This is a genomic window from Janthinobacterium sp. BHSEK, from assembly GCF_056174685.1.
Window position 1 is genome coordinate 1 of sequence record NZ_JBWBYV010000052.1, and the last position, 55,763, is coordinate 55,763.

The 55,763-nt window shown below is 63.7% G+C and carries 54 protein-coding genes (1 of these 54 running past the window's edge); 22 read left to right on the plus strand and 32 right to left on the minus strand.

The features are described 5' to 3' along the window. A partial coding sequence (locus tag AC0V2Y_RS18390) for a type IV pilus assembly protein FimV (protein WP_475418355.1) occupies window positions 1-538 on the minus strand: 538 nt, incomplete at its 3' end. Between the two features lie 172 nt (window positions 539-710). Between AC0V2Y_RS18390 and fumC the strand changes: the two genes are divergently transcribed. From fumC to AC0V2Y_RS18405, 3 genes are all read left to right on the plus strand, one after another. Beyond that, window positions 711-2,105 (plus strand): class II fumarate hydratase, encoded by a 1,395-nt coding sequence (gene fumC, locus AC0V2Y_RS18395; protein WP_475414329.1) that lies wholly within the window; start codon window positions 711-713, stop codon window positions 2,103-2,105. A 96-nt stretch (window positions 2,106-2,201) separates the two neighbouring features. Further along, window positions 2,202-2,423 carry an RNA-binding S4 domain-containing protein gene (locus tag AC0V2Y_RS18400; protein ID WP_034781865.1) on the plus strand — a complete coding sequence of 74 codons (222 nt, stop codon included), beginning with the start codon at window positions 2,202-2,204 and terminating at the stop codon, window positions 2,421-2,423. 125 nt (window positions 2,424-2,548) lie between these two features. After that, complete coding sequence (locus tag AC0V2Y_RS18405) at window positions 2,549-2,833, plus strand: hypothetical protein (protein ID WP_326459592.1); 285 nt, start codon at window positions 2,549-2,551, stop codon at window positions 2,831-2,833. 4 nt (window positions 2,834-2,837) lie between these two features. Here the strand turns inward: AC0V2Y_RS18405 and bufB are convergent, their stop codons facing one another. The 8 genes from bufB to AC0V2Y_RS18445 all read right to left on the minus strand — a co-directional run bounded on the left by bufB (window position 2,838) and on the right by AC0V2Y_RS18445 (window position 10,404). Further along, window positions 2,838-4,460 carry an MNIO family bufferin maturase gene (gene bufB / locus AC0V2Y_RS18410; RefSeq protein WP_475414328.1) on the minus strand — a complete coding sequence of 541 codons (1,623 nt, stop codon included), beginning with the start codon at window positions 4,458-4,460 and terminating at the stop codon, window positions 2,838-2,840. Between the two features lie 17 nt (window positions 4,461-4,477). Continuing rightward, the gene (locus AC0V2Y_RS18415) at window positions 4,478-4,780 is read right to left on the minus strand and encodes a BufA1 family periplasmic bufferin-type metallophore (RefSeq protein WP_475414327.1); all 303 of its coding nucleotides are present in this window, start codon (window positions 4,778-4,780) and stop codon (window positions 4,478-4,480) included. A 233-nt stretch (window positions 4,781-5,013) separates the two neighbouring features. After that, entirely contained in the window at window positions 5,014-5,214 is a 201-nt protein-coding gene (locus AC0V2Y_RS18420; protein WP_034781856.1) for a YjfB family protein, read from the minus strand. A gap of 57 nt (window positions 5,215-5,271) precedes the next feature. After that, the gene (mobB, locus tag AC0V2Y_RS18425) at window positions 5,272-5,808 is read right to left on the minus strand and encodes a molybdopterin-guanine dinucleotide biosynthesis protein B (RefSeq protein ID WP_475414326.1); all 537 of its coding nucleotides are present in this window, start codon (window positions 5,806-5,808) and stop codon (window positions 5,272-5,274) included. A gap of 82 nt (window positions 5,809-5,890) precedes the next feature. Further along, window positions 5,891-7,366 (minus strand): alkaline phosphatase family protein, encoded by a 1,476-nt coding sequence (locus tag AC0V2Y_RS18430; RefSeq protein WP_475414325.1) that lies wholly within the window; start codon window positions 7,364-7,366, stop codon window positions 5,891-5,893. A gap of 100 nt (window positions 7,367-7,466) precedes the next feature. Further along, window positions 7,467-8,186 carry a general secretion pathway protein GspB gene (locus AC0V2Y_RS18435; RefSeq protein WP_475414324.1) on the minus strand — a complete coding sequence of 240 codons (720 nt, stop codon included), beginning with the start codon at window positions 8,184-8,186 and terminating at the stop codon, window positions 7,467-7,469. A 1-nt stretch (window position 8,187) separates the two neighbouring features. Beyond that, window positions 8,188-9,828, minus strand: coding sequence for an ExeA family protein (locus AC0V2Y_RS18440; protein ID WP_475414323.1), 1,641 nt, complete (start codon window positions 9,826-9,828; stop codon window positions 8,188-8,190). A gap of 51 nt (window positions 9,829-9,879) precedes the next feature. After that, window positions 9,880-10,404, minus strand: coding sequence for a hypothetical protein (locus AC0V2Y_RS18445; protein WP_475414322.1), 525 nt, complete (start codon window positions 10,402-10,404; stop codon window positions 9,880-9,882). Between the two features lie 413 nt (window positions 10,405-10,817). On the opposite strand from AC0V2Y_RS18445, the gene AC0V2Y_RS18450 reads away from it, so the two are divergent. Then, window positions 10,818-11,096, plus strand: coding sequence for a hypothetical protein (locus AC0V2Y_RS18450; RefSeq protein WP_475414321.1), 279 nt, complete (start codon window positions 10,818-10,820; stop codon window positions 11,094-11,096). A gap of 51 nt (window positions 11,097-11,147) precedes the next feature. Here AC0V2Y_RS18450 and AC0V2Y_RS18455 read toward each other — a convergent pair whose 3' ends face one another. After that, window positions 11,148-11,435, minus strand: coding sequence for a hypothetical protein (locus AC0V2Y_RS18455; protein ID WP_034759823.1), 288 nt, complete (start codon window positions 11,433-11,435; stop codon window positions 11,148-11,150). A gap of 347 nt (window positions 11,436-11,782) precedes the next feature. Here AC0V2Y_RS18455 and AC0V2Y_RS18460 point away from each other — a divergent pair, with 347 nt between their 5' ends. The 11 genes from AC0V2Y_RS18460 (at window position 11,783) to AC0V2Y_RS18510 (ending at window position 23,876) form a co-directional block, all read left to right on the plus strand. Further along, on the plus strand, window positions 11,783-12,655 hold the full coding sequence (locus tag AC0V2Y_RS18460) for a glucosamine kinase nucleotide-binding domain-containing protein (RefSeq protein ID WP_475414320.1): 873 nt from the start codon (window positions 11,783-11,785) through the stop codon (window positions 12,653-12,655). Window positions 12,656-12,657: 2 nt separating this feature from the next. Continuing rightward, window positions 12,658-13,392, plus strand: a complete 735-nt coding sequence (locus tag AC0V2Y_RS18465) for a GntR family transcriptional regulator (protein ID WP_099410621.1) — start codon at window positions 12,658-12,660, stop codon at window positions 13,390-13,392. Next, on the plus strand, window positions 13,389-14,501 hold the full coding sequence (nagA, locus tag AC0V2Y_RS18470; protein WP_326459602.1) for an N-acetylglucosamine-6-phosphate deacetylase: 1,113 nt from the start codon (window positions 13,389-13,391) through the stop codon (window positions 14,499-14,501). Before AC0V2Y_RS18465 ends, nagA begins: the two co-directional genes overlap by 4 nt. Further along, window positions 14,491-15,504: an SIS domain-containing protein gene (locus AC0V2Y_RS18475; RefSeq protein ID WP_152285307.1), complete on the plus strand. Its 1,014-nt coding sequence runs from the start codon at window positions 14,491-14,493 to the stop codon at window positions 15,502-15,504. The genes nagA and AC0V2Y_RS18475 overlap by 11 nt, the downstream gene beginning before the upstream one ends. 130 nt (window positions 15,505-15,634) lie before the next feature. Beyond that, window positions 15,635-16,894: an ABC transporter substrate-binding protein gene (locus AC0V2Y_RS18480; RefSeq protein WP_475414319.1), complete on the plus strand. Its 1,260-nt coding sequence runs from the start codon at window positions 15,635-15,637 to the stop codon at window positions 16,892-16,894. A 7-nt stretch (window positions 16,895-16,901) separates the two neighbouring features. Beyond that, the gene (locus AC0V2Y_RS18485) at window positions 16,902-17,771 is read left to right on the plus strand and encodes a carbohydrate ABC transporter permease (RefSeq protein WP_475414318.1); all 870 of its coding nucleotides are present in this window, start codon (window positions 16,902-16,904) and stop codon (window positions 17,769-17,771) included. A 13-nt stretch (window positions 17,772-17,784) separates the two neighbouring features. Continuing rightward, window positions 17,785-18,621 (plus strand): carbohydrate ABC transporter permease, encoded by an 837-nt coding sequence (locus AC0V2Y_RS18490; RefSeq protein WP_475414317.1) that lies wholly within the window; start codon window positions 17,785-17,787, stop codon window positions 18,619-18,621. A 26-nt stretch (window positions 18,622-18,647) separates the two neighbouring features. Beyond that, on the plus strand, window positions 18,648-19,970 hold the full coding sequence (locus AC0V2Y_RS18495; RefSeq protein ID WP_475414316.1) for an MFS transporter: 1,323 nt from the start codon (window positions 18,648-18,650) through the stop codon (window positions 19,968-19,970). A 14-nt stretch (window positions 19,971-19,984) separates the two neighbouring features. Continuing rightward, window positions 19,985-21,130, plus strand: coding sequence for an ABC transporter ATP-binding protein (locus tag AC0V2Y_RS18500; RefSeq protein ID WP_475414315.1), 1,146 nt, complete (start codon window positions 19,985-19,987; stop codon window positions 21,128-21,130). A gap of 158 nt (window positions 21,131-21,288) precedes the next feature. Beyond that, window positions 21,289-22,593, plus strand: coding sequence for a tetratricopeptide repeat protein (locus tag AC0V2Y_RS18505; protein ID WP_475414314.1), 1,305 nt, complete (start codon window positions 21,289-21,291; stop codon window positions 22,591-22,593). Between the two features lie 80 nt (window positions 22,594-22,673). Then, window positions 22,674-23,876 (plus strand): DUF5009 domain-containing protein, encoded by a 1,203-nt coding sequence (locus AC0V2Y_RS18510; protein ID WP_475414313.1) that lies wholly within the window; start codon window positions 22,674-22,676, stop codon window positions 23,874-23,876. Between the two features lie 2 nt (window positions 23,877-23,878). Here the strand turns inward: AC0V2Y_RS18510 and AC0V2Y_RS18515 are convergent, their stop codons facing one another. From AC0V2Y_RS18515 to AC0V2Y_RS18525, 3 genes are all read right to left on the minus strand, one after another. Beyond that, window positions 23,879-25,000 (minus strand): acyltransferase family protein, encoded by a 1,122-nt coding sequence (locus tag AC0V2Y_RS18515; RefSeq protein ID WP_475414312.1) that lies wholly within the window; start codon window positions 24,998-25,000, stop codon window positions 23,879-23,881. A gap of 61 nt (window positions 25,001-25,061) precedes the next feature. Then, the gene (locus AC0V2Y_RS18520) at window positions 25,062-27,761 is read right to left on the minus strand and encodes a TonB-dependent receptor (protein ID WP_475414311.1); all 2,700 of its coding nucleotides are present in this window, start codon (window positions 27,759-27,761) and stop codon (window positions 25,062-25,064) included. Window positions 27,762-27,937: 176 nt separating this feature from the next. Continuing rightward, window positions 27,938-30,622, minus strand: a complete 2,685-nt coding sequence (locus tag AC0V2Y_RS18525) for a TonB-dependent receptor (RefSeq protein WP_475414310.1) — start codon at window positions 30,620-30,622, stop codon at window positions 27,938-27,940. A gap of 388 nt (window positions 30,623-31,010) precedes the next feature. On the opposite strand from AC0V2Y_RS18525, the gene AC0V2Y_RS18530 reads away from it, so the two are divergent. Next, window positions 31,011-31,751: a GntR family transcriptional regulator gene (locus tag AC0V2Y_RS18530; RefSeq protein ID WP_034759852.1), complete on the plus strand. Its 741-nt coding sequence runs from the start codon at window positions 31,011-31,013 to the stop codon at window positions 31,749-31,751. A 193-nt stretch (window positions 31,752-31,944) separates the two neighbouring features. Here AC0V2Y_RS18530 and AC0V2Y_RS18535 read toward each other — a convergent pair whose 3' ends face one another. The 10 genes from AC0V2Y_RS18535 to rpsP form a co-directional block, all read right to left on the minus strand. After that, window positions 31,945-33,396: a nitrilase-related carbon-nitrogen hydrolase gene (locus tag AC0V2Y_RS18535; protein WP_475414309.1), complete on the minus strand. Its 1,452-nt coding sequence runs from the start codon at window positions 33,394-33,396 to the stop codon at window positions 31,945-31,947. 2 nt (window positions 33,397-33,398) lie between these two features. Next, entirely contained in the window at window positions 33,399-34,217 is an 819-nt protein-coding gene (locus AC0V2Y_RS18540) for a GyrI-like domain-containing protein (RefSeq protein WP_475414308.1), read from the minus strand. A gap of 88 nt (window positions 34,218-34,305) precedes the next feature. After that, on the minus strand, window positions 34,306-34,755 hold the full coding sequence (locus AC0V2Y_RS18545; RefSeq protein WP_070221849.1) for a CBS domain-containing protein: 450 nt from the start codon (window positions 34,753-34,755) through the stop codon (window positions 34,306-34,308). A gap of 81 nt (window positions 34,756-34,836) precedes the next feature. After that, the gene (locus tag AC0V2Y_RS18550; protein WP_475414307.1) at window positions 34,837-35,166 is read right to left on the minus strand and encodes a DUF3579 domain-containing protein; all 330 of its coding nucleotides are present in this window, start codon (window positions 35,164-35,166) and stop codon (window positions 34,837-34,839) included. 224 nt (window positions 35,167-35,390) lie between these two features. Next, window positions 35,391-36,350 carry a CobD/CbiB family protein gene (locus AC0V2Y_RS18555; protein ID WP_475414306.1) on the minus strand — a complete coding sequence of 320 codons (960 nt, stop codon included), beginning with the start codon at window positions 36,348-36,350 and terminating at the stop codon, window positions 35,391-35,393. Between the two features lie 97 nt (window positions 36,351-36,447). Beyond that, complete coding sequence (locus tag AC0V2Y_RS18560; RefSeq protein ID WP_099410619.1) at window positions 36,448-37,107, minus strand: CoA pyrophosphatase; 660 nt, start codon at window positions 37,105-37,107, stop codon at window positions 36,448-36,450. Window positions 37,108-37,187: 80 nt separating this feature from the next. Then, complete coding sequence (rplS, locus tag AC0V2Y_RS18565; RefSeq protein WP_035825414.1) at window positions 37,188-37,571, minus strand: 50S ribosomal protein L19; 384 nt, start codon at window positions 37,569-37,571, stop codon at window positions 37,188-37,190. A 134-nt stretch (window positions 37,572-37,705) separates the two neighbouring features. Beyond that, on the minus strand, window positions 37,706-38,452 hold the full coding sequence (gene trmD, locus AC0V2Y_RS18570) for a tRNA (guanosine(37)-N1)-methyltransferase TrmD (protein ID WP_326459618.1): 747 nt from the start codon (window positions 38,450-38,452) through the stop codon (window positions 37,706-37,708). 50 nt (window positions 38,453-38,502) lie between these two features. Beyond that, on the minus strand, window positions 38,503-39,060 hold the full coding sequence (gene rimM, locus AC0V2Y_RS18575) for a ribosome maturation factor RimM (RefSeq protein ID WP_475414305.1): 558 nt from the start codon (window positions 39,058-39,060) through the stop codon (window positions 38,503-38,505). Window positions 39,061-39,073: 13 nt separating this feature from the next. Continuing rightward, window positions 39,074-39,325, minus strand: a complete 252-nt coding sequence (rpsP, locus tag AC0V2Y_RS18580; RefSeq protein ID WP_076567307.1) for a 30S ribosomal protein S16 — start codon at window positions 39,323-39,325, stop codon at window positions 39,074-39,076. Between the two features lie 277 nt (window positions 39,326-39,602). On the opposite strand from rpsP, the gene AC0V2Y_RS18585 reads away from it, so the two are divergent. Further along, the gene (locus AC0V2Y_RS18585) at window positions 39,603-40,037 is read left to right on the plus strand and encodes an NINE protein (protein WP_475414304.1); all 435 of its coding nucleotides are present in this window, start codon (window positions 39,603-39,605) and stop codon (window positions 40,035-40,037) included. 136 nt (window positions 40,038-40,173) lie between these two features. Further along, complete coding sequence (locus AC0V2Y_RS18590; protein ID WP_070221856.1) at window positions 40,174-40,800, plus strand: glycine zipper 2TM domain-containing protein; 627 nt, start codon at window positions 40,174-40,176, stop codon at window positions 40,798-40,800. 135 nt (window positions 40,801-40,935) lie between these two features. Here the strand turns inward: AC0V2Y_RS18590 and AC0V2Y_RS18595 are convergent, their stop codons facing one another. The 6 genes from AC0V2Y_RS18595 to AC0V2Y_RS18620 all read right to left on the minus strand — a co-directional run bounded on the left by AC0V2Y_RS18595 (window position 40,936) and on the right by AC0V2Y_RS18620 (window position 48,454). Next, window positions 40,936-42,726, minus strand: a complete 1,791-nt coding sequence (locus AC0V2Y_RS18595; protein WP_475414303.1) for an acyl-CoA dehydrogenase — start codon at window positions 42,724-42,726, stop codon at window positions 40,936-40,938. A gap of 93 nt (window positions 42,727-42,819) precedes the next feature. Next, a complete protein-coding gene (locus AC0V2Y_RS18600) occupies window positions 42,820-43,752 on the minus strand; it encodes an electron transfer flavoprotein subunit alpha/FixB family protein (protein WP_034781780.1) in 933 nt (310 codons plus the stop codon). A 42-nt stretch (window positions 43,753-43,794) separates the two neighbouring features. Beyond that, window positions 43,795-44,544 carry an electron transfer flavoprotein subunit beta/FixA family protein gene (locus AC0V2Y_RS18605; RefSeq protein WP_475414302.1) on the minus strand — a complete coding sequence of 250 codons (750 nt, stop codon included), beginning with the start codon at window positions 44,542-44,544 and terminating at the stop codon, window positions 43,795-43,797. A 256-nt stretch (window positions 44,545-44,800) separates the two neighbouring features. After that, window positions 44,801-45,028: a sulfurtransferase TusA family protein gene (locus AC0V2Y_RS18610; RefSeq protein ID WP_010395510.1), complete on the minus strand. Its 228-nt coding sequence runs from the start codon at window positions 45,026-45,028 to the stop codon at window positions 44,801-44,803. Window positions 45,029-45,265: 237 nt separating this feature from the next. After that, window positions 45,266-47,878, minus strand: coding sequence for an alanine--tRNA ligase (alaS, locus tag AC0V2Y_RS18615; protein ID WP_475414301.1), 2,613 nt, complete (start codon window positions 47,876-47,878; stop codon window positions 45,266-45,268). A gap of 120 nt (window positions 47,879-47,998) precedes the next feature. Continuing rightward, complete coding sequence (locus AC0V2Y_RS18620) at window positions 47,999-48,454, minus strand: Fur family transcriptional regulator (protein ID WP_475414300.1); 456 nt, start codon at window positions 48,452-48,454, stop codon at window positions 47,999-48,001. A 157-nt stretch (window positions 48,455-48,611) separates the two neighbouring features. Here AC0V2Y_RS18620 and AC0V2Y_RS18625 point away from each other — a divergent pair, with 157 nt between their 5' ends. Further along, window positions 48,612-50,681: a TonB-dependent receptor domain-containing protein gene (locus AC0V2Y_RS18625; protein WP_475414299.1), complete on the plus strand. Its 2,070-nt coding sequence runs from the start codon at window positions 48,612-48,614 to the stop codon at window positions 50,679-50,681. A 123-nt stretch (window positions 50,682-50,804) separates the two neighbouring features. Here the strand turns inward: AC0V2Y_RS18625 and ugpQ are convergent, their stop codons facing one another. Next, on the minus strand, window positions 50,805-51,548 hold the full coding sequence (gene ugpQ / locus AC0V2Y_RS18630; protein ID WP_475414298.1) for a glycerophosphodiester phosphodiesterase: 744 nt from the start codon (window positions 51,546-51,548) through the stop codon (window positions 50,805-50,807). 198 nt (window positions 51,549-51,746) lie between these two features. On the opposite strand from ugpQ, the gene AC0V2Y_RS18635 reads away from it, so the two are divergent. Together AC0V2Y_RS18635 and AC0V2Y_RS18640 are read left to right on the plus strand one after the other, a co-directional pair. Continuing rightward, a complete protein-coding gene (locus AC0V2Y_RS18635; RefSeq protein WP_475414297.1) occupies window positions 51,747-52,850 on the plus strand; it encodes a sensor histidine kinase in 1,104 nt (367 codons plus the stop codon). Then, on the plus strand, window positions 52,847-53,689 hold the full coding sequence (locus tag AC0V2Y_RS18640) for a LytR/AlgR family response regulator transcription factor (protein WP_475414296.1): 843 nt from the start codon (window positions 52,847-52,849) through the stop codon (window positions 53,687-53,689). The genes AC0V2Y_RS18635 and AC0V2Y_RS18640 overlap by 4 nt, the downstream gene beginning before the upstream one ends. A 19-nt stretch (window positions 53,690-53,708) precedes the next feature. Here AC0V2Y_RS18640 and AC0V2Y_RS18645 read toward each other — a convergent pair whose 3' ends face one another. Then, on the minus strand, window positions 53,709-54,035 hold the full coding sequence (locus tag AC0V2Y_RS18645; RefSeq protein ID WP_426072629.1) for a hypothetical protein: 327 nt from the start codon (window positions 54,033-54,035) through the stop codon (window positions 53,709-53,711). A 173-nt stretch (window positions 54,036-54,208) separates the two neighbouring features. Between AC0V2Y_RS18645 and AC0V2Y_RS18650 the strand changes: the two genes are divergently transcribed. Continuing rightward, window positions 54,209-54,847, plus strand: a complete 639-nt coding sequence (locus AC0V2Y_RS18650; RefSeq protein WP_475414295.1) for a hypothetical protein — start codon at window positions 54,209-54,211, stop codon at window positions 54,845-54,847. A gap of 6 nt (window positions 54,848-54,853) precedes the next feature. Here AC0V2Y_RS18650 and AC0V2Y_RS18655 read toward each other — a convergent pair. Beyond that, the coding region annotated (locus tag AC0V2Y_RS18655; protein WP_475418356.1) for an MFS transporter crosses the window boundary (this coding region is incomplete at its 5' end): on the minus strand, window positions 54,854-55,763 show 910 of its 1,110 nt. 200 nt of the annotated region lie beyond the right edge of the window.

Here is a 55,763-nt window from a genome sequence, read left to right on the forward strand (position 1 = left end):
GCGCGCGGGCCGCCAGCGCGGCGGCGTCGGGCGCCAGCATGCCAGGCACGGCGCGCGGCAACGGCGCAGGCGCGAGCACAGGCGCGGGCACCGGAATAGCTGACCTGGCTGGCGCACTGACGGGCACGGCGGCGGGCGGCGCCGGCGTCAGCCACAAGGTGCCCAGGCGCACGATGGCGCCATTGCCATTGCCCAGCAATAAATACAGGTGCACATGGCCCGCCTGGATCGCTTGCCGCGTGGCCACGCGCACATAGTGGCGTCCACCGCGCTCAAACGGGCTGATCGTCAAGGTTTGCAGCGCCGGGTCCATGCCGATGCCGCCGCCCCGGTACACATCGGGCGAGGCGAGGCGCACGGCCACGCCGTTGGCCTCATCGGGCGCCAGGGTCGTCAGCTCGATTTCGGCCAGCAGAGGCTGGCCCACGTGCGACTGCACCGCCAGCTCGCCCAGTTCGGCCGCCATAACGGGCGGCAAGGCCAGGCTGGCGGCGGCGCACGCGATCAGGGACCAACGGGGAAGGATGCTGCTCTGCATGAACTGATCGCTTTGATAACAGGATAAATAATGGGGACTCGCCTGTCTTTAACGGCAGGAAATCGCAAAAATATAGATGGGTCAGGGCAAAAATGATGCAATACAGCATCATCCTGTGTCTTTTTGACGTCTGGAGTACACTCGATCCACCTCCATCGATGAAAGGGATGCCATGAGTAGCAGAATCGAACGCGACAGTTTTGGCCCGATCGACGTACCCGCCGACCGGCTGTGGGGAGCGCAAACGCAGCGCTCGCTCGAGCACTTCCATATCTCCACGGAAAAGATGCCGCCCGAACTGATCGCCGCCCTGGCCACCGTCAAGCGCGCGGCCGCCCACGTCAACCTGGATCTGGGCTTGCTGGACGGCAAGAAAGCCGTCGCCATCACGCAGGCGGCCGATGAAGTACTGGCCGGCAAGCATGACGCGGAATTCCCGCTGGCCGTCTGGCAGACGGGCTCGGGCACGCAAAGCAATATGAACATGAATGAAGTGCTGGCCAACCGCGGTTCCGAGCTGATCGGCGGCTTGCGGGGCGCCGGGCGCCTGCTGCACCCGAACGACGACGTCAACCTGGGCCAGTCCTCGAACGACATCTTTCCCACCGCCATCCACGTGGCGGCGGCGCTGGCCGTCGCCAACACGGTCTTGCCGCCGCTGCGCCAGCTGCGCGCCACCCTGGATGCGAAAGCCACGGAATTTGCCGACATCGTCAAGATCGGCCGCACCCATTTGCAGGACGCGACGCCGCTGACCCTGGGCCAGGAATTTTCCGGCTACGTGGCGCAGCTGGACTTCGCCGAACACATCATCACCGCCTCGTTGCCGCCGCTGCTGCAGCTGGCCGCCGGCGGCACGGCTGTCGGCACGGGCTTGAATGCCCACGTGGAATTTGCCGGCCGCATTGCGGCGGAACTGGCGCGCCTGACGGGCCAGCCATTCGAAACGGCCAGCAACAAGTTTGCCGCCCTGGCCGCCCACGATGCCTTGGTGGCCGCCCATGGCGCCTTGAAAACCCTGGCCACGGCCCTGATGAAAATCGCCAACGACGTGCGCTGGATGGCGTCCGGCCCCCGTTCCGGCCTCGGCGAAATCACCATCCCCGAAAACGAGCCGGGCAGCTCCATCATGCCGGGCAAGGTCAATCCCACCCAGTGCGAAGCGCTGACCATGCTGTGCTGCCAGGTGTTCGGCAACGACGTGGCCATCACGGTAGGCGGCGCCTCGGGCAATTTCGAGCTGAACGTCTTCAAGCCCTTGATTGCACACAACTTCCTGCAAAGCGCGCGCCTGCTCGGCGACGGCATGCGCAGCTTCGATGAGCATTGCGCGCACGGCATCGCGCCGAACCGTGGTCGCATCGCCGAACTGATGGAACGCTCCTTGATGCTGGTCACGGCGCTGGCGCCGCACATCGGCTACGACAAGGCGGCGCAAATCGCCAAGCAAGCCCAGCACGAAGGCACGACCCTGAAGCAAGCGGCGCTGGCCCTGGGCTTTGTGACGGAAGAGCAATTCAGTGCATGGATCGTTCCCCTGGAGATGACGCAGCCCAACAAAAGTTAAGGCTCAGCCTGCATTCCCCCTCGCTTCATGTAAACTATGACCTTAGTTGACACCGTCATTCAGTGTTGAAAACACATCGTTGCAATAAGGGATACAATGCAAAAAGTAAGCTTTGATTTAACATCCGAGTTCGTCGAGCTGAACCAGCTGCTGAAGCTGGTCGGCTTATGCGACAGCGGTGGCGCAGGCAAGGTCATGGTCGATAGCGGCGTGGTGAAGGTCGATGGCAAGAAGGAATTGCGCAAGACCGCCAAGATCCGCGCCGGCCAGGTCGTCAGCGTGGGCGATATCCGTATCACGGTCGTCGGCCCCGCTTGATGCCGGCATGGGGCGCGAAAGCAGCCCCATGCGTCCAGCCAGCATGCCTGCCAGCCCGGCTGCCTGGATCAAGCTGCAACACGTCGTTATTGTCAGATAAATATCGATTGCAGAAGGGAAGCGCCATGGACCATCCCGAACAAGGTACGCGCAGCCAGGAACGCCTGATCGGCGACTTGCGCCAGGTAATAGAAAACGCGGAAGAATTACTGCGTAACACAGACAAATACACCAGCAGCCTGTACCAGAGCGCGCGCGCCAGGCTGCAGCTGGCCCTCGTCGCGGCCACGGCCGAACTGGCCCGCTTTGAAGAGGAGCAAGTCACGCGCATGATGGACGCCACGCTGGCCGCGAACGCGCTGTACCGCGATCAGACGGGCGAAGCGCGCGTGCTGCGCGCCTTCGAATAAATAATTACGCCGCCAACACCGCATGCGCCAGCCACTGGCGCAAGTGCGCGGCCAGGTCGAATGCCGGGTCCAGCTCGAACGCCGCATCGAGCGCGGCGCCGAACGTGCGGCCCTGCCGCAAGGCCAGCAAGGCCGCATGCGCGGCCGCATCCAGCACCAGCACCTGCGCTTTCCAGCGCGGCCGGCACACCAGCGCGTAACTAGCCGTCTGCATATCCTGCGGAAATACCCCCTGCCCTTCACCCTCTTGATGCGCCTGCCACAGGGCCGCCGCTTGCCAGTTCGATGCCAGCAAGGCACAAGCGGGATGCAAGGTGAAACACCGCGTTTCCAGTTGATCGGCATGCAAGGCGGCCAGCGCCTCGGGCGCCAGTGCCTGCGCATCGGCCGCGTAATGGGCCAGGTGCAAGGCCCATTCCAGGCGCGCCACATCGGGCAAATAGGGCAATTCGCCGGCTGGCGGGAACTTGGCGAGAAAATCGGCGAAACGGGCGCCAAACTGGTTCAAATCGGCGCTATCCGACGGAGATTGCCGGCCGTATGCGCGCGCCAGGCCGCCAAAGAACGCCTCGCCCACCAGCGCCAGCACGACGGGGTAGACCTGGCTCAGGGTGCGGCGCCAGGTGGCGCCCAAGCTGCCACGGTACAGCGAAAAACGCTGCGGCGCCGCGTCTCCCGCGAACGCTGGCAGAACTGCCGCCGTATCGAGCAAGGCGGTGGCGAACGCTTGCTGGCCGGCCGCCAGCGCGTCAAGCGACGCGGGTGGCGGTGACGGCAGCGGCGGCATCCCAAGCCATGGCGTTTGCGGCGCATGGCGCGCCAGCATGGCTTGCGCCTTGTCCGCCTCGCCCAGCAGGATATCGAGCGGCGGCAACTCCGTATCCCATTCGACCAGGGTGGGAATGGCGCCAAAGCGCCGCAAGGCGGCCGCATATAACGCCCAGACGGGGTCGGCCACGGCGGCGCCATGATGGTCGACCACGGCGTGCGGCGTCAGCAGGTGGCCGCCCAGGTGCAGTTCGCCCACGCTGCCCGGCGCGATGGCCTGCATCGCAAGCATGGCGTCTTCGCCGTGGTTGCACTGGTTCACATACAGATTATTGATATCGAGCAACAGCCCGCAGCCGCTGCGGCGCGCCAGTTCGGCCAGGAATTGCGCCTCGCTCATGGCATCGTCGGCAAAACGCAGGTAAGTGGAGACATTCTCCAGCAAGATCGGCCTTTTCAACACATCCTGCACCCTCCCCACCCTTGCGCACAGCAAATCGAGGGCCGCGCCATTCAAGGCCAGCGGCAACAAATCATTGAGTTGCTGCTCCGCCACGGCGCCCCAGCACAAGTGCTCCGACACGAGGACCGGCTCGATGCGCTCGACCACGGCGCGCACGCGCCGCAAATGGTCCTCGGAAAAGCCCCGCGCGGAACCCAGGCCCAGGCCCACGCCATGCAGGCTGATCGGGTAATCCTGGCGCAAGGTGCGCAGCACATGGTTATCCCAGCCCGAAGGCTGCAGATAATTTTCAGTGTGCACTTCCAGCCAGCCGACCTGGGGCCGGCGCGCCAGGAAATCGCGGTAGTGCGCGGCGCGCAGGCCGACGCCGGCAAGCGCCTGGATGGGCGGCGGCATGGGCAGGCGGCGGACGCTTAGGGCTGCGTGGCCGGCTTGGCCGCCTTGCCGGCCTTGATGGGCTTGACGGAACCGCCCGCCTGTTCGCACGTGCCCTTGGCTACATAGGCCCATTCCGTGGGCAGATTGTCTGCCTCCGCCTGGCCCGCGCAGGAATGCGCGCCATCGGACGAGGCGCAATCGTTCTGCCCCGCCTTGGCCACGCCGTAGCATTTTTCCTTGTCCCCGGGGGCGGGACCATCGTGGGCGGCCGCATTGACGGCGGTACCGGCGCAGAGGCCAGCGAGGGCGGCGGCGATGAGAGCTTGACGTTTGTTCATGGGAATTCCTCTTGCATGGGTCAAAGTAAAGTGGGCACGCCCCGGGCTGCACGATGGGCAACGCGAGGTGATGCACGCCATTTTACTGAATCGGCCGATTCATGGCGAACAGAGACGGAAGGAAGGCGAAAAGGAAGCGGAAAAGACAGACAACAACGCCCACGCGCCACCGTCGGCGACGGTGGTGTGGGCGTATCTATGGCGAGCGCCAGGCTGGCGCCGCGGGACCGCGCTCAGGCTGTCGTGTTGATGCGGTTGCCGAGGTGAGCCGGCAGACTCGGCGCCGACTGTACCGGCGGCAGCGCTGCCAGCAAGGCGGTGGCGGTCGAGCTTTGGATATCCTGGGCTTTTTTCAGGACAGTCAAGCCGACGGCTTGCCGCGTGCCTGTCTCCGCCATCGTGGTTGACAGTTGAGCAATGCTTCCGACGTCCATACGTTTCTCCAATGAGGTTCTACCCTTGTTAACGGATGCCGCAGGCAAACCTTTAACTTATTTTTCCAGCTTATTTTCCAACTGCAGCAGCAACCAGCCCAGCACCTGCTCGCGCGCATTCAAGTCCAGCCATTGCACGCCCTCGCGCAGGCCGGCCGGCGCCGGGCTGTCGGAGGCGACGGCGATCACGTGCGGGTCATGCGGATATAAGGGTGCTTGCCCCACTTCCGCGCGGAACACTTCCAGCTTGGGGATAGGGTCCGTCTTGAAGCCCTCGACCAGGGTCAGGTCTGCCGGCCCCATGCGGGCCAATTGCTGCGCCAGGCCCGGTTCGGGCGCGCCGCGCAGCTCATGCACGATGGCAAAGCGGTACGGCGACGCCACCAGCACTTCCGCCGCCCCGGCCAGGCGCAGGCGGGCGCTGTCCTTTTGCGGCGGCTCCAGCGCCAGGTCATGGTGGCTGTGCTTGACCAGGTTGACGCGCAAGCCGCGCGCCGCCAGTTCCTTCACCACAAATTCCAGCAGGGTCGTCTTGCCGCTACCGGAACGGCCGATCACCCCCAGTACCGGGTGGGTGGGCATCGCATCGTGCATGGTCACTCCTTGATTGAGAAGGAATGATTATACGCAGCCCCACGGGCGCCAGCGCCTTGCATTGCCCAAGCCATCGCACAGGTCAAGCGCCGCCGGATTTTCCGCCATTCCCCCCGTCAAAGGGGGCCGGCGGACTACCCTGCCGCGGGCGCCGGCCCGCCGACTTCGGCGTCTTCTTGCCCGCAGTTTTGCCCGCAGCCCTACCATTTTGTGCCTGCGCATTCCTGGCCGTGCGGGCCAATTGCCGGTGGGCGGCGATCGCCCCCGCCTCGGCATCGGACTGGAAGGGGACGGCGGCAGCGGCAGCCACCTCGCCATCAGGCTGGCAAGCGGGCGCCAGCGGGGCGAAGTCCTGCGCCCGCACATCGGCTTCCCAGGCCGCCCGCTGCGCCGCCACACTAGCGGGCACGGCCGGCGCCGCGCGGGCGTGCGCCAGGGTCAGCACGGCGCCCAGGCCGCTGGCGGCCGCCACGCGCGCGCCCATCTGGGGCAAGCTGCCATCGGCGGCGCGGCAAAAGCGCTGCAGGATGGTCTTGATGATCGACGTGTGGTCGACCACCTCGTGGCTGACGCTGCCCGGCGCGATCAGCGGCGACACCAGCAGCATGGGCACGCGCACGCCGTACTGGCGAAACGCGGGGTCGTCATCGATGGCGGCTCCAGGCGGTACATGGTCGAAAAAGCCCCCGTGTTCGTCATAGCTGAGGATCAGCAAGGTGCGCGCCCAGGCGGGACCGCGCGACAGGGCCTGATAGACCTGCGCCACCAGCGCCTGGCCGGCGCGGATATCGGCCGGCGGATGGTCGTCGTTTTCAAAAAAATGCGGATCGATCCAGCTGACCGGGGGCAAGGTACCCGCCAGCGCGTCGCCGATGAAGCCATAGCGGCGCGCGCTGGAGCCGAACGGCTCGTACAGCTCGGACGAGCGGTAATGGTCGTCCGTCAGCGCCAGGCTCCAGGGTTTCCAGGCGGAATAAAATTTCCAGCCGACCTGGGCGCGGCCCAGGTGGCGCACGAAGGATTTGTTCGCATACAGGGGCACGCGCTTGCTATCCTTGCTGCCGGCCGCCTTGCCGCTGACCGCATACAGGCGGTTGGGCCAGGTGGCGCCAGGCACGGCGCTGTAGCAGCGGTCGCAGACGCAGAACTGCTGCGCCAGGAAATCGTACATGGGCAAGTCGGCCGCATTGTAGTAACCCATCACCAGATCGATGTCGGGGTCGCCCGGGTGCGTTTGCGCATAGTTGTCGACAAAACCGCCGTTATTGTTTTGCAATTGCTGCGCCACCGACAGGCCCGTGTGCGACGGGTCTTGCTGCGGGCCGAAGGCCGTGCGCCGCAAATGGTGCACGGGATAGCTCACGCCCGCATGCACATTGGCATGGCTGGCCTGCAAGCCGTCGATGTCGGTGCGCCCGCCTTCCAGGCTCAGGTAGCCGAGCATGTGGTCGAACGAGCGGTTTTCCATCATCAGCACGACGATATGGTCGATGCGCGCCAGGTTTCCCAAGCCATGCGCATCAAACACACCCTCACCAGCAGCTGCGGCAGCAATCATGGGACCTCCCCGGCCGCGCACACGGGCGCAGCGACCCTGGTTCGACCAGGCCAGGCCAGTATGGTTCAGCTATGGCGGCCCGGCCTTGATGCACAACAACTCAGTACGGCACGCGGTAGCGGTAGCCCTTGAAACTGAAGATGGCCGCCTTCGGCTGCAACTTTTCCAGCACCAGGCCGGGCGCCAGCTCCTCGCCTTCGTGGCGCAAGACCTTGTCGATCAACAATAAACGATCGGCCGGATTCTTCGAATAGATATAGCCGCCGATGGCGATCGGCGGGATTTGCCGCTGTATCGGCTCGGGCAAGTCGCGCATGCCCGGCACGCTTTCTTCGGTCGCAGGCGCCGGCACGGTGGGCACCGGGGCCGCAACGGGCGGCGGCGCGGCCTGGACGGGCTGCTTCGGTTCCTGCTGCGGTTCCGCCACGGGCCTGGCATGGTGCACGGGTGCGGCCGTGGCCGCCGGCGGCACGGGCGCGACTTGCGTAACGGGGGCCGGCGCAGGCGCGGGCACTGGTGGCGGGACTGCCGGCGGAACGACTGCCGGCATCGGCGCGGGCACAGCCTGGGCCAGCACGGCAGGAGCGGCCGCAGGTACAGGCACGGACGCCGCCGCCCCCGCCTGCCAAGGCTGCCACAGCAGCAACGCGGCGGCCAAGGCCAGCGTCACGCCGCCCAGCGCCAGCCAGACGGGCGCGCGCCGCGCCGCGCCGGACGCCGCGCCATCGTGCAGCTGCACTTGCGGTGCGTGGATCGACGGCAACTCGCCCAGCTGGCGCTCGGCTTGCGATTTTTTCAGTGCTTCAAGTATGTAGGACATCTTATTTCCCCGCCACCATCGCCGTCGCAGCGGGCGCCGCCACGGCAGGCGCCGCGCTGCTCAGGCGCGGCTCCGCATTGTCACCCAGCTGCATCAGGCGTATATATGTTTTCGGACCCGCCAGGCCATCGGCGCGCAGGTTCTGGCTTTGCTGGAAAGCGCGCAGCTGGCTTTGCATCTCGGCATCGAGCGGCAGATTGGCGGCCGGCGCCGGCAAGCCCCGCTGTTGCGCCAGCCGCTGCGCCAGCCAATCCACGTCGGCGCCGCGCGCGCCCAGCGGCACCTCGTCGCGCCAGCTGCGCGGGGCGCGCCAAAAGGTCGTGAAACCGCCATCGCTGCGCTGCGCCAGCTGGGCCAGCTGGGCCAGCGGCAAGTTTTGCTGTTGGCCGTCGAGCATCAAGGTGGCCGTATCCCCCTGCAGACGCGTCAGCAGCGCCAGCTGTTCCGTGCCACCCGCATCGCGCAAGACCAGCATGGCGGGACGGTCCAGCACGCGCAGCTCGGCGATGCCGCCCCGGCTGTGCAGGCAGCGCAGGCCGGTGCGGGCGCCCGCCTGGCAAGCATCGCCGGCCGGCAACTGCTCGCCCCACAGACTGGCCAGCTGGCGCAGCACGGCGTTGCGGTCCGGCACGCTGACGGGCGCGGGCGCAGGAACAGGTGCGGCAACGGGCGCCGGTGGCGCCACCACGGCGGGTGCTTTCGCCACGGCCACTGTGGCAGGCGCGTGCGGCATGAAATGCCAGGCCAGCGCGGCCGTAACCAGCGCACCGGCCAGCACGCCGCCGGCCACGTGCGGCCAGCGCAAGCCCCGTCCGGCAACCGGCGTCCCCTCTTCCGCAAACACTTCCTCGGCGGCACGGCGCAGTATCTGGCGCGTCACTTGCGGCTGGTTTTCCACGTAGGCGCCCAGCAGCGCGCGGTCACACAGCAGGTTGATGCGGCGCGGCACGCCTTTACTCAAGGCATGAATGGGCGCCATCAGGCGCGGCGCGAACGGCGTCTGCGCCGTACTGCCCGCCACGGCCAGGCGGTGGCGGATGTAGCTGGCCGTTTCCCCGGCCGTCAGCGACCCCAGGTGATAACGGGCGATCACGCGCTGCGCCAGCTGCTCCAGCTCGGGCCGCGCCAGCATGGCGCGCAATTCCGGCTGGCCGATGAGGATGATCTGCAGCAGCTTGCGCTCGCTCGTCTCCAGGTTGGTCAGCAAACGCAATTGTTCGAGCACGGCGGAGGATAGGTTTTGCGCTTCATCGATGATCAGCACATTGTTCTTGCCCTGCGCATGGCTGGCCAGCAGGTGCGCATTGATGGCGTCGACATAGCCTTTCACGCTGGCCACGCCGGGCGCCAGGGCGATGCGGAATTCCTCGCAGATCGACAGCAGCAATTCCTCGACGGACAATTTCGGATTGAAGATATAGGCGAGCTGGCAATTCTCCGGAATCTGCTCCATGAAGCAGCGGCACACGGTGGTCTTGCCGGCACCGATTTCTCCCGTCAGCAGCACGAAGCCGCCGCCGCTGCCCACGCCATACAGCAAGTGCGCCAGCGCTTCGCGGTGGCGTTCGCTCATGAACAGGTAGCGCGGATCGGGGGCGATCGAAAACGGCGATTGCTTGAGCTGGAAATAATGCGTGTACATGGAGACCCTGCGGATGAAACGATCAAAATGCGCGACGGCAAGCCGAGACCCTCAGCGGGTGCGGGCGGGCGGCAACGGCTTGTATTTGGCGCAATACACTTTCGCCTTGCTGCGGAAGTAGACGATTTTACTGCCAGGCACGGAACCACGGACAGGAAAGGCGGAATTGTCGAGTTTATTGAAACGCAGGCCCGAAGCGCCGCGGATGGCCGGCTCCAGCTTTTCCGGCGTCGAATCCGCCACCACGCCCATGAAGACGAGGGGACTGGTGTCGTCGCTGACGATGACGTCGGTAATCGGCGCGCCCCACAGGGTCGCTTCCGTGCGGAACCAGTAGGCGCCCCCTTCATGCTTGTAGGCGGGGCCGAAGGCCGTCAGCAGATAGGCATAAAAGGCCTTGTTGTCGATCTGGTCGATGCACAGCACGGCATTGCCCACCACTTGCCCGAACGTGCTCGGCGCCGGCTTGGCCTGCGCCAGCACGCCGGACACGGGCACGCCGCAGGCCAGCAGGGCGAACGCCGCCAGCAGGGCCGGCGCACGCCACGGGCGCGTCAAGGTACGGCGCACGCGCATGATCAGCGCTTGCGCTCTTCTTTCTTGACCTTCTTGGCTTCCTTCTTTTCTTTCATGGTCTTGGCCGGTTCTTTCTTGGCTTCCTTCTTGCTGTCCTGTGCCTTGCTCATCATCTACTCCATGCCTGGGCGGAAATGCCAGGGCCATTATGACACTCCCCCATGAAAATGCCACGTCATTTCCCCCATGCAATAGACTCCGCCCGGCAAGCACGGTCAGCGCATGCGCTTATTTGCAAAAAGACGTTTGCATTTTCATTTTATTGTGTTTTAATACACGCAATTTATAAAAAGATATTATTTCTGTGCTGCATGAGCAACGCCGGAAAGCATACACACTGGGGACAGGACATGGACCGGCATACGGCGGGGCCATGCGTGATCGACTTACAGCCCTCGGCAGAAATACAGAACATGATGAGAAAGATGATCTTGCTGTGCGCGGCCCTGTCGCTCTGGGCCGCTGGCAACACGCATGCGGCGCGCACGCCGCCGATCCAGGTGGCCGCCTACCAGGCGGCGCCCGCCCCACTGGCCGCGCGCCTGGCCAGTTTTCAGTCGCCCGACGCCAGTCCGCGCGTGCGCGCCCCGGATGAACCGAGCACGCATTCGCTGCTGCTGGTCGCCATCGTGCTGCTGAGCCTGCGCATGCGCGCCAGCGCCACTACCAGCAGCGAAAAATTCAGTACCTGACGTGAAAACGGCCGCGCAAGGCGGCCACTCCAGTCACGCGTCAGCGCACTATCAATGCAGGCACAGACGGCGGCGCGTCTTTTCGATCAGCGCCGCATCGTAGGGATACAGGTTCTCGATAAAGAACAATTCCGTTTCCGCCTCGTCTTCCAGGCACATTTCGATCATGACCGGGCCATCGCTTTCGCGGCCCAGGAAATCCTTCGGCCAGCGGTTCTTGCGGTGCGTGCGCATCATTTCCATGCCCAGCGCGGCCAGCGGCGCCGACACACCGGCGGCCAGCGCCTCTTGCTGCCAGTCGTCCCAGTACTCGCTCTTTGCTGCCTTGTCGTTCATCATGCTCTTCCAACTCAGGTGTAAAAGGCGGACTTTACTCTTCATGGCGTCCCTTGCCAAGCATGCATACAAGCAATACCGCGCGGCCAACAACAGACCAGTTCGAAAAAATTGGCATTAAACAAGGCCAATTTCAATACCATTTCCAATCGACAAAAACTCCTTTATTAACAACAGCTTGCGGAAAAATTTCCGGGCGGGACACATCAAGCGCAAGAATATTTTACAATACCACTTAAATACCTCTTGACTAGCCATCGGGGCAACAATATAGTGCCTTCAGCTTTTTCGCCGCCCGACAAATAAAAAACCGAGACAGGCGCATCCAACCATAAGCGGGACTGCATAACATGATCGAATACATAATCGGCGTCGACGGCGGGGGCAGCGGTACCCGCGTACGCCTGGCGCGCCTCGACGGCCAGGAACTGGCGCAGGGACAAAGCGGCCCATCCGGCCTGGGACTGGGCATCGAACGGGCCTGGACCTCCGTGGCGCACGCCGTCACCCTGGCCTTCCGCACGGCCGGCCTGGAACAGCCCTCCTTGCAGCGCATGGCCATCGGCCTGGGCCTGGCCGGCGTGCACAACAAGCAGTGGGCCGCCAGCTTCGTCGAACACAGTCCCGGCTATGCCATGGTGGCGCTCGAATCGGACGCCCTGACCACCTTGCTGGGCGCGCACGCGGGCCAGCCGGGCGCCATCGTTGCCATCGGCACGGGCAGCGTGGGCGAAGTGCTGCACGCGGACGGCAGCCGCCACGAAGTGGGCGGCTGGGGCTTCCCCTCCGGCGACGAGGCGGGCGGCGCCTGGATCGGCATGCGCGCCATCAACCATGCGCAGCAAGTGGTCGATGGCCGCGTGCCCGGCAGCGCCTTCGCCACGGCCGTCATCGACGCCTGCGGCGGCCAGCGCGACGCCATGCAGGTGTGGCTGGCGGCCGCCAGCCAGACCAATTTCGCGCAACTGGCGCGCCTGGTGCTCGAACACGCGGCCAGCAATGCCGTGGCGCGCGCCATCCTGACCGACGCGGGCCAGCAGATCGCCCTCATCGCCAGGGCGCTCGACCCGGCCGGTACCTTGCCCGTGGCCCTGTGCGGCGGTCTGGCGGCGCCCTTGTCCGCCTACCTGCCGGCGGAACTGCTGAAACTGGTCGTGCCGGCACAGGGCGACTCGGCCGCAGGCGGCCTGCGCCTGATACGCAAGCACTTGCGGGAGCAATGACCATGCTGGCCAAACTGTCCGCCTTCAAACCGAATCCCGCCAGCGACACGCCGCTCTACATGCAGCTGGCGAACATGCTGTCGGACGGCATCGCCAGCGGCGACTGGCGCGCCAACCAGGCCTTGCCCTCCGAGCGCGTGCTGTCGGAGATCCTGGAAATCTCGCGCGTGACGGCGCGCAAGGCCATCGACATGCTGTGCGACCGGGGCATGCTGACGCGCAAGCGCGGCTCGGGCACCTACATCACGCCCAAGCTGGAACAGCCGCTGTCGCGCCTGACGAGCTTTTCGGAAGAATTGCGCCAGCGGGGCTTCACGGCCGGTTCGCGCTGGCTGCAGCGCGACATCGGCTCGGCCGCGCCGCTGGAACTGCTGTCGCTGGGACTGTCGCCGCACATGCCGGTGGCGCGTTTGCGCCGCCTGCGCACGGCCGACGAAGTGGTGATGGCGATCGAGACGACCACCATCCCCGCCCTGTACATGCCGGACCCGCAGCAGGTGACCGATTCGCTGTACGGCTACCTGGAGTCGCGCGGCACCATCCCGATGCGCGCGCTGCAGCACATCCGCGCCGTCAACGCCACGGCGGAACAGGCCAAGCTGGCCAATATCAAGACGGGTGAAGCCATGCTGCACATCACCCGTGTCAGTTATCTCGACAACGGCGCAGCGGTGGAACTGACCCACTCGTATTGCCGCAGTGATTATTATGAATTCGTAGCGGAGTCGCGCAGATGAGCAGCACTATCAAAGGCAATATCCTTACCCCCGGCGGCTGGATCCACGGCGCCATCGCCTTCGGCGAAAGAGTCGACAGCATCACGGGCGATTCCCTCCACCCGTCGGGCAACAGCGACGACTACATCCTGCCCGGCTTCATCGACCTGCACGTGCACGGCGGCGCCGGCAAGGACATCATGGAAGGCGGCGAAGCCGTCTACACCATCGCGGCCATCCACGCGCGCCACGGCACCACCAGCCTGCTGGCCACCACCATGACGGCGCCGCCGGAAGATATCGATATGGCCTTGACGGCCATCGGCATCGCCGCCAAGCACCGCCGCCCGAACACGGCGCGCGTGCTGGGTGCCCACCTGGAAGGCCCGTACATCAATTCCGGCAAGCTCGGGGCGCAGCCGAACTACGCGCGCGCCGCCACGCTGGCGGAAATCGAGCGCCTGCAAACCCTGGCCAAGCTGCGCGTCATCACCGTGGCGCCGGAAATCGCCGGCCACCTGGACCTGGTGCGCGCCCTGGCCGACGCCGGCGTGCGCGTGCAGATCGGCCACACGCTGGGTTCCTATGAAGACGGCGTGGCCGCGCTGGAACACGGCGCCATGGGTTTCACGCACCTGTTCAACGCCATGAGCGGCCTGCACCACCGCGAGCCGGGCATGGTCGGCGCCGCCCTGGCGCACGCCGAATACGCCGAACTGATTCCCGACCTGCTGCACGTGCATCCGGGCGCCATCAAGGTGGCCCTGCGTGCCATCCCGCGCCTGTACTGCGTCACCGATTCGACGGCCGCCACCGGCATGCCGGACGGCGAATACATGCTGGGCCGCCATGCCGTGCAGAAATGCATGGGCGGCGTGCGCCTGCCCGACGGCACGCTGGCGGGCAGCACCCTGACCCTGGACCAGGCGCTGCGCAACCTGGTGGGACTGGGACTGGACCTGGCCGACGCGTCCAAGCGCGTGTCGACCAACGCCGCCGATTACCTGGGCCTGGAAGAACGCGGCCGGCTGGCCCCCGGCACCTACGCCGATCTGGTGGTACTCGATCGCGACCTCAAACTCAAAGCTGTCTATATAGAAGGAGAAATCTGTGACCTCAATGATGCTTAAAGAAGCCGTTTCCGCCGCCGAATGCGTCGCCCTGCAACTGGCCAGCGACACGGAACGCTACGCGGAACTGGGCCGCAAATTGAGGAGCACCTCGTTCTCGACCGCGCTGACCATCGCGCGCGGCAGCTCCGACCACGCCTGCAACTACGTCGCCTACCTGATCATGGCGCGCCTGGGCCGCGTCGTCGCCTCGCTGCCGATGTCGCTGGTGACCCTGAACAAATCGCCGCTGGTGACGCGCGACACCTTGGCCATCTCGATCTCGCAATCGGGCCAGAGCCCGGACGTGGTCGAACCGATCCGCTACTTCCGCGACGGCGGCGCCACCACCGTGGCCCTCGTCAACGACATCGATTCGCCGCTGGCGCACGCCGCCGAATGGGCCATGCCCCTGCGCGCCGGCAAGGAACAAAGCGTCGCCGCCACCAAGAGCTTCATCACCAGCCTGGTCGCAGGCGCGCGCATGGTGGCCCAGTGGCAGAACGATCCCGAGCTGCAGGCCGGCCTGGAAGCGCTGCCTGAAGCGCTGCTCGAAGCGACCCGCGTCGACTGGTCGCCGGCGATCGACGTGCTGGCCCCGGCCCGCAACATCATGGTCGTCGGACGCGGCATCAGCTTCCCCGTGGCGCTGGAGTCGGCCCTGAAATTCAAGGAAACCTCGGCCCTGCAGGCGGAAGCCTTCAGCGGCGCCGAAATCAAGCACGGCCCCATGGCCCTGATCGAAGACGGCTACCCGCTGCTGATTTTCGCCACCCGTGGCCCGACCCAGGCCGGCCTGCTGCAATTGGCCACGGAGATGCGCGGGCGCGGCGCCAAGGTCTTGCTGGCGGCGCCCGCCGACGTGGCCGAGCGCGACCTGACCCTGCCCGTGGCGGCCACGCCGGACCTCGATCCGATCGTCGCCATCCAGTCCTTCTACGTGATGGCGGCAAAACTGTCGGCCGCGCGCGGCATGGATCCGGATGCGCCGCGCCACCTGAGCAAAGTAACAAAAACAAACTAGGCACTCTTCGGCAGCTGCGCCCCCGGCACGGGGCGCGGCTGCCGTCAGCAGCACGCATATAAGCGACGGCAAGGGCATGTACCCGCGCCGCGGACTCATGGACATTGGAGCCTCGCGCTCCAGGATAAAAATGACGATCAAGAGACTGTTGGCGGTTGTTGCCTGCGCGGGCCTGCTCGCGCCACAGGCATGGGCTGCCGAGAAAATCGAATTCTGGACCTTCAGCATGAAGCCCAAGTTCACGCCGTATTTCAATGCGGTGGTGGCGCGCTATGAGGCGCAGAATCCCGGCGTCAGGATCGAATGGATCGACTTCCCGTGGGACGTGATCCAGACCAAGCTGGTCACGCGCATCGTGGCCGGCACGCCGCCCGCGCTGGTCAGCCTGAACGTGCCCTGGGCCGACGAATTTGCGCGCGACGGCTTGCTCACACAAGTCGATGACCTGATCGCGCCTGCGCGCGCCAGCTACATTCCCAGCGCCCTGGACGACCTGCGCTTCAAGGGCCGCACCTACGGTTTTCCCATGTACAGCAATGTCGCGGTGATCGCCTTCAATACCGATATATTCAAACAGGCGGGACTCATGCGCGGCCCTGCCAGCCTTGATGAACAGCTGGCGTTCGCGCGCCAGATCGCGCAACGCACGGGCAAGGCCGGCATCGCCCCGGCGCTGTCGAAGATCGACGGCCTGTTCATGCAGCAGGGCCTGGCCGTCATCACGGACAAGCGCGCCGTCTTCAATTCGCCGCAGCACGTGGCGCTGGTGCAGAAACTGGCCGACACCTATAAAGTGGGCGGCCTGCTGAAGGAAAGCCTGTTCGCCGAAGATAACTTCCCGGCCGTCATCGACGCCTACAAGGGCGGCCGCCTGGGCATGCTGCTGGCGCCCCCCACGGCCATGCAGCGCATCCGCGGCGACGCGAAAGACATCTACGCCATCACCGACGTGGCACCCGCGCCGCTGGGCCCCACCGGCATCGCCGATGGCGGCTGGCTGGTGCACTTCGCCATCCCGAAAGGCGTGCCAGCGCGCCAGCTGCCCTCGGTGGGCAAGTTCGCGCGCTTCCTGACGAACGACGAAAACCAGCTGGCGTTCGCGCGCCAGGCCAGCGTCTTCCCCACCACCGTCAAGGCGGCGGCCGATCCGTTTTTCCTGTCCACGCCGCAAAACGCGGGCGCGGCCGAAAAAGCGGTGGCCGCCGGCGCCCTGTCGATGGGCCACTCGCGCACCCTGTACGTGGCCGGCATCGACGACTACGACGAACTGCGCCGCTCGCTGGTAAAAGCCGTCGAGGCGGGCGTGACGGGCAAGCAGGACGTGAAGCAGGCGCTGGACCAGGCCGTCGCCATCTGGAACCGCAAGCTGGCCACCCTGCCGCGCCACTAAGGACACCATGAAACTCGCCCACCGCCACACCCTGCAAGCCTGGCTGTTCCTCGCCCCGGCCCTGCTGCTGCTGGCCGCCTTTTCCTTCTGGCCCGTCGGCTACGGCTCCGTGCTGGCCTTCACCGACTACAGCCTGATACGCGAGACGCGCTTCGTCGGCCTCGACAACTTCCGCTACATCTTCAACAATGAGATGTTCGTCTCGGGCCTGAAGAATTCGCTGATGTTTTTGCTGATGGTGCCCTTCGTGCAGGTGGGCGCCATCACTCTCGCCGTGCTGGTGAACAACCGCCTGCCCGGCATCCGTCTGTTCCGCGCCGCCTTCTACGTGCCCGTGGTGACCACCGTGTCCGTCGTCGGCATCATGTGGGGCTTCATGTTCCACGAACAGGGCGCGCTCAATTACGTGATGATGACGTTAAAACTGGTGAACGCGCCCGTGGGCTGGCTGACGAACGACAGCCTGGCCCTGTTCGCCGTGATGTTCGTCACCTTGTGGCGGGGCCTGGGCTGGTACATGGTGATGTACCTGGCGGCCCTGCAATCGATCCCGTCGGACATGCAGGAAGCGGCCATGCTCGATGGCGCCAGCCGCTGGCAGCGCTTCTGGAAGATCACCGTGCCGATGCTGCGTCCGACCATCATGCTGTGCTCCATCCTGTCCGTGCTGGCGGCGCTGAAGGCTTACCAGGAAGTCGACGTGCTGACCCAGGGCGGCCCGATGAATTCCACCTTCACGGCGCTGTACTACGCCTACGACCAGGGCCTCAAGCACTTGAAACTGCCGCGCGCGCTGGCGGCCAGCTTCGTCGTCTCGCTGTTTTGCATAGCCATCGCCCTGCTGTGCCTGCGCTACCTCAAACCCAAGCACCGCTGACCGGGACAAGACCATGCAAAAACGTTCCCGTCCCCTGAAAACCCGTCTGCACATGCTGGGCCACTATGCCGTGCTGTGCGCGATCGCCGTCGTCTGCGTCTTCCCGTTCTGGTGGACCCTGGTGACGGCCATTTCCACGCAAGGCAATATCTTCGCCTTCCCGCCCACCTTCTGGCCCAAGGCGCCGTCTTTTGAGAACTTCGTCGAAGTGTTCAACGCGATCCCGATCTGGTCGTTCTTCAAGAACTCCGTGCTGATCGCCGTGTTGACCGTGTTCTGGAAGCTGCTGCTGTGTTCACTGGCCGCGTATCCGCTGGCGCGCCTGAAATTCCGTGGCCGCAGACTGGTGTTCGGCCTGATCCTGGCAACCCTGGTGCTGCCGTCGGAAGTGAACTTCCTCGTCAACTTCATCACCATCACGCAAATGAGCCTGGTCGACACCTACACGGGCGTGATCCTGCCCAACGTGGTGACGGCCGTGGCCATCTTGCTGCTCAAGCAGGCGTTCGAGGAAGTGCCGCAAGACCTGATCGACGCGGCGCGCGTCGATGGCGCGTCCGAGTGGGTCATCTTCAGCCGTATCATGCTGCCGCTGATCACGCCATGGCTGGCCACCGTCGGCATCCTGACGGCCGTCGAATCGTGGAACGAGTACATCTGGCCGTCCATCGTCATGAGCAAGCCCGATGAGTTCCCGCTGTCGGTGGGGGTGCTGTATTTGCGCGGCACCTTCGGCAGCAGCACGCGCGTGATCGCGGCCGGCACCTTGATCACCATCGTGCCGACCCTGCTCGCCTTCCTGTTTACCCAACGCTTCTTCATGCGCGGCATGGACGGCGCCGTCAAATGAAAACGTCTCTCGATAAGGAAGCCTCCATGCACGACAAGCGCATCAGCATCAGCAAACGCAGCCCGATCACCTGGGTGCCCACCTTGTACTTCGCCCAGGGCTTGCCGTTCTACGCGGTGGCCCTGGTGGCCGGCCTGATGTTCAAGAGCATGGGCGTGCCGAACGACCAGATCGCCCGCTGGACGGGCCTGATCGGCTTTGCCTGGGTCTTCAAGTCGCTGTGGAGCCCCTTCCTCGAGCTGGCGTCGAGCAAGAAGAGCATGGTGGTGCTGTTCCAGTTCGCGGGTGGCCTGAGCCTGGGCCTGATCGCGCTGGCCCTGCAAACGCCGCTCTGGTTCGCCGCCTGCATCGCCGTGCTGTTCGTCGCCGCGCTGGCCTCGTCCACGCACGACATCGTCTGCGACGGCCTGTACATCGCCAGCCTGTCGGACAAGCAGCAGGCCGCCTACGCGGGCTGGCAAGGCGCCTTCTTCAACGCGGGCAAATTCATCTCGCTGGGCGGCCTGGTGATCCTGGCCGGCTATCTGGAGAAAAAGATCGGCATCCAGCCCGCCTGGTCGGTGATCTTCCTGATCATCGGCGCCATGATGCTGTCGCTGGCCGCCTACCACCTGTGGGCGCTGCCGCAGGTGCGCAACGCGGCCGTGGCCGACAAGAGCGTGGCGGGCATCAGCCGCACGCTGTGGGACGTGCTGGTGGACTTCCTGAAAAAGCCCGGCATCTGGGGCATGATCGCCTTCATCATCCTGTTCCGCGCGGGCGAGGCGCAAGTGCAGACCATCGGCCCGCTGTTCCTGCGCGAAGCGCGCGAACTGGGCGGCCTGGGCCTGTCGACGACGGAAGTGGGCGCCGTGTACGGCACGGCCGGCACCGTGGCCTTTTTGCTGGGCAGCATAGGCGGCGGCTACTTCACGTCGTGGCTGGGCCTGAAGCGCGCCATGTTCTTCCTGATCCTGGCCATGAACTTGCCGAACCTGGTGTTCTACTACCTGAGCCACAGCATGCCGACCGACCTGACCCTGATCACCGCCGCGCTCAGCGTGGAGATGTTCGGCTATGGCTTCGGCTTCGTCGGCCTGATCCTGTTCATGATGCAGGTGGTTTCTGTCGGCAAGTACCAGACGGCCCACTATGCGTTCGCCACCGGCGTGATGCAGCTGGGCTTCGTGCTGTTCAAGATGATCAGCGGCGACATCCAGACGGCGCTCGGCTACAAGACCTTTTTCCTGTGGGTGCTGGTGTCGGCCGTGCCCGTATTGATCCTGTCGCGCTTCATGCGCATCGGCCCGAAGGATACCTCCGACCCGTCTGACGCCGGCGCCACGTCCGCGCCGGCCAGCGCCAGCTAGGAATCGCACAACCCATGGCACACATCGCTTTAAAGAATATCGTCAAGCTGTACGACGACAAGCACCCCGTCATCCACGGCATCGACCTCGATATCCGCGACGGCGAATTCGTCGTCTTCGTGGGGCCGTCCGGCTGCGGCAAATCGACCCTGCTGCGCATGATCGCCGGGCTGGAAGACATCACCGACGGCGAGCTGCATATCGGCGGCCAGCTGGCCAACGACATCGCGCCGGCCGAGCGGGGCCTGGCCATGGTCTTCCAGAGCTACGCCCTGTATCCGCACATGACGGTGTACGAGAACATGGCCTTCGCCCTCTCCCTGGCCGGGCATAAAAAGGCCGAGGTGCGCGCCGCCGTCGAGCGCGCGGCCGAGATCCTGCAGATCACGCCACTGTTGAAGCGCAAGCCGAAGGATCTGTCGGGCGGCCAGCGCCAGCGCGTGGCCATCGGCCGCGCCATCGTGCGCAAACCGCAGGTCTTCCTGTTCGACGAACCGCTGTCGAACCTCGATGCCTCGCTGCGCGTGCAGATGCGCGTGGAAATCTCGCGCCTGCACCAGGAGCTCAAGACCACCATGATCTACGTCACGCACGACCAGGTCGAGGCGATGACCCTGGGCGAGCGCATCGTCGTCTTCAATGGCGGGCGCATCGAACAGGTGGGCAGTCCGCATGAGCTGTACAACAATCCCGGCAACCTGTTCGTCGCCGGCTTCCTCGGCGCGCCGAAGATGAACTTCATCGCTTGCGACGCCGTCGCCTGCGGTCCCGGCACGGTGGCCGTGCGCCTGCCCGGCGGCGCCGTGATCGACGTCGAAGCGCACGGCGAGAGCGTGGCGCCGGGCGAGCGGCTGACCCTGGGCGTGCGGGCCGAGCACGTCAGTCTGCAGGACAGGGAGACGGCGGGCGGCCATGCGGAAAACAACGTCGTCGACGCGGCCGTCAGCCATGTCGAATACCTGGGCGACGTGGCCATCGTCTACGCCAGCATGCCGGGCGTGAGCGAGATGCTGGCCGTCAAGCTGCCGGCCGAGGATGGCTTGCGCCAGTCGGGCGACGCCATGCGCCTGCATCTGCCGCCGCAGCGCTGCCTGCTGTTCAATGCCAAAGGGCAAGCCCTGGCGCGCACGTTTGGCGCTCCAGCCCAGCCGTTTATGTGACAATGCCGTTGTTTACCATGCTGCCGCCCTTTGACTTGTGCGGTCAGGATGGCAGAATACGTGTTTTTTAAGATTCCCTGCCCCCGGCAAATGCCGCCGCACACTGTTGCGGCAACCAGTACCGGAGCGTATTTTTGTTATTGATTGAAGGATAACCCATGTCCCAATTCCGCCTTGCCCGTCTTAGCCTGCTCCTGGCCGCCATCGGCCTGAACGTCCTGCCAGCCCTGTCGCACGCGCAGGATGCCAAACCGGCCGCCGCTGCTGCCGCGCCGGCCGACTCAGTGCGTCCTGAAGTGTTCAAGCTGCTCGATCCGGTTGCCGTGAAGGCATCGATGGATGCGAAAAACTACGCCGACGTACAAAGCCGCATCGACCAGGCTGCCGCCATTCCCGCCCTGACGCCGTATGAAACGTTCGTGCTGAACCGCCTGCGCGTGGCACTGGCCTCGACCACCAACAATGCACCGATGGCCATGACGGCGCTGGAAGCGGTCATCGAATCGGGCAAGCTGGACAAGAAAGCCCAGGGCGACTTCATCCAGGCGCTGGCCAACTACCACTACAACGCCAAGGATTATCCAAACGCCATCAAGTGGTTCACCCGCTACCAGACGGAAACAGGCGACGTGGCCACCATGCGCCCGTACATCATCCGCGCCTACTACTTCAGCAATGATTTCGCGCGCGCGAAACAGGAACTGATGGCCGACCTGACGGCCAAGCAGCAAGCAGGCAAGACGCCGACCATCGAAGAACTGCAATTGCTGGCCAATACGGGTTCGAAAAGCAAGGACCCGGCTACCTACCTGGTCGCCATGGAAAACCTGGTGCGCTACTACCCGTCGGATGACTACTGGAGCGATCTGCTGAGCCGCACGCAAGGCAAGGCCGGCTATTCCGACCGCTTCGCGCTGGACGTGCTGCGCCTGCAATTCAAGGCCGTGGGCACCATGCCGCCGCAAGACTACAGCGACATGGCTGAAATTGCCTTGCAGAATGCCTTCCCGACGGAAGCGAAAAAAGTGCTGGACGCCGGCTTTGCCAAAGGCGTGCTGGGCACGGGCGCAAATGCCGCCAAGCACAAGAAACTGCGCGACCAGGCCAACAAGGCTGCCGCCGACGATGCGAAGAACATCGCCAGCGGCGAAGCGTCGGCCATGAAGAGCAAGGATGGCACGGGCTTGATCAACCTCGGCTACGCCTTCGTGACGATGGACCAGTTCGACAAAGGTATCGACCTGATCCAGAAAGGTATCGCCAAGGGCGGCCTGAAGCGTCCTGAAGACGCCAAACTGCGCCTCGGTTATTCCTACGCCATGGCCGGCAAGAAAGATGACGCCATCAAGGTCCTGGAAACGGTCAAGGGCGGCGATGGCGTGGCCGACCTGGCACGCTACTGGATCCTGTGGCTGAACCGTCCTGCCACGGCAGCGGCGGCACCGGCGGCAGCGGCACAGTAATTCCTGTTCCCGCCAGCATGCGCAAGGCAGTTCCCGGCTCACGCCGGGGCTGCTTTTTTTTCGACCTTTGCCCTCCTTCCATGCCGCCAGCCACTGTCGCCACTGCCACCGCCGCCGAACGATTGACCAGCCTGGACGCGTTCCGCGGCTGCGTGATCGTCGTCATGATCTGGGTCAACTATCTGGCCGGCATGCCCGGCATCGCCTGGTGGCTCGAGCATGCGGGTCCGCGCGCCGACGGCATCACCCTGCCCGACCTGGTCTTTCCTGGCTTCCTGTTCATGGTCGGCATGGCCATACCGCTGGCCTTGCAGCGCCATTGCGGCCACGTCACGCCCGCCCTGCTGGGGCGCCTGTTGTGGCGCTCCGCCAGCCTGATGCTGGCCGGCGTGGTGCTGGCCAATGCCTACCGCTACGATGCGCAGGCGGCGCCGCTGCCGCACGCCGTCTACTTCCTGCTGTTTTATGTGGCCATGATGCTGCTGTGGCGCCAGGGCGCGGGCAAGCTGGAGCTGGCCGTGGGTGGAGCGCTGATGCTGTTCCTGCTGGCGACGTTCCGTGGAGAACTGAACAGCGAGTTTTCCAGCACCTGGCTGCAGCCGTCGTGGTGGGGCATCCTCGGCATGATAGGCTGGTCCTACCTGCTGTGCAGCCTGCTTTACCTGGCGTGCCGGGGCAGCGGCACGGCCCTGATGGGCATATTTGCCCTGCTGCTCGTGCTGTACATGGGCGGCACGGCGGGCAGCCTGGATTTCCTGCCTGCAGGCATCAATGCCTTCGTCAACGTGCCGCAGGTGCTCGGCTCGACGGCCACCAATGTACTGGCCGGCACCCTGGTGGGCCAGCTGTTCCTGCGCGGCGCCGCCCTGAGCCATGGGCAGCGCATCCGCTTCATGGCATGGTTCGCGCTGGGACTGTTCGCTGCCGGCCTGCTGCTGCGGCCGTATCACCACATCAACAAGATCGCGGCGACGGAATCCTACACACTCGTGTGCAGCGCCCTCATCCTGGCCCTGTTCCTCGTGTTTTATATCGTCATCGACGTGTGGCGCTGGCGCGCCTGGGCCGTGGTGCTCTTGCCGGCCGGCACCAATGCCCTGTTCGCCTACATCGTGCCCGACCTGTGGCAGCAGCTGGCGGCCGTGCTGCACCTGCCGCGCTTCTGGTGGCAGTATTGGGAAACGGGCGGCGCGGCCGGCCTGTGGAATGCCGCCGCCGTCACCGCCCTGATGCTGCTGTTGACCGCCGTGGCCACCCGTTGCGGGCTGAAGCTGAAGTTCTAGCGCTAGACTTTGATATAAATCTTGCGCTTGTCCATCGCATAGGCGATCAGCCAGCACAGCAGCATGAAGCTGACGGCAAACAGCAGCGAGCCCACGCGCGCCGGCGCCCAGCCCGTAAACCAGTGCTGGTACAGCCACTGGTACAGGTTGCCGCCGCCGATGCGCACGGTAAACGCGATGATCACCAGCACTTCCGACACCAGGTAGATGAACAGGGTGTTCTTGCCGAAGACTTCAAAAAAATACGTCCAGCCCGTGCTCTTGCGCACGTCGATGACGAACATCAGCAGCGCCAGCAGCAGCAAGTCCAGACCGATACCGAGCATCACATAGGAGCTGCTCCACAGCTTCTTATTGATCGGAAACACTTCATTCCAGCACAAGGCCACGGCCACGCAGATGACGCCGGCCACGGCCAGTTGATACAAGCTGGAGCGCAGCCGTGCCGGCGCCGCCTGGCGCACGAAACTGCCCGCCAGGTAGCCGGCGATGACGTTGACGATGGCCGGCAAGGTGCCCAGCACGCCTTCCGGGTCGAAGGCGATGCCCTCGCCGTGGTACAAATGGCTGTCGCCCAGCAAGATCAGGTCCAGCTTGGCCGGCGCATTGCCGTGCAGGCTGTAGTCGCCAAAGCATGCCAGGATGGCCCAGTAGCCGAGCAAGGCGCAGGCGCTGAAGACCAGTGCGCCACGCGTCTTCCAGTAATGGAGGATCAGGGCGGCAGCCAGGTAGCACACGGCGATGCGCTGCAGCACGCCGGGAATGCGCGTGTGCGACAGGGGCGACCAGGCGAACTGGCCCGCGTCGTCGATCTTGAAGAAGGGAAACCAGTACAGTAAGAATCCCAGCAAGAAGATCAGCGCGCTGCGCTTGCACAGCCTGGCCAGCACGGCGCCATGCCCCAGGTGCTCATATTTCCCCAGCGCAAAGGCCAAGGCATTGCCGACGACAAACAAAAAGCTGGGAAAGACCAGGTCCGTGAGGGTAAATCCATGCCATTCGGCATGCAGGAACGGCGCGTACACGGCGCCCCAGTCGCCCGGGGTATTAACGACGATCATCAGGGCGACGGTCAGGCCCCGCAGGACGTCGAGGGCGAGGTAGCGTTGAGGTGCAATAGTCATGTCAAACAATTCCAAAAGATAAAAACCAGCTCCCCGCTTGTGACGGAAAGCCGGTAAAAAACTACAACTTGGCACGCAGGCCAAAATAGAATTGACGGCCGTTCGAATACAGGGCCGTCGGCTGGTCCTGGTTGGCGCCGTAATACTTGAGCACCGGATTGTTCAGGTTCAGCACATCGAAGGTCAGCGAATAGCGCTCGTCGATCTTGTAGTTGAGCGATGCGGCCAGGTTGCCCACGCCATGCACATACTGGGGCGAGCTGCTGAACAGGCCGGCCAGGAAGCTGGAGCGGTAGGTATAGGCCAGGCGCGCGCTCAGCCGCTCGTCCTCGTAATAGCCTTCCAGGTTGTAGGTGCCGCGCGAGCTGCCGACCACGGCGGCGCCATCGTCGGCCTTGCCATTCGTATAGGTGTAATTGCCCACCACGCCGAAACCGCCCCACAAGCCCTGCTGGTAACTGAGTTCCACACCTTTGTTCTTGGCGCCGATATTCGTCGGCGACTGGATCACATAGGTGTTGAATTTCTTGAAGGTATTATTGTAGTAGCTCACGGGCGCCGTACCAAACGTCACGTACGATTTCATGTCCATATAAAAGGCGCCCACGGAGAGCATGGCTTTCGGCGCGAAATACCATTCCAGGGTGGCGTCGTAGTTGGTCGAGCGTATCGGTTTCAGGTCCGGATTGCCGCCCGTTCCCGTCAGCAACTGGTCGTTCAGGTTGACGGCGCCCACCAGGGCGCTGTAGTCGGCGCGCGCCATGGTTTTCGCCACTGCCGCGCGGGCCACCAGATCCTTGCTCAAGTCAAACTTGATGTTTGCGCTCGGCAGCACATCCGTGTAGCTGTGCTTGACGACGGTGGGCGTGTAAGGGCCGAAAATATTTTCCTGACCGATAGGGTTCTCGCCGCCCGGCACGTTCGTCACCGTCGTCTGCTGCGTGCGCACCACGCGCACGCCCACGTTGCCGCGCCACTTGTTGCCCGCCAGATTGGCCATGATATAGGCCGCGCTATCCTTTTCCTTCACGTCCAGCTCGGCCGGCCAATTGCGCGAATTCGGGCCGCCCGTATTGTCGTACTTGTTGGCCCACGCCACCAGGTCGGCCGGATCGAGCTGCCAGTAGCGTCCCTGCGCATTGCCGCCCAGGCCCTTGCCGTAGTCGCCCGGGTAGGTGCCGCCATTCCACTTCGGCAAGGGCGCATTCGTCGTGCCGTCGCACACGGCGCAGCTGCGGTTTTCCGGCCACGCCACATTGCGGTGGTGTTCCGCGTAGCGCGCGCCGAACTTCAGCGATTCCAGCACGCCGTAATCCATGCTCAGTTCGCCATCGGCCTGGCCATATTTCTCGGTGTCCAGGGTTTCCACATGGGAACCCCAGGCCGATGCCGTCACCGCATTGGAGAATCTGGAAACGTCGAGACCGGGGAAATTCAGCCTGGCCGGCGACAGGCCGTTCAGCTGGTACGACACGCCCACGCCCGTCAAGCCCGCCTCATAGCCGAGGTCGACGGGCGTCTCGCCGATGCCGCGCGTGTAGCCGAGGCTGCCAGTGATGCGCAGGCGCTCGCTGGCGCGGTAGCTGCCGTTGAAGTCCACATACGCAGTCGACGAGTTCGAGCCGGGGCGGTAGATCTGATCGACCAGGGCCGGATACAGCTGGCCGTTATAGGGCGTGGTGGAATTGGCGGCAGGAAACTGCGACGCGGGAAAGTCGGCCGCCACCAGGGTATTGTTCTTGACCGTAAACGCGCTGGGAATCACGCCCACATGCTTGCCGTCATTGTCGACGGCATTCAGGTTGGCGCCGGGCTGGTTATAAAAGCTGCGGTTGTAATTGGCTGCGTCCAGCTTGGAATAGAAGCCGTTGACGTCCAGCATCAAATCAGACGTCGGCTTGAATTGCAGGTCGATGCTGCCGCCCTGTCGCTTGCGCACCTGTTCGAACAGGGCCGAGTTGATGCCCAGCGGTGCCAGCACGCCGGCCAGTTCCGGATGCTTTTGCGCGGCCGGGCTATTGGCGTCGATGGCGCCATAACCGAAGAATTCCTGCCCGTCGCGGCGTTCGTGGCGCTTCTCGGAAAACACCTGGAACAGCACGCCCATGGTCTTCGCTTCGTTCTTCCAGTTGAACAGGGCATTCATTTGCGGATCGGTCTTGCCCGGCAAGTCCGCGTAGATGGCTTGCACGGCCAGCTCGGCCGTGAACGGCTGCTTGAAACTGAGGGGCTTGCGCGTCTCGATATTGATGGAGCCGGCCACGCCGCCTTCCACCAGGTCCGCCTGCGCGCTCTTTTGCACGGTGACGCGGCTGACGATTTCGGACGGCAGCAAGGCAAAGCTGACGCTGCGCCCCACAGTGCCCACCTGGTCCGTGACAAACCAGTCGCCCGTGCCCACGGCGTGGCCGTTGATCAGGGTTTGTGTCAGGCTGGGGCTGGTGCCGCGGATGCTGACCCGGTCATTTTCCGAGAAGCCGCCCTCGCCGCCGGCCGACGAGGAAATGTTGACGCCAGGCACGCGCTGCACGGCATCGGCCACGTTCTTGTCGGGCAACTTGCCGATGTCTTCCGCGCTGACGACGTCGATCACGGAATCGCTGTTGCGCTTCTGGCTCAGCGATTGCTCCAGCGAGGCGCGGATGCCAGTGACGACCACTTCCTGCATGGGGGCTTGCTGCGCCTGGGCAGCCATGCTCATGGACAGCAAGGCTGCGGCGGCGGCGATGGGATGTAATACGGGATGCAAACGACTGTTCATAGACTCCTCGATTATAGGTATGCCCGCAGATGGCGGGACGGTTTTATATGAGTACAGACGGCAGGCGCCATGCCATGGCGCCGAAAAAAAAGGCAAGCTCCCGAAACAGGAACTTGCCTTGAAAAGACCGAGGAAGACCCGGCCAGACGCGTGCGCATCAGGCCAGATCGTCTTGTTTACAGCTTGGCGCGCAGGCCCAGGTAGAAGGTACGGCCGTTGCTATAGAAAGCGCGTGGCTGATCCTTGTTTTCCGCGTACATCTTGATGGTCGTGTTCGTCAAGTTAAGCGCATCGAACGTGATCGTGAAGTGTTCGTTGATCTTGTAGTTGAGCGAACCGGCCAGGCCGCCGGCGCCGGCAACGTGCTGGCTGGCGCCACGGTCCACTCCCGCTTTGTAAGCCGAACGGTAGTTGTAGGCCAGGCGTGCGCTAAGGGCGTTGGCTTCGTAGAAGGCCGTCAGGTTGTACGTGCTGCGCGATGCGTTGACCAGTTCGTCACCATTGTCCAGCTTGCCATCGGCATAGGTGTAGTTGGCCAAAATGCCGAAGTCGCCGAACAGCGGTTGCTGATAGCTGAACTCAGCGCCCTTGTTCTTGCCGCTGGTATTGAATGGCGACGTGATCTGGTACACGGCGTTGGCATTGCGCTTGCTGTTGAAGTAGGTAGCGTTGACGGTACCGTTCGACACGACCGATTTCAGGTCCATGTAGAACAGGCCCACCGAGAAGGCCGACTTCGGTGCGAAATACCATTCGGCGCTGACTTCGGCGTTATCCGACTTCACCGGATTGAGGTTGACGTTGCCGCCGCTGCCGCTCAATGCATCGTCGTTCAGCGATACCGAACCACCAAGCGCGCTGTAGTCGGGACGGGCGATGGTGCGGGCCACGGCGGCGCGCACCACCAGGTCGTTGCGCACATCGAACTTGATGTTGGCGCTAGGCAAGAAATCGTTGTAGCTGCGCTCATACAGATGCTGCGAGTAGGCACCCCAGTCGGAACCGGTGATCGGGCCGCCGGCCTGGTTCACCAGGGTCGACTGCTTGGTGTGAACGGCGCGCAGGCCGAAGTTGCCGCTCCAGTTGTCGCCCGTCAGGTTGGCCATGGCATAGATAGCCGAGGTTTTTTCCTTCAGCTTGAATTCGTCGGTCCAGTTATGGCGACGCACGTAGTCGAACAGGCGGTTGCCCGGTGCCGCGCCCCACGCGCCCAGTGCCGAGCCGTCGTACTTGAAGTAGTTGCTCGACAGGTTGCCGCCCAGGTTGTTGGCGAAGTCGCTCGGGTACATCGTGCCATTCCACACGGGGCCAGGATTGGAGAAGCCCAGGTCGCCCGGACGGGTTTCGAACGGATGCTCCGCATCGCGCTTGTGATCGGTCAAGCGGCCGCCGAACTTGACGGAATCCCAGATACCCGACGACAGGCGCAGCTCCGCGTCGATCTGGGCATATTTTTCCTGGTCCACGGAACGCGATTCGCCGCCGCCGGCCCATGCCGTCGAGCCAGGCTTGGTGGTGGTGCCGCCCGGATAGGAAACACTGGCCGGGCTCATGCCATTCAATTGATACACCATGCCGCCATCGACGTTGTTCTGGTAGTACACATCGTCGCGGTCATAGCCGACGCCATGGGTCTTGCCCAGCTTGCCGGTCAGGGTCAGGTCCTTGGTGGCGCGGTATTTGAAGTTGAAATCGAGGTAGTACGACTCGCCGCCGGCATCAGGACGGTAGATATTGTCGACTTCACCAGAGTTTTTTGCGAAGGTGGCGCCTGTCAGCGTGCCATTCTTGACCGTGTAGTTGGTCGGCACCTGACCGGTCGAGACACCTTTATCGTTGGTACTGTTCACCGAGTTGGCCGGTGCAGCCAGCCAGTTGGTGTTTTGATGCGGTGCCTTCAGCTGCGAATAGAAGCCGTTCACGTCCAGGGTCAGGTCCTTGCTGGGCTTGAATTCGATGTCGAATGCGCCGCCTTCGCGGGTTTTCTTTTGCTCGAACAGGCTGGCGCCGATAAAGGTCGGCACTTTTACGCCGGCCAGTTCAGGATGGGCCAAGGCCGCATTGCTGGTAGCGGAGATCGGCGTATAGCCGAGGATTTCCTGGCCATCGCGGCGCACCGTCGATTTTTGCGAGAAACCCTGCACCATGATGCCCAGGGTATTCGTGTCATTCTTCCAGTTCACCAGGCCGGAGAACTGCGGGTCCGTCTTGCCGGCCAGGTCATTATGGAAAGCCTGGATCGAGCCTTCGGCCGTGATCTGGTTCTTAAATTCCAGCGGACGACGGGTGATCACGTCGATCACGCCCGAGACGCCGCCTTCAGGCAGGTCAGCCGTGGCGCTCTTATGCACGACAACGGAGCTCACCAACTCCGATGGCAGCAAGGAGAAGCTGCTGCTGCGGCCCACGTTGCCGCCAAATTGATTCAAGACAAACCAGTCGCCCGTGCTGATGGCATGGCCGTTGAACAGGGTTTGCTGGAAGCTGGGGCTGGTGCCGCGCAGGCTGACGCGGTCGTTTTCGCCGAAGCCGCCTTCGCCACCGGCCGACGATTGGGTATTCACACCTGGCAGGCGCTGGATCGCGTCAGCCACGTTACGGTCCGGCATCTTGCCGATATCTTCGGCGGTCACCACTTCCACCACGGAATCCGCATTACGTTTTTGCTTCAGCGATTTTTCCAGCGAGGCACGCACGCCGGTCACCGTCACCACGGTGGCCACGTCTTCGGCGGGCGCTTCCTGCGCCTGCGCCGAAAAGGACAGACCGGCGACCATCACGGCAACGGCCGCAGCGATCGGCGTACGGCTACGCGAACCGGATTTCACGACGGCAGCTGCAGGTGTCAAATTGCGTTTCATGTACTCCCCCTTGATTTAGGCTCCAGGATTGGAGCCTTTTCATTTTTAACGTAGGTCTTCTTTCCAGCCCGCCCACTCTCGCCGGCATGCTGCAGACCCTTCGGCACAACCACTTACAAAACCAATTCAACGCCAATATACTACTATCCAATACCAGAATACTACCAGTTGCAACTTTTTTTTTATAACGTTGCTTGAATCACACAGACCACTTCACCTGAATCAATTCGTAGCCCGTACGGCCGGGCTAAATACCAGCGAGGGCAGACATAAATTGCCGGCCTGATAATTCAAATTGGTTTTACAACGGTCTTTTTTGGTATTATCCAGCGACACAAAACAGATACAGAGCGCGTCTGCAACGCGCCGTAACGGAGACCCTCAGCGTATGACAACCCTGGCTCACATCATGCAAGGCCTGGGGCAGACGAGTAGCCTGCCCCTGTACCAGCAACTGCAGCGCGCGCTGCGCGAAGCGATCGACAAGCGCATCCTCGGCCCCGACGAAGCCCTGCCGGCCGAGCGCCAGCTGGCCAGCGACCTGGCCGTCTCGCGCATCACCGTGCGCAAGGCCATCGATGGCCTCGTCAACGAAGGCTTGCTGGTGCGACGCCCCGGCTCGGGCAATTTCATCAATACGCGCATCGAGAAAAACTTCGCCAAGCTGACCTCGTTTTCCGAGGACATGCGGGCGCGCGGACGCACGCCGCGCAGCGTGTGGCTCAAGCGCGCAGAGGGCACGGTGACGCCGGAAGAGGCCTTGCGCCTGCGGCTGTCGCCGGGCGCGCCCGTATACCGCTTCCACCGCATCCGCTATGCGGACGAGGTGCCGATGTGCCTGGAATACGCGACCATCGTCGCCAGTTGCCTGCCGGCGCTCGACGCCGTCGACGTATCGATGTACGACGCGCTGGAACAGGCGGGCAACCGGCCCGTGCGCGCCTTGCAGCGCCTCAGCGCCTTGTTGCTGACGGGGGAGCAGGCCAGCTTGCTGCAGGCGGAGGAAGGCGACGCGGGCTTGTCGGTGGAAAGGCTGGGTTTTTTGCGCGACGGCCGCGCCGTGGAATTTTGCCGCTCCTACTTCCGCGGCGATATGTATGACTTCGTGGCTGAATTAAGTACCAATTAATACCAATCGCCCCATTTCACGAATACCAGATAACACCACTTATTGCAGTGCAATATATATTCCGGCAGCGCCGACTATATATGCACGGCAATGGTGAATTCATCGGCGGCGATTATGTAGCCAGCCTATGGCAAATATAAAAAGCGCCGCGCAATGCGGTTTTGCGCATTGCAGCAAAGCCTGACATTCCCCGTCAGGCAGCGGGCGCGGCGCGGCGTCCCGCGCACAGCAACATCACGCCCAGCGCCACGCACAGCCAGCCGAACAGCGGTCCCAGCCATCCTGCCCAAGTGGTGACGGGCGGGTGTGCCGGCAACGGCGCCAGCAAGGTGCTGCCCGGCATGGCGCTGCTGGCCCGCTCCGCCAGCACGCGGCCATACGCGTCGCTGACCGTCAGTACCCCCTCGCGCGCCGCGCGCAGCACGGCATAGCCGTTTTCCACGCCGCGCACCACCGTCATGCGCGCCCCCATCCAGCCGTCCAGCTGGAAATCCCAGGCCGGCACCAGCATCGCCTGCGCCCCGGCCGCGCCATACGCCTGTCCCAGGGGCGCGAAATGCATGTCCTTGCAGATGGCCAGGCCCATGGCTTGCCCCGCCACGGGCTGCACGGCATACGCGTTGCCAGCAAGAAACTCGCGCTCGGGCGGCGCCAGGTGATGTTTTTGATAGCTGACCGGCGCGGCGCCATCGGGCGCGAACAGCCAGGCCAGGTTGCGCCGGCCGGCGGCGTCCTGCACGCCGATCCCCAGGACGATCCACGCGCCCGTGCCGCGCGCCAGCGCCTGGAAGCGCTGCCGCACGGCATCCGCCTGCGCGGGGGCCAGCACGGCTATCTTTTCCGGCAACAGCACCAGCCGGGCGCCCTGCCCGGCCAGCTGTTCGATGTGGCGCGCGTACTGGTCCCAGACGGCTTGCGCGCGCGCCGGCGGCGTGGCCGGGCCGATGAAGTCGTCGATGGCCACCAGTCCCGCCAGTGGCCCGCCTGGGCTTGGTGCGCCCTGCACGCGCCAGGCGCCAGCGGCGAACGCGGCCGCCAGCAGCAACACGGCCGCGCCCGCCGCTGGCGCATACGCGCGTCCGCCGGCCAGCAGCAAGGCCAGCGCGGACGGCACCAGGCACAGCAGAAACAGCAGGCCAGGCACGCCCGCCAGGGCCGCCACCTGCAATATGGCAACATTGTCCGCTTGCGAATACGCAAGGCTGCCCCAGTTACCATCGGGCAGCAAGGCCGCCATCAGGGTATCGATGGCCACCCACAGCACGGGATACGCCAGCACCGTCCACGACGCCCGGTAGCGCAGCACGAGGCGCCGCGTGGCCAGCACCACCAGCAGCCACAACAGTGCCTTGACGACGATCACGGCCAGCACGGCCGGCAAGGGCATGAGCAGGCGAAAATAACTGAAGTTGGATGACAGGCCCAGCACGGCAGCCAGAAACGTCATCCAGGCCGCGTCGCGGCGCGACGCGCGCAGGGCCAGCCACAGCACGGGCAGCGGCGCGCACCAGGCCAGCGGGCCCAGCGGCTGCGGGCCCAGCACCCAGTACAGGGGCAGGCCCGCCGCCAGCGCGGCGGCGATTTGCGACAGGCGCTGGCGCAGCGCGCTACTGCCGGCAACCGGCGCAGACAAGGTGTGGAGCATGCTTATGCTTTCAAGGGGAGCCAGATTTCCACTCCGCCGATGCCGCTGACGGGATCGAATTGCCGGTCGTAGCGTTCAAAGTCGGGCGCATCGGCCGCTTCCAGCCCGGACTGGGGTAGCCACTCGTTCCATACGGTATGCCAGGTGGCGCGGATGGTGGAAATATGCCCGCGGTGATGAAACACGGCGTAGCGGCGCGGCGCGATGCGCAGCCGCGTCCAGCCATCGGGCGCCTGGGAAAAATCGCTGAACGGCATGCCGCACAGGTAGTCGAAATTGCCCGCGTCGTCATTGTTGCAGCACACGCCATACACGAGCTGGCCGGGCGCCACGTGGGGCAGGAAGCGCTGCCACAGGGCGGGAATACCGGCAGACGTTTCCGCGCAATAGCGTTCGACGAGGCCCGCCAGCAGCAAGGCGGGGCCTTGCTCGAAACGGGGCGGCGCCAAAGGCTCGCCCGGCGCCACATCCATCTTGATGGCCTCCACCAGCGCCAGGCTGGCGACGTGGCGCTGGGCCCGCACCTTTTCCGGCGTGATGTGGAACTGGTCGCGGAAGGCCCGCGTAAAGGCTTCATGGGAGCTGTAGCCGGCCTGCAGGGCGACGGCAAGGATGTCTTGTGCGCCCTGCGCCAGCGCGTGCGCCGCGACACTGAGCCGGCGCGCCCGCACATAGCGCATCACGGAGTGGCCCGTGGCCAGGCCGAACGCGCGCGTCAGGTGGCAGGGCGAAGCGCCGCCCACCTGGGCGATATCGCCGAGCGAGAGATCGTCCGCAAAATGCGATTCGATATACCAGAGTGCCTTGGCCAGATAGTGCATGAGCGCTTCCCGTTGAACGAGCAGCGACTGTAGCATTTTCAGCAAGCCGTGGCTTGACCGGAATTGCGCAATAACCGGCAAGCGCTTCCTATTTTCTGGTGCGCTTTTCGTGAACGAGCTGGCCGCTGCTGATGCGCGCCAGCTCGGCCATTTCCTGGGCCAGGAAGGCCAGCAGGTCGTCGATGCTGACGACGCCGGAGAGCGCGCCCAGGCTGTTGACCACGGGCAGGCGGCGGATGCCGTTGACGCGCATGCGTTCGATGATGTCGTAGACGTCTTCGTCTTCGCTGGCGGTGAGCAGCTGCGCGCTCATGATGTCGCCCACCAGCAGGCTGGCGGGGTCGAGACCGAGGGCGATGACGGAAATGACGATGTCGCGGTCGGTGAGGATGCCGATGGGGACGCGTTCGCCGTTCGGCTGTTCGGCCACGATCAGGTCGCCCACGTGGTGCTGGCGCATCAGCAGCGCCGCGTCCTGCACGCTGGTGTCACGCTGGCAATGGATGGTATGCAGGGTGCAGATGTCGCCGATGCGCATGTCGCCACTCCGTTTGAGGCAGAGTGTCCACGCTACGCCAGCCCGCCGGGGCGGGTTTGAGGCACATCAATTGAAACGGACTTACTTTTCTTCGGGGGGCGGCAGGAAGCAGGCTTCGACGATCTGCAAGTCGTTATCCTTGGCAAATTCGCGCACGAAGTGAAACGCCATCGGCTCGATCTCGCGCAGCTTGGTATTGACCACCACCGACTTGACTCCGTTGACCACGGTCGGGCGCACGTAGGGCGAATACTGGAGGTGCGCATTGCGCCCGCCGCCGTCGGGATTGAAACAGGACATCACTCCGCAAAGGCGCTCGGCCCAATCGCTGGGTCGGAATTGCTTGCCATTGCTGGTGAGACCAAGGATGAAGAACTCGTCTGAGAGTTCGTTTTGAGATAACTCGGCCATGTGGCTTGTCGGGACTGGATTGCGTGAATGGCCCCGGCGGGTAAGCCGGGCTGGTAGTCAACTACGTTTGCTGCGGTAAGGCAGTATTATATCTTATAGAAGACTTGGGTTCTACCTCGATCTGCCCTGGCGATGCAAACAGGGGCCGGCACGCCTTGCGCGCCAGCCCCTATTTTAACCTTGTTCCACGCGCAAGGCGCATGGATGGCGCGTGTGCGCCCGCATTAGCCGAGGAAAACGGCGCCCGACATCAACAGCAGCAACAGCATCCACAGCAGCAAGGCGCGCCACACGAGGCCCACCGTGCTCTGCAAGGCGCGCGCGCCCGGCTCTTCGCCGGGCAGGATATCGCTTTCGCTGTCGCTGTCATCGACGGCCATGTCGGGCGTGACCATCACGCGCGCGGCCGTTTCCGCTGGCGTGCCCAGGCGCACGCCCATGGCGCCGCCGCCGGCCGTCAGGATGATGCCGATGGCCTCGTCCTGCCAGCGCTGGGCGAAATTGCGCCAGGCGTAGATGGCGTCCTCGAAATTGCCGACCACGGCAAACGCGACGGCCGTCAGGCGCACGGGGATCCAGTCGATCCAGTAAAAGGCGCGCGCGGCGAACTGGCCGAATGCTTCATTGCGCATGTGCTCGGGTTCGTTCCAGGCGCGCGCCAGGTATTCGGCGACGCGGTACATCACGGCGCAGGCAGGGCCCAGCGGCATGAGGAACCAGAAGAACACGCCAAACACGTTGCGGTGCGTGGTGACGAGGGCTTTTTCCACGGCGATGCGGGCGATTTCGCTCGCTTCCATGCCCACCGTGTCGAGCTTGGTCCAATCGGCCAGCAAGGTGCGGGCCGTCGCTTCGTCGCCGGCGCTCAAGGCCAGCTGGATCGAGGTGAAGTAATGGCTGTAATGGCGAAAGCCCAGGGTCAGGTAGACGATGAGGACGTTCCAGGCAAAGGCCAGCAGGGTCAGCTGGTAGTGGAGCAAGATCCAGTACACGCCCGCCGTCGGCACCATCAGCGCGCCGATCATGAGGAACCAGCCCATGCGGCCATGACTGGCGTGGCCGGCATTGAACCAGGTCTCCATGCGCATTGCCAGGCTCTTGATTTCGGCGTAGATGGGATTATCCGCGCGCAAAGGTTTGAGCTGCTCGATCAGCAATGCGCAAAGTATGGAGAGAAATGTCATCAAACGTCCTTTTTGTCTTTTTCAGCAATACCGCAATGCCCGCTACGATAGCGCAGTGCCGTGCTGGAATCAAACTTATTACGTGCGCGGCGCCATTTTACGCGCGCAGCAGGTGAAACAGATTGCGCAGCATGCCGGCCGTGGCGCCCCAAATATAGAAGCGCTCGTAAGGCATGGCGTAGAACGAGCGCCGTCCGCCGGGCAATTCCACCGACAGGCGCTGATGGTTGATGCCATCCATGAGGAAAGCCAGCGGCACCTCGAAGATTTCCGCCACTTCCGACGGGTCGGCGCGCAGTTCGAACGGCGGCGTCACGAGGCCCACCACGGGCTTGACCTGGTAGCCGGTGCCCGTCAGGTAGTCGGGCAAGCAGCCCAGCACTTCGATATGCTCGCGCGCCAGGCCCACTTCTTCTTCCGTTTCGCGCAGGGCCGTGGCCACGGGCGAGCCATCGAACGGCTCGCTGCGCCCGCCGGGAAAGCTGACCTGGCCCGCATGGCTGCTCAGGTGGTCCGTGCGCATGGTCAGCAAGATGGTCAGGCCCTGTGGGCGTTGCACCAGGGGAATGAGGACGGCGGCGCGCACGGGCACGGCGCGGGCGGAGAGGAAATCCTGGGTGATCTCGGGCTGCCAGTCCGGCTGTTCGGCCAGGCGCTGGCGCAGCCAGTCCGGCGTCAGGCGCACGGCGTCCAGCGCCGCCTCGCCGGCGATCGAATCGATGGCGAGTTGTTTTGGATCAAATGCGATGGTGGCCATGGCAGCTTGTCCCATTAGCAATTCTAAATAAAAAAAGGGGCACCAATACGGTACCCCTTTTCCCAACGCAGACGCTGATATTACGCGCTTGCTTTCGCCACAACGCGGCGGTTTGGCAATTTTTCTTTGATACGCGCCGATTTACCCGAACGCTCACGCAGATAGTACAGCTTGGCGCGGCGAACATCACCACGGCGTTTCACTTCGATCGAAGCGATCAGCGGCGAGTACAGTTGGAACGTACGCTCGACGCCTTCGCCGGACGAGATCTTGCGAACGATGAAGTTCGAGTTCAGGCCACGGTTACGACGGGAGATAACGACGCCTTCGTAAGCCTGGGCGCGCTTGCGCGTGCCTTCGACTACGTTGACGCTGACGATAACGGTATCGCCTGGTGCGAAGTCAGGAATCGATTTACCCAGACGGGCGATCTCTTCTTGCTCTAATTGTTGAATCAAGTCCATTTTTATAACTCCGAAAACCATCATGCCGGCGCACTGTGGATAGCGTACTATCCGCCCGGTAGAGGATGGGTATTACCAATTTGGGCAACATGCCCGGCACTGCAAGGCCACCCTGCTTGCCGTCCGAAAACGACTTACAGGCTGGCCAGGAATTTTTCATCGGCCTTGCTGAGCAAGCCGGCGGCGCGCGCACTGACCAAGAGGTCAGGCCGCTTGGTCGCGGTCGCTTCCAGCATGCGCTGGCGGCGCCACTTGACGATCTCGGCATGATTGCCCCCCATCAAGACGGGCGGCACGGCCATGCCTTCATATGTTTCCGGCCGCGTGTAGTGCGGCGAATCGAGCAAGCCATTGACGAAGCTATCCTCGATGGCCGATGCCTCCGTGTTCAAGACACCCGGCAACAGGCGGATCACCGCATCCATCAGCGCCATGGCAGGCAATTCACCGCCCGACAAGACGAAGTCGCCGACGCTGATTTCCTCGTCGACGCACCGGTCCAGCAAACGCTGGTCCACGGCTTCATAGCGGCCGCATAGGATCACCAAACCAGGTTCGGCTTTCAGCTGCGTGACGCGCGCATGCGTCAGCGGACGGCCTTGCGGCGACATGAACACCACGCGGGGCGCCGCCAGTCCCAGTTCGGTCTGACGTTGCTTCGCGGCATTAATTGTCGCTTCGAGGGGACGGGCCATCATCACCATGCCGGGGCCGCCGCCATACGGGCGGTCATCCACGGTGCGGTGATTGTCGGTCGTGAAATCACGGGGATTCCACAAAGACAAGCCACATTTCCCCTGCTCGAAGGCGCGCCGGGTCACACCCGACTGCGTCAGCGCGGCAAACATTTCCGGGAACAGGGTCACGACATCAAATTGCATCGTTCACCATCCTGCAACGTTTGCCCGGCGCAAAGTTATGCGCAGGCGGTTTAATAATCGAGGCCCCAGTCGACCGTGATCTTGCTGGCAGCCTTGTCAACGTGAATGACAAACTGGCCAACAAACGGGATCAGGCGCTCAGGCGCCTTTTCAACGGTCTCATCGGCAGTGGCGACGGGCGTAACGCGCAAGATCGACTGCGGACCATTGCTCATCATATCGTGCACTGTGCCGAGGCACTCGCCTTGCAAATTCTCGACTGTCAGTCCGATCAGATCGGACCAATAAAATTCATCGGCCGACAGCGTCGGGAAATGGCTACGCGGAATTTGCACAGAGACGCCTTTCAGCGCTTCTGCGGCATCCCGCCCGACCACACCCACCAGCTGGGCCACGACGTCGCCGCCGTGTAACTTCGCTTGCCTGACTTGAACATCATGCAAGGTCGGTTTATCAAACCACCAGGTTTTGACGCTTAATAATGCATCCGCATCGTCGGAGAAAGGAGTGATCCTGACCCCGCCAGCAATGCCATAGGCACCGGAGACATAGCCTACCTGTACCAGGTCATCGGGGACTTTCACCCCGGATGCAGTCTTGACCGTCAAACCAGTGATCTAATTAAGCTGCTGCTTTGCCGTTGCTGGCAACCAGACGAGCAACGGTTGGCGACAATTGTGCGCCAACGCCTTGCCAGTAGGCCAGACGGTCTGCGGTGATACGCAGTGGAACTTCGCCACCTTGCGCCATCGGGTTGTAAAAACCGATACGCTCAATGAAGCGACCATCGCGGCGATTGCGCGAATCAGTAGCGACGATGTTGAAGAACGGGCGCTTCTTGGCGCCTCCACGAGCTAAACGAATAACGACCATAATATTTCCAAAAAGTGTGCTGAGGCGGAAAAAGCCGCAAATTATAGCGCGCTTTACCGCCAGGCAGCAAGCGTTATGATGACGGGCGTGTAATTTGGGCTAATCAAACATTATGACCAGTCATGACCGAAGACGCAATAGGCGTCTGCGCCTATCGTGCCGGCCATGGCGTGAACTCACGCGAAATCATTGCATAAACGCCACAGGAAAGTGCTATCGTTGTGCGAGGCAATGGCCGATACTGGCAATCTTTACTGATGAGCAACTCTGGAGTCCCATGACCACCGCTACCATTTTGCAACAGTCGCACAAGAACAAGGCATTCACCACCTTGCTGGCCTTTTTGCTGGGCACACTGGGCGCGCACCGCTTCTACCTGCACGGCGCCAAAGACCGCTGGGGCTGGCTACACCTGACCGCCCTGCCCGCCAGCGTGCTGCTGCACCAGCTGTTTCCCGAGGCCGACTGGTTTTACCAGATATTGCCGCTGACCCTGTCCGCCCTGGGCGGCTTCCTGGAAGCGCTGGTCCTGGGCCTGATGCCGGACGACAAGTGGGATGCCCGCTACAACGCCGCATCAGGCCGCCTGTCGGACACGGGCTGGCCGCTGGCCGTGGTGCTGGTCGCTACCTTGATGCTAGGCGCAGGCGTGCTGATCGCCACCATGGCGCGCCTGTTCGACTTGCTGTATACGGGCGGCGCCTACGGTTAATTTCCGTGTGGGAATGGCATCAGAGAGCCCCCGCCGCACGCACATGTAAGTGTTGGTAAGCAATCATGATTTTCCTCTATACTGCATTCACAATGCCGACATTACTGGCACATTTAACACCCCCTAGGAGAAGATCATGATTCGTCGCCCACTCATCCTCGCAGTCGCCGTCACGGCGCTGTTCAGCACCTCCGCCTTCGCGCAAAACCTGTCGCCGAAGGCGCAATACGCGTACGACACGAAACAGGCGAACACGCGCTACGCGGACGACAAGAAATTGTGCGCAGAAGAAAGCAGCTCGAAAGCCCGCATGCAATGCCTGCGCGACGCCAAGGGCGAATACGACCAGGCGATCATCAACGCCAAGGCCGCGCAAAAAGCGGGCAATTCCTACGCCAGCCAGCCTTCCAAGCAGCCGCAGCACCAGATTTGCGCCGATTGCGGCAAGGTGCTGGCAGTCAACGTCACTGAAAAAGCGGGTGAAGGCGGCGCGCTGGGCATGATCGGCGGCGGCGTGGCCGGCGCCCTGCTGGGCCGCCAGGTGGGCGGCGGACGCGGCAAGGACCTGGCCACCCTGGCCGGTGCCGCCGGCGGCGCCTACGCGGGCAAGCAAGTCGAAGGCCACATGAAGAACGCCAAGACATGGACCGTCACCGTGCAATACGAAACGGGCGCCAAGGCCGATTTCGCGTTTGACCAGGACCCTGGCCTGGCGGCCGGCGATCTGGTACGCAATTCCGGCAACGGCATCGCCCGTCGCTAGGAACGCAGAGTAAATCTGGGGTCAGACCCGGCGGGTCTGACCCCAGCATTTGTCTTTGTGGTTAAAAAAAGCGCTGGAGAGTGATCTCCAGCGCTTTTTTTGCATTCAGCCGGCGAGCGCCGGCCAAGTTTCAACTTAAAACTGCTCTTCCGACAAGGCCATCACGCCGGCGCTGCCGTCGATGATGGTGGCGCGCAAGCCGGGCGCCTGCGACAGGACGTGGTCGGCAAAGAAGCGGGCCGTGGCGATTTTTGCTTTGTAGAACGAAGCGTCGCCGCTGCCCTCGCCCAGCTTTTGCTGCGCCACGATGGCCGCGCGGGCCATTTGCCAGCCACCCAGCACAATGCCGGCCAGCTTCAGGTAGGGCACGCTGCCCGCGAACACGGCCTTGATGTCCGTCTTCATGTTCGCCACCACATACTCGACCACGGCTTCCAGCGCGGCGCTGCCTTCGGCCAGGTGGCGCTGCATGGCCTGGAAGTCGGCGCCGGAGAGCTCGCCCAGCTGGGCTTCCGTGGCGCGCACCTGGGCGATGATGGCTTTCGCCACGGCGCCGCCGTCACGCACCGTCTTGCGGCCCACGAGGTCGTTCGCCTGGATGGCCGTCGTGCCTTCGTAGATCGTCAGGATCTTGGCGTCGCGGTAATGCTGGGCGGCGCCCGTCTCTTCGATGAAACCCATGCCGCCATGCACTTGCACGCCGTCGCGCGTGACGTCCTGCGACATTTCCGTGGCCCAGCCCTTGATCACGGGCACCAGGTATTCATACGTCGCCAGGCTTTCCGCGCGCACCTCGGCGTCCGGATGGTGGTGCGCCACGTCGCTGATGGCCGCGCCCACGTAGGCCAGCGCGCGCGCCGCCTCCGTCTGCGAGCGCATGGACATCAGCATGCGGCGCACGTCCGGGTGGTGGATGATGGACACCGGGCCGGCGGAACCGGCCAGGTCGCGCGACTGCACGCGGTCCTTGGCGAAGGCCACGGCCTGCTGGTAGGCGCGCTCGGCCAGGCCGATGCCTTGCAGGCCCACGCCGAAGCGGGCCGCGTTCATCATGATGAACATGTATTCGAGGCCGCGGTTTTCCTCGCCCACCAGGGTACCGATGGCGCCGCCATGGTCGCCGAACTGCAACACGGCCGTCGGGCTGGCCTTGATGCCCAGTTTATGTTCGATGGAAACGCAGTGCGCGTCATTGCGCGCGCCCAGGCTGCCATCGGCGTTGACGAGGAACTTCGGCACGATGAACAGCGAAATGCCTTTCACGCCGGCGGGTGCGTCCGGCGTGCGGGCCAGCACCAGGTGGACGATGTTCTCCGCCATGTCGTGCTCGCCGTACGTGATGAAAATCTTCGTGCCGAACACTTTATAGGTGCCGTCGCCCTGCGGCACGGCGCGCGTGCGCACGGCGGCCAGGTCGGACCCCGCCTGCGGCTCCGTCAGATTCATGGTGCCCGTCCACTTGCCGGACACCAGGTTTTCCAAATAGGTGGTTTTCTGTTCGTCGCTGCCGGCCGTCAGCAGCGCCTCGATGGCGCCGTCGGACAGCAGGGCCACCAAAGCGAACGAGATGCTGGCCGAGTTGAGCATTTCGATGCACGGCGTGGCCAGCAGCTTCGGTAAACCCTGGCCGCCGAACTCCGTCGGATGCTGCACGCCCTGCCAGCCCGCTTCGCCATACGCCTTGAAGGCTTCCTTGAAGCCCTTCGAGGTGGTGACTTGCCCGTCGTGCCAGAAGCTCGGTTCCTTGTCGCTGGGGCCGTTCAAGGGGGCCACCACGCCGCCGCAGAACTTGGCGTTCTCTTCCAGCACGGCTTCGGCCGTGTCGGGCGTGGCGTCTTCACAGCCGGGTAAAGTATGGATTTCGGCCAGGCCGGCCAGTTCGTTCATCACGAACAACATGTCTTTCAGCGGGGCTTGATAGCTCATCTTCTTTTCTCCAAGAAAAAAGCCACGCGCGGCTCGCCGTGTGGGGCGGGCCGGCGTGGCTTTGCAATATACAAAACCGAATGTGGGTACGACTTAGCCCAGTTCTTTGACCAGTTGCGGCACGATCTCGAACAGATCGCCCACGATGCCGTAGTCGGCCACGGCAAAGATCGGTGCTTCCGGATCCTTGTTGATGGCGACGATGGTTTTCGAGTCTTTCATGCCGGCCAGATGCTGGATCGCGCCCGAGATGCCGACGGCGATGTACAGCGATGGCGCAACGATCTTGCCCGTCTGGCCCACTTGCCAGTCGTTCGGCACGAAGCCGGCGTCGACGGCGGCGCGCGAGGCACCCATGGCGGCTCCCAGCTTGTCGGCCAGCGGTTCCAGGATGTGGAAGTTCTCGGCCGAACCCATGCCACGGCCGCCCGACACGATGATTTTCGCGGCGGTCAGTTCAGGACGGTCGGACTTGGCCAGTTCGCGGCCCACGAAGGCGGACTTGCCATTGTCGGCGACGGCGGCGACGGTTTCGGTGGCAGCCGAACCGCCGGTGGCGGCAGCGGCGTCGAAACCGGTGGTGCGCACGGTGATGACCTTGATCTTGTCGCCAGATTGCACGGTAGCAATCGCGTTACCGGCGTAGATCGGGCGCTCGAAGGTGTCAGGCGAGTCGACCTTGGTGATTTCCGAGATTTGCGCCACGTCCAGCTTGGCGGCCACGCGCGGCAGGATGTTCTTGCCATAGGCGGTGGCTGGCGCCAGGATGTGGCTGTAATTGCCGGCGATGGCCAGCACTTGCTCGGCCACATTTTCGGCCAGGCCGTCGGCAAAATATGGCGCGTCGGCCACGATGACTTTCGTCACGCCGGCGATTTGCGCGGCGGCAGCGGCGGCAGCCGAGGCGTTCGAACCTGCGACGAGCACGTGCACGTCGCCGCCGCACTGGGCAGCCGCGGTCACGGTGTGGTGGGTGCTGCCCTTTAAGGTAGCGTTGTCGTGTTCAGCAATAACTAATGCGACCATGATGTGTCCTGTAATTGTTCTGGATAAACGGCGAGGCCGCGCTTAGATGACTTTGGCTTCGGTACGCAGCTTGGCGACCAGGGTGGCGACGTCCGGCACCTTGATGCCGGACGAGCGCTTGGCTGGCTCGACGACTTTCAGGGTCTTCAGGCGTGGCGCGACATCGACGCCCAGGTCTTCCGGCTTGACGGTCTCGAGCGGCTTTTTCTTTGCCTTCATGATGTTCGGCAAGGTCACATAGCGTGGCTCGTTCAGGCGCAGGTCGGTGGTGATGATCGCTGGCAAGGTCAATGCCAGGGTTTCCAGGCCGCCGTCGACTTCGCGCGTGACGGTGACTTTGCCGTCTTCCAGCACGACTTTCGAAGCGAACGTGGCTTGCGGCCAACCCAGCAGGGCAGCGAGCATCTGGCCGGTCTGGTTGCTGTCGTCATCGATCGCCTGCTTGCCCAGGATGATCAGTTGCGGCTGTTCTTTCTCGGCCAGGGATTTCACCAGCTTGGCCACGGCCAGCGGTTCCAGGTCGGTCGTCGTTTCCACCAGGATGCCGCGGTCGGCGCCGATGGCCATGGCCGTGCGCAGGGTTTCCTGGCACTGCGTCACGCCGCAGGAGATGGCGACCACTTCAGTGACCTTGCCGGCTTCTTTCAGGCGCATCGCTTCTTCCAGCGCGATCTCATCGAAAGGGTTCATCGACATTTTGACGTTGGCGGTATCGACGCCAGTGCCGTCACTCTTGACGCGGACTTTGACGTTATAGTCGACCACGCGTTTGACGGGTACCAAGACTTTCATAGCTATGCCTTTGGGAAATTATAAAAATGACGGATCAAGTGCTGATTGTGCGTTCGATTATAAGAGAAATTTGAATCCTGAACCGAATTTAAGCACGATCGTGCGATTTTTTGTTAGAGCAATCCATCTAAACTGTGCAGCTTCTGGGATTTCAGGGGAGTCCGCCGCTACGCTGCAGGGCAGCAAAAGAACGCAAAAGTCACGCACACGGCAAGGTATCAGGCAGGCCGCGCCACGGCGGCCCCGGCCGGCAGAATTATTTACGTTGCATCAGGAAGACGAATTCGGTGCCCGTCTGCACGTGCGACAGCAGGGCATTGCCCGTTTGCTTGGCGAAAGCCTGGAAGTCGCGCACGGAACCGGGATCGGTTGCCATGATGCGCAGCACTTCCCCGCTCTGCAGCTCTGACAAAGCCTTTTTCGCCTTCAGAATCGGCAACGGGCAATTCAAGCCCCGCGCGTCGAGTTCTTTGTGAAATTCCATAATCTCGGTATCAAGTAGTGTGTCGCTCATCATCAATATCCCACCATTGTTTTGTTGTACTGATTTTCGACATACTACTCTAAATCAGGGGCATTGACGCGCTGCACCAAAATAGTTCATCGGCTGTTGTGGTGTCACAACGAGATTCCACACGGCAAAACGGCCCGCAAACATCGTCTGCGGGCCGTTTTCAAGGGGCTGTGGGGCGAAAACCCCGCATGCCCTCTAGCTTACGCCTTATTTCGCGCGTTCGCCGACCCAGGCCGGCACACCGGCCAGGGCGTTCGCCAGGCCGCTCGGATCGGTGCCGCCGGCCTGCGCCATATCAGGGCGTCCGCCGCCTTTTCCGCCCACTTGCTGTGCAACGAAGTTCACCAGCTCGCCCGCCTTGACCTTGCCAGTCGCGTCCGCCGTCACGCCGGCGATCAGGCTGACCTTGCCGTCCGCCACGCTGGCCAGCACGATGGCGGCCGTCTTCAGCTTGTCCTTCAGCTTGTCCATGGTTTCGCGCAAACGGGCCACATCGGCGCCGTCCAGCACGGCGGCCAGCACCTTGATGCCGTTGACATCGACGGCTTGCGTGACCAGCTCATCGCCCTGGCCCGAGGCCAGTTTCGATTTCAGCGCGGCCAGTTCCTTCTCCAGCGCCTTCACGTGTTCCTGCACCTGGACGATGCGGGCCGTCAATTCTTCCGGCTGCGCCTTCAGGGCGCTGGCCGCTTCGACCAGGCGGCGGTTGATGGTTTGCACCAGCGCCAGCGCGCCCTCGCCCGTCACCGCTTCCACGCGGCGGATGCCGGCGGCCACGCCGCTTTCGCCGATGATCTTGAACAGGCCGATATCGCCCGTGCGCTGCACGTGGACGCCGCCGCACAGCTCTTTCGAGCTGCCGATGTCGAGCACGCGCACTTCGTCGCCGTACTTCTCGCCGAACAAGGCCATCGCGCCATGCTTGACGGCGTCGTCAAACGACATCAAATGGGCTTGCGTGGCGCGGTTTTCCAGGATCTCCTTGTTGACGATCGTTTCCACGGCGGCGATCTGCTCGACCGTCATTGGCGCATTGTGGCTGAAGTCGAAGCGGGTCTTGTCCGGATCGACCAGCGAGCCCTTTTGCGCCACGTGACTGCCCAGCACTTCGCGCAAGGCCTTGTGCATCAAGTGCGTGGCCGAGTGGTTGCGGATCGTGCGCGCGCGCTTGGCCGTGTCGACTTCGGCCGAGACGGCGTCGCCCACCTTCAGCACGCCCGATTCCAGCACGCCGTGGTGGCCGAACACGTCGGCCTGGATTTTCAGGGTATCGCTGACGGCAAAGCTGCCTGCGCCCGAGGCGATCACGCCCTGGTCGCCCACCTGGCCGCCCGATTCCGCGTAGAACGGCGTGGTGTCGAGCACGACGATACCGTCCTGGCCCGCCTTCAGCTCCTGCACCGGCGTGCCGGCCGCGTACAGCGCGACGACCTTGCTGCTGAACGTCAACTGGTCGTAGCCGACGAAGGTGTTTTTCTCGCCCGTGTACTCGACCTTGCTGTCCTTGTGCGTCTTGCCGCCCTTGCGCGACAGCTCCTGGCTTTCCTTCAGGGCCGCATCGTAGCCCACCTGGTCGAACGTGATGTCGCGTTCGCGGCAGATGTCGGCCGTCAGGTCCGGCGGGAAGCCGTAGGTTTCGTACAAAGTAAAAGCGGTGGCGCCGTCGATGCCGGTGGCATCCTTGGCCAGCTGCGCTTCCAGCACTTTCATGCCCGTTTCCAGGGTTTCGCCGAAACGCTCTTCCTCGGCCTTGAGCATGTTGGCGACGTTTTCTTTCGCCTCTTCCAGCTCCGGATAGGCGCCGCCCATCTCGATGGCCAGATCGGCCACCAGCTTGTAGAAGAACGGTTTCGTCTGGCCCAGCTTGTGGCCATGGCGCAGGGCGCGGCGGATGATGCGGCGCAACACGTAGGCGCGGCCTTCGCTGCCCGGAATGATGCCGTCGACAATCATGAAGGCGGCGGAGCGGATGTGGTCGGCGATCACGCGCAGCGACTTGTTTTCCAGGTCGGTGGCGCCCGTTTCGCGCGCGGCAGCCTTGATCAGGTGCTGGAACAGGTCGATTTCATAGTTCGAATGCACGTGCTGCAGCACGGCGGCCAGGCGCTCCATGCCCATGCCCGTGTCGACGCACGGCTTCGGCAGCTTGTGCATGACGCCCGCTTCGTCGCGGTTGAACTGCATGAACACCAGGTTCCAGATTTCGATGAAGCGGTCGCCGTCTTCGTCAGGCGAGCCCGGCGGGCCGCCAGGAATGTCGGCGCCGTGGTCGTAGAAGATTTCCGTGCATGGGCCGCATGGGCCCGTATCCGCCATCTGCCAGAAATTGTCGGAGGCGTAGCGCGAACCCTTGTTGTCGCCGATGCGGATGATGCGCTCGACGGGCACGCCGATTTCCTTGGCCCAGATGTCATACGCTTCGTCATCCTCGATGTAGACGGTGACCGTCAGCTTGTCAGCCGGCAAGCCGTACACCTTGGTCAACAGTTCCCATGCGTACTGGATCGCGTCGCGCTTGAAATAGTCGCCGAAGCTGAAGTTGCCCAGCATTTCAAAGAAGGTATGGTGGCGCGCCGTGTAGCCGACGTTTTCCAGGTCGTTGTGCTTGCCGCCGGCGCGCACGCAGCGCTGCACCGAGGTGGCGCGCGTGTACGGACGGCTGTCCGTGCCCGTAAACACATCCTTGAATTGCACCATGCCGCTGTTCGTCAACAGCAAGGTCGGATCGTTGCCTGGCACCAGGGAACTGGAACGGACGATGGAATGGCCCTTGGATTCGAAAAATTTGAGGAACTTGTCGCGGATTTCAGATGATTTCATGTTTTTTTGGCAAAGAGTGGCGGCAGCTTTAAAGGGAAGATTATACGTGATATGGGGTGCGGCATTGACGGCGGGCACGGGCATTGTTGCAAGCCTGCCCACAGATGCGAGCCTGCCCGTTCAGGCCGGATCGTGGCTGCCGGCGCAGGCGTGCGGGGCGGGTATGACCTTGGTCGCGGCGCCCGCCGCAACGGCAGTGGCGGCATTGCAGTCGGCGCAGCGGCCGTACAGGGTCAGTTCGTGGCGTTCGACGACAAAGCCTTGCGGCGCCATGCGCTTCAAGTCGCCCGGGCAATCATGCACGTCGAACACGCGCTGGCAGGTGGTGCACTGGAAATGGTGATGGTGGTGATTGGCGGCCGTGTTCGACTCGTAGCGCGGGTTTTCGCCCGGCAAGGTCACCACGTGCACTTTTTCTTCCAGCACCAGCGATTTCAGGTTGCGGTAGACGGTGGCGATGCCCAGCTGCGTCACTTGCAAGCTGGCCTGTTCGAGGATTTCCTGCGCCGACAGGGGGCGCTGGGCCGACTCGATGGCGGCTTGAATAGCGGTTTTTTGACGTGTTGTGCGTTCCATAGCCGACAGAATACACCATCCGACTATATCTACCGTCCGGAAAAACTGTCACACAGTAATGATAATGGGTTATCATTATCATCTTAGGGCAGGCTATTTCCTTTTCACGCGCTGCCCCAACCCTGCCAACACCGATAGCCGATAAGGAACCTTGCCCATGTCCGTCCGTCCTCACCAACCCACTCCCCTCGCGCTGGCCATCATGCTGGCCTTTGCCGCTCCCGCCGGCGCCCTGGCGCAGCAGACGACAACCTTACCCGCCGTCACCGTCTCGGCCAGCGCCCTGGCCCTGGGCAGCGACGACATGAGCACCCCCGTGACCGTGCTGGAAGGCGAGGCACTGGTGCGCGCCCGCGAAGCGACCCTGGGCGAAACCCTGGCGGGCCAGCCCGGCATCACGTCCAGCCATTTCGGCGCCGGCGCCAGCCGTCCCATCATCCGCGGCATGGATGGCCCGCGCGTCAAGGTGCTGTCGGACGGCGCCGAAGTACAGGATGCCTCGACCATCAGCCCCGACCATGCCGTCGCGGCCGAACCGATGCTGTCGGAACAGATTGAAGTGCTGCGCGGCCCGTCCGCGCTGGCCTACGGCGGCGGCGCCGTCGGCGGCGTCGTCAACGTGATCGACAAGAAAATCCCCACCCGCGTGCCGGCGAAAGGTTTCGAAGGCAGCGCGGAAGTGCGCGCCAACTCGGCCGCGCGCGAAAAGGCGGGCGCCTTTGAAGTGACTGGCGGCTCCGGCAACATCGCCTTCCACGCGGAAGGCGTCAAGCGCGACGCGAAGGAATACAAGGTCGGCAGCGGCTGGGAAGGCGGCTCGAAGGTGGCCGGCAGCTACAACAAGACGGACACGGGCAGCGTGGGCGTGTCGTGGGTGGGTCAACGCGGTTTCCTGGGCCTGGCCTTCACCAGCCAGCACGCGGAATACGGCTTGCCTGGCCACAACCACGAATTCGAAAGTTGCCACCCGCACGGCACCCACCTGCATTGCGGCGGCCACGAAGGCCACAGCCATGGCGATGAAGACGAACATGAGCACGAGCATGAACACGAAAGCGTGCCCTACGTGAAACTGAAGAGCGAGCGCTGGGACGTGCGCGGCGAATTGCGCGATCCCGTGCCCGGCTTCTCCAAGCTGCGCCTGCGCGCCGCGTTCACCGATTACAAGCACGATGAAATCGAAGGCACGGAAATCGCCACCACATTTAAAAACAAGGGTCACGACGCGCGCCTGGAGATGGAACACCATCCCGTCTTCGGCTGGCGCGGCGTGGTGGGCCTGCAAACGTCGAAGCGCGATTTCTCGGCCCTGGGCGAGGAAGCCTACGTGGCGCCGACGGTAACGAAGAAACACGCGGCCTTCCTGGTGGAAGAATACAAGCTCGATCAATGGCGCTTCGAGGCGGGCTTGCGCCACGAATGGCAAGACATCGCGGTCGACAGCGCCACCTTGCAGGACCGCAGCGCCAAGGGCACCTCGATCTCACTGGGCGCCGTATGGAAATTCGCTCCCCAGTATTCGCTCGGTTCGACCATCTCGCGCACGCACCGCCTGCCCAGCGCCGAGGAACTGTATGCGCACGGCGTGCACATGGCCACGGCCACGTATGAACTGGGCAATCAAAACCTGGGCAAGGAAACATCGAACAATATCGACTTGACCTTGCGTAAATATGCGGGCGCCACGACCTTCTCGGCCAGCGCCTACCGCAACAAGGTCGACAACTACATCTTCGGCTCCACCCTGGACAGCCATGAAGGCTTCCAGCTGATCCAGTACGCCCAGCGCGACGCCACGTTCACGGGCGTGGAAGGGCAAGTCCGTCAGCAATTGAACCCCATGTTCGGCGCCAGCGTGTTCGGCGACTACGTGCGGGCCAAGCTGGCCGACGGTGGCGCAGGTAACAATAACAACTTGCCGCGCATCCCCGCCCAGCGCGTCGGCGTGAAGGTGGACGCCAACTGGCAGGCGTGGAGCGGCGTCGCCGAGTTCTACCGCGTGGGCAAGCAAGACAAGGTCGCCGCGTTCGAGACGGCAACCCCGGGCTACAACATGCTGAATCTGTCCGCCAACTACGACACGCGCATCGGCACCACGCCGGCCCAGTTCTACATCAAGGCGAACAACCTGACGAATGAACTGGCGTACAGCCATACTTCCTTCATCAAGAATGCGGCGCCTTTGTTGGGGCGTAATATTACGGCAGGCGTGCGCGTGACTTTCTAAGCCGCTTGAAACGTAGGTCGGCTTAGCGCGCAAGCGCGTAAGCCGACAACACCATGGTCCGGACAACTGCCGGGGTCAGACCCTACGCGTCTGACCCCGGATTTCCGCTGAGTATGCATCGCATTATTCCCTCGCTCCGATCAAATCTATCCGGTCCGTGCAAAACCCATCCACGCCCCAGGCCAGCAGTTCGCTGGCCCGTTCGGGCGTGTTGACGGTGTAGCAGAAGAGTCCCAATCCCTCCTTCTTGACTTCCAGCGCCAGCGCACGCGTCAGTTGCTGGTGATCGCAATGGAGCGCCACCACCTCCAGCTGCTGCGCCGTGTTCGCCCAGTCGTCCGGTATCTGTTCGACCAGCCAGCCGCGCGCCAGTTCCGGCGCCGCCTGGCGCGCCGCTTCCAGGGCGGCGGTGCTGAACGACGAGAGCAGCGGCAGTAATTCTCCTGCAGCAATTTCCTTTGCAAAATAATCGCGCGTGGCCCGCGCCACCGCCGTGCCTGTCTGCGCATCGAAGCCGGGCGCCGGCTTGATCTCGATATTCATCCAGATGCGCTGCGCCTTGCAATACGCCGCCACGGCCTCGAACGTGGGCACGCCCTCGCCCGCAAACTGCGGGCCGAACCAGGCACCCGCCTCCATGGCCCCCAGCTGCGCGGCCGTGTAATCGCTGACCTGGCCGCTGCCGGCCACGGTACGCCCCAGCTCGGGGTCGTGCACGACGACGGGCACGCCGTCGGACGCCAGCATGACGTCGAATTCCACGGCGCGGTAGCCGTAGGCGAGGCCGCAGCGCAGGGCGGCCAGGGTGTTTTCAGGCGCCAGGGTGCCGCCGCCGCGGTGCGCCAGGGTGCGTGGATAGGGCCACATGGTGTTCCTTTATCATGATGAGGTTTTCAATGGGGACGTCTTGCCATCATCGCGTGCAAGCGCCACCATGTAAAGGACGCGATCAGGCGATTGGCGCCGTCTCCGCCCGCTTTCGTCGCAACGGCGTTGCGCACGCATGCAGAGCCGCCCATAATTGCCGCATTGCCAACCCGAACGCTCCCCCGAAAGCGGTCCCGCATGCACACTACCGACACCGCCCCCCGCAAGACGGGCTTTCCCTACCGGCGCCTGCTGGGCGATGCCCGTTATGCGCTGCTGCTCAATGTCCTGTGCGCCCTCTTCATCACCTTCGTGCTGAGCGGCGGACAAAGCTTCTGGCTCAACCTGCTTGCATCCATGTGCATAGGCGGCATCGCCTTCCTGCTCATCGACGGCATCCGCCTGGCTTGGTGGGGCGAGGGACGCCGCCCCCCAAGACTGCCCTTCACTGCCCTCATCATCGTCAGCGCCACCGTGGCACAGGTAGGCGGCACCATGCTGTTCGGCTGGCTGGCCAATATCGACGTTCCCGCGCCCGTCTCCATGTCGTCACGCAATGTCGGCATGACGGTGTTCACCTTGGCGGTGGCGGGAGCGGCCATCCTGTTCTTTGGCAGCCGCGAAAAAATCGCCCGCCTGCAAATGGAGGCGGCCCAGGAAAAGGCCCGCGCCGAATCCGTGGCGCGCCAGGCCATGCAGGCGCAGCTGCAATTGCTGCAGGCGCAGATCGAGCCGCACATGCTGTTCAACACCCTGGCCAACCTGCAGGGCCTGATCAGCTTTGATCCGGACCGCGCCCAGCTGCTGCTCGATCAACTGATCCAATATTTGCGCGCCACCCTCTCATCCTCGCGCGCCGGCGCCACTACGCTGGAGCAAGAATTCTCCCTCATGCAAGCCTACCTGGGCCTGATGTCGATACGCATGGGCGCGCGCCTGGGCTACACGCTGGACTTGCCCGAGGCCTTGCGCGATATCAAGGTGCCGCCCATGCTGCTGCAACCGCTGGTGGAAAATGCCATCCAGCACGGCCTGGAACCGAAGATCGAAGGCGGCCATATCCACGTGCAGGCGTCCACGGACGACGGCATGCTGATCCTGACGGTTGCCGACGATGGCCTGGGCCTCGACCATCCGGGCCAGACCAAGGGCACGCAGCTGGGCGTGGCGAACATCCGCGAACGGCTGCACGGCATGCATGGCGATGCCGCCAGCCTGTCGCTGGCCGCCAACACCCCGGCAGGCGTCGTCGCCCGCCTGCGATTTCCCATTCACCCCACCACCGCGAGCCCCACGCCATGAGCAACCCCACCCCGCGCGCCCTGATCGCCGAAGACGAACCCATACTCGCCGCCGCCCTCGCGCATGCCCTGCGCCGGCTGTGGCCGGAACTCGACATCGTTGCCACCTGCGCCAATGGCGTGGAAGCCTTGCAACAAGGCCTGGCGCTGCAGCCCGACATATTATTTCTCGACATCAAGATGCCGGGCAAGACGGGCCTGGAAGCGGCCGAGGAACTGGCGGAGCAGTGGCCGGACGGCGTCGCTTTCCCCCATATCGTGTTCGTCACCGCCTACGATGAATACGCGCTGGCCGCCTTCGAGCACGCGGCCGCCGACTACGTCTTAAAACCCGTCAACGATGCGCGCCTGGGCAAGACGGTGGAACGGCTGCGGCAGCGCTTGCGCGACAGCGGGACAGCAACGCCAGCGGCAGCCACGACGGCGCCGGTGACGGCGGCCGTCACAGCGCCCACCGGCGACGACAACCTGACCCGCCTGCTGGCCCAGTTGCAGGCAATGGTGCCGCCCGCCCCGCGCCTGCACATGATACGGGCGGCCGTCGGCAACAGCGTGCGCATGATCGCCCTGGCCGACGTCGTGTATTTCGAGGCGCTGGACAAATACATCAACGTCGTGTGCCAGGACAGCGAAGCGCTGATACGCACGAGCCTGAAGGAACTCCTGCCCCAGCTGGACCCGCAACAGTTCTGGCAAATCCACCGGGGCACCATCGTCAATGCCAGCGCCATCGCCACGGCCGTGCGCGACGAGGCGGGCAAGCTGTCACTGACCCTGCGCCAGCATCCGGCGCAGCTGCGCGTCAGCCCCTTGTATGCCCATCTGTTCCGGCAGATGTAAGGCGCGCAAGAGCCAGGTTCTAGTGAAGCTGGTGCTTCAGGTCCGACAGTTCATCGTGCACCTTGAGCACGGCGCTCTTCATTTCCGGCGTCACGCTGGACGCCGTGCCGCACGCCCGCTTGGCGCGGTCGCCCAGCGATTCCATCTGGTCGACGGCCTGGCGGATGCGCGCATCGTCGTGCGTGTCGATGGCTTGCCGCACGGCGCTCTTTTGCTGGTCCAGCTGGTTGATGCAATCCTTCAAGTCCATCGGCATGCCCTGCTGCTTGCCGCACAGCTGGGCCGCCTGGCCGATCGCGTGTTCGATGGCGCCAAAGCGCCGTGCCACTTCCTTTACTTGCATCATGATCTGTCCTCCCATGGTATCTGGAGTTGGATCGTCAGGCCGGTCCAGGGTTCCCCGCCAGCGGCCATGGCGTTGAAATTTCCGTGTGGCACTTTGTTGTAAGCGCTTGTGACATTCTAGATAATGATCAAATCCTTCAGATACATTGGTGTACCCGAACTTCCCTGCCCTCCATGACCTCGCTGCCATCCCTGTCCCGCCGCGCTCCCGGCCTGCTGCTGGTCGTCCTGCTGCACGCGGGACTGGCCTATGTCGTGCTGCAGTCGCGCCCCCGCCTTGCCGCTGACGAGAACCTGCCGCAGGGTCCGTCCATCGCCTGGCTGCGCCACACGGCCCCTGCGCCGTCCAGGCCGGCAGCCTTGCCCAGCGCAAAACCGGCCGCTGAAAGCGTGCCGCGCCGAACCATACCGGCGCCCGTCGGCCGCCCCTTGCCGCCACCTGCCATCGAGCCGGCGCCAGCACCGGCAACGCCCGAAGCGATCACGCTCGTCGCGCCACCGAGCGCCGCCGACATCCTGGCGCAAGCCAAACGCGACGTGGGCAAGATCGACAGGGAGCTGCGCAAGGAATTCCCCCAGCGGGGAGAACAAAAACTGGAGGACACGGGCTTCAAACGCATGCAGCAAGGGTTTGCCGAGGCCTACGCGGCCGTGCCGCCGAAATGGTACGAGGCGTCGAAAATCGAGGAGGTGGGCGCGAATGAGGCCAAGGGCAGCCGCACGTATAAAATCACCAGCGCGCTGGGCACCTTGTGCGTGACCACGCGCGCGGGCAAGCAGGGGGAAACGATGATCGGCAACTGCCCCAAATAGCCGGGCTCAGCCCACCGCTTCGCGCGCGCCCAGCGGCTGCAAGTGACGCAGGCGCAGGGCGATCAGCACGCCGCCGCCCAGGCACAGTCCCAGCATGATGATGACACCCGTCCAGCCGTCGAAGCCCCACATCATGCCCGAGGCGGAACCGATCAGGCTTGATCCCAAATAATAGAACAGCAGGTAGAAGGCCGAGGCCAGCGCCTGCGGTGCGCGGGCGCGGCGGCTGACCCAGCTGCTGGCGATCGAGTGCGAGGCGAAGAAGCCGAAGGTGGCCAGCGCCATGCCGATGACGATCAGCGGCAGCGAGTCGAACAGGGTCAATACAATGCCAGACAGCATCACCGACAGCATGATCCACAGCACGCCCCGCCGGCCCAGCCGGTCCACCAGGCGGCCCGCCCAGACGGAGCTGAAGATGCCGATCAGGTACAGAAAGGCCAGCAAACCGACCGTGCTCTGGCGCAAGCTGAACGGCGCGGCCAGCAGGCGGTAGCCGATGTAGTTATACAGGCTGACGAAACAGCCCATCAGCACGAACGCCAGGCAGAACAGCCACGGCAAGCCCTTATCCGAAAAATGCTGCTTGATGGCATGCGGCAAGGCGTTCCAACCCTTGGTACTGGGCACGAAGTTCTTCGACGCGGGCAGGCTGCGCCAGAATTCCGCCGCCGCCAGCACGCCGGCCACGCCCAGCACGCCCAGGGCCCAGCGCCACGAGAGGAAATCGCTGAGCATGGAAGCGATCAAGCGCCCCGACATACCGCCGAACGCGCTGCCGGCGATATATAGCCCCATCGACAGTCCCAGCGACGGCCCCTCGATTTCCTCGCCCAGGTAAGCCATGGCCACGGCCGGCATGCCGCCCAAGGCGATGCCCAGCGCAGCGCGGATGGCCAGCAGTTGCGCATAATCC

Excerpts from the sequence above, each read along its gene's own strand:
- fumC (WP_475414329.1), top strand. The coding sequence starts at position 711 with ATGAGTAGCAGAATCGAACGCGACAGTTTTGGCCCGATCGACGTACCC.
- AC0V2Y_RS18400 (WP_034781865.1), top strand. The coding sequence starts at position 2,202 with ATGCAAAAAGTAAGCTTTGATTTAACATCCGAGTTCGTCGAGCTGAAC.
- AC0V2Y_RS18405 (WP_326459592.1), top strand. The coding sequence starts at position 2,549 with ATGGACCATCCCGAACAAGGTACGCGCAGCCAGGAACGCCTGATCGGC.
- bufB (WP_475414328.1), bottom strand. The coding sequence starts at position 4,460 with ATGCCGCCGCCCATCCAGGCGCTTGCCGGCGTCGGCCTGCGCGCCGCG.
- AC0V2Y_RS18415 (WP_475414327.1), bottom strand. The coding sequence starts at position 4,780 with ATGAACAAACGTCAAGCTCTCATCGCCGCCGCCCTCGCTGGCCTCTGC.
- AC0V2Y_RS18420 (WP_034781856.1), bottom strand. The coding sequence starts at position 5,214 with ATGGACGTCGGAAGCATTGCTCAACTGTCAACCACGATGGCGGAGACA.
- mobB (WP_475414326.1), bottom strand. The coding sequence starts at position 5,808 with ATGCACGATGCGATGCCCACCCACCCGGTACTGGGGGTGATCGGCCGT.
- AC0V2Y_RS18430 (WP_475414325.1), bottom strand. The coding sequence starts at position 7,366 with ATGATTGCTGCCGCAGCTGCTGGTGAGGGTGTGTTTGATGCGCATGGC.
- AC0V2Y_RS18435 (WP_475414324.1), bottom strand. The coding sequence starts at position 8,186 with ATGTCCTACATACTTGAAGCACTGAAAAAATCGCAAGCCGAGCGCCAG.
- AC0V2Y_RS18440 (WP_475414323.1), bottom strand. The coding sequence starts at position 9,828 with ATGTACACGCATTATTTCCAGCTCAAGCAATCGCCGTTTTCGATCGCC.
- AC0V2Y_RS18445 (WP_475414322.1), bottom strand. The coding sequence starts at position 10,404 with ATGCGCGTGCGCCGTACCTTGACGCGCCCGTGGCGTGCGCCGGCCCTG.
- AC0V2Y_RS18450 (WP_475414321.1), top strand. The coding sequence starts at position 10,818 with ATGATGAGAAAGATGATCTTGCTGTGCGCGGCCCTGTCGCTCTGGGCC.
- AC0V2Y_RS18455 (WP_034759823.1), bottom strand. The coding sequence starts at position 11,435 with ATGATGAACGACAAGGCAGCAAAGAGCGAGTACTGGGACGACTGGCAG.
- AC0V2Y_RS18460 (WP_475414320.1), top strand. The coding sequence starts at position 11,783 with ATGATCGAATACATAATCGGCGTCGACGGCGGGGGCAGCGGTACCCGC.
- AC0V2Y_RS18465 (WP_099410621.1), top strand. The coding sequence starts at position 12,658 with ATGCTGGCCAAACTGTCCGCCTTCAAACCGAATCCCGCCAGCGACACG.
- nagA (WP_326459602.1), top strand. The coding sequence starts at position 13,389 with ATGAGCAGCACTATCAAAGGCAATATCCTTACCCCCGGCGGCTGGATC.
- AC0V2Y_RS18475 (WP_152285307.1), top strand. The coding sequence starts at position 14,491 with ATGATGCTTAAAGAAGCCGTTTCCGCCGCCGAATGCGTCGCCCTGCAA.
- AC0V2Y_RS18480 (WP_475414319.1), top strand. The coding sequence starts at position 15,635 with ATGACGATCAAGAGACTGTTGGCGGTTGTTGCCTGCGCGGGCCTGCTC.
- AC0V2Y_RS18485 (WP_475414318.1), top strand. The coding sequence starts at position 16,902 with ATGAAACTCGCCCACCGCCACACCCTGCAAGCCTGGCTGTTCCTCGCC.
- AC0V2Y_RS18490 (WP_475414317.1), top strand. The coding sequence starts at position 17,785 with ATGCAAAAACGTTCCCGTCCCCTGAAAACCCGTCTGCACATGCTGGGC.
- AC0V2Y_RS18495 (WP_475414316.1), top strand. The coding sequence starts at position 18,648 with ATGCACGACAAGCGCATCAGCATCAGCAAACGCAGCCCGATCACCTGG.
- AC0V2Y_RS18500 (WP_475414315.1), top strand. The coding sequence starts at position 19,985 with ATGGCACACATCGCTTTAAAGAATATCGTCAAGCTGTACGACGACAAG.
- AC0V2Y_RS18505 (WP_475414314.1), top strand. The coding sequence starts at position 21,289 with ATGTCCCAATTCCGCCTTGCCCGTCTTAGCCTGCTCCTGGCCGCCATC.
- AC0V2Y_RS18510 (WP_475414313.1), top strand. The coding sequence starts at position 22,674 with ATGCCGCCAGCCACTGTCGCCACTGCCACCGCCGCCGAACGATTGACC.
- AC0V2Y_RS18515 (WP_475414312.1), bottom strand. The coding sequence starts at position 25,000 with ATGACTATTGCACCTCAACGCTACCTCGCCCTCGACGTCCTGCGGGGC.
- AC0V2Y_RS18520 (WP_475414311.1), bottom strand. The coding sequence starts at position 27,761 with ATGAACAGTCGTTTGCATCCCGTATTACATCCCATCGCCGCCGCCGCA.
- AC0V2Y_RS18525 (WP_475414310.1), bottom strand. The coding sequence starts at position 30,622 with ATGAAACGCAATTTGACACCTGCAGCTGCCGTCGTGAAATCCGGTTCG.
- AC0V2Y_RS18530 (WP_034759852.1), top strand. The coding sequence starts at position 31,011 with ATGACAACCCTGGCTCACATCATGCAAGGCCTGGGGCAGACGAGTAGC.
- AC0V2Y_RS18535 (WP_475414309.1), bottom strand. The coding sequence starts at position 33,396 with ATGCTCCACACCTTGTCTGCGCCGGTTGCCGGCAGTAGCGCGCTGCGC.
- AC0V2Y_RS18540 (WP_475414308.1), bottom strand. The coding sequence starts at position 34,217 with ATGCACTATCTGGCCAAGGCACTCTGGTATATCGAATCGCATTTTGCG.
- AC0V2Y_RS18545 (WP_070221849.1), bottom strand. The coding sequence starts at position 34,755 with ATGCGCATCGGCGACATCTGCACCCTGCATACCATCCATTGCCAGCGT.
- AC0V2Y_RS18550 (WP_475414307.1), bottom strand. The coding sequence starts at position 35,166 with ATGGCCGAGTTATCTCAAAACGAACTCTCAGACGAGTTCTTCATCCTT.
- AC0V2Y_RS18555 (WP_475414306.1), bottom strand. The coding sequence starts at position 36,350 with ATGACATTTCTCTCCATACTTTGCGCATTGCTGATCGAGCAGCTCAAA.
- AC0V2Y_RS18560 (WP_099410619.1), bottom strand. The coding sequence starts at position 37,107 with ATGGCCACCATCGCATTTGATCCAAAACAACTCGCCATCGATTCGATC.
- rplS (WP_035825414.1), bottom strand. The coding sequence starts at position 37,571 with ATGGACTTGATTCAACAATTAGAGCAAGAAGAGATCGCCCGTCTGGGT.
- trmD (WP_326459618.1), bottom strand. The coding sequence starts at position 38,452 with ATGCAATTTGATGTCGTGACCCTGTTCCCGGAAATGTTTGCCGCGCTG.
- rpsP (WP_076567307.1), bottom strand. The coding sequence starts at position 39,325 with ATGGTCGTTATTCGTTTAGCTCGTGGAGGCGCCAAGAAGCGCCCGTTC.
- AC0V2Y_RS18585 (WP_475414304.1), top strand. The coding sequence starts at position 39,603 with ATGACCACCGCTACCATTTTGCAACAGTCGCACAAGAACAAGGCATTC.
- AC0V2Y_RS18590 (WP_070221856.1), top strand. The coding sequence starts at position 40,174 with ATGATTCGTCGCCCACTCATCCTCGCAGTCGCCGTCACGGCGCTGTTC.
- AC0V2Y_RS18595 (WP_475414303.1), bottom strand. The coding sequence starts at position 42,726 with ATGAGCTATCAAGCCCCGCTGAAAGACATGTTGTTCGTGATGAACGAA.
- AC0V2Y_RS18600 (WP_034781780.1), bottom strand. The coding sequence starts at position 43,752 with ATGGTCGCATTAGTTATTGCTGAACACGACAACGCTACCTTAAAGGGC.
- AC0V2Y_RS18605 (WP_475414302.1), bottom strand. The coding sequence starts at position 44,544 with ATGAAAGTCTTGGTACCCGTCAAACGCGTGGTCGACTATAACGTCAAA.
- AC0V2Y_RS18610 (WP_010395510.1), bottom strand. The coding sequence starts at position 45,028 with ATGGAATTTCACAAAGAACTCGACGCGCGGGGCTTGAATTGCCCGTTG.
- alaS (WP_475414301.1), bottom strand. The coding sequence starts at position 47,878 with ATGAAATCATCTGAAATCCGCGACAAGTTCCTCAAATTTTTCGAATCC.
- AC0V2Y_RS18620 (WP_475414300.1), bottom strand. The coding sequence starts at position 48,454 with ATGGAACGCACAACACGTCAAAAAACCGCTATTCAAGCCGCCATCGAG.
- AC0V2Y_RS18625 (WP_475414299.1), top strand. The coding sequence starts at position 48,612 with ATGTCCGTCCGTCCTCACCAACCCACTCCCCTCGCGCTGGCCATCATG.
- ugpQ (WP_475414298.1), bottom strand. The coding sequence starts at position 51,548 with ATGTGGCCCTATCCACGCACCCTGGCGCACCGCGGCGGCGGCACCCTG.
- AC0V2Y_RS18635 (WP_475414297.1), top strand. The coding sequence starts at position 51,747 with ATGCACACTACCGACACCGCCCCCCGCAAGACGGGCTTTCCCTACCGG.
- AC0V2Y_RS18640 (WP_475414296.1), top strand. The coding sequence starts at position 52,847 with ATGAGCAACCCCACCCCGCGCGCCCTGATCGCCGAAGACGAACCCATA.
- AC0V2Y_RS18645 (WP_426072629.1), bottom strand. The coding sequence starts at position 54,035 with ATGATGCAAGTAAAGGAAGTGGCACGGCGCTTTGGCGCCATCGAACAC.
- AC0V2Y_RS18650 (WP_475414295.1), top strand. The coding sequence starts at position 54,209 with ATGACCTCGCTGCCATCCCTGTCCCGCCGCGCTCCCGGCCTGCTGCTG.